Raw genomic sequence first — 56,811 nt, 5'->3', positions numbered from 1 at the left:
GACCTCGACGCCGGGGACCGCGGCCAGCGCGCGGTACAGCTTGGCGAGCGCCTGCGGCGGGATGGGCTGGGACGCGAACAGCACACTGAGCGCACCCATGTCCTGCTCCGCCTCGGATTCGTGGCTGTTCTTCCCGGGCGGGTAGTAGGCGCGGACCTTCCTCAGCACGGCGGCCGGGTCGTCCGGCAACTCGTCGAGGAAGCGGAGCCGTTCGCGCATGGAGCGGTCGTCGCCCTCCTTGCCGTTCTCGAAGCGCGGGTCCGCGTACCGCGCCCAGTGCTCATGAGGTTCCGGCTCCGGCTCGGGCTGGGGGGCGGCGCTCTCGGGCCAGATTCCGGGACTGGCCGAGAGCTTCTTCACGTAGATCCACTGGCCCGCGTGCGGTGTGGGCGACGGATCAGCCCGCTCCACCGTGGTCGCGGCCCGCTCCAGCACCTCCTTCACCGAACCCTGCACCGTCCGCGTCCCGGCCGGCACCGTGGGCTCCACGTCGCTGTGGCCGCCCCCTCCGAGGCCGGAGGCCAGCACGGCCACCGCGGTGAGCGCGGCGGCGGCCCCGACCGCTGCGAGCCGCCAGTCGGCCCGCAGCCTGCCTCCCCGGCCACGCCCCGCGGCGCTGCTCAGCCGGTCCCGCCCCTCGGCGAGCCGTGCCCGGTCGGGCTTCGGCGCCCCGGCCCGGAACTCGCGTACGTCCTTCATCTCGTCCACGTTCACGGCCGGACCACCTCCGCCACTTCGAGCAGAATCGCCGGGTCGGCACCCAGCGCGGCCCGTACCTTGCGGCGGGCCCGGTTGAGCCGGGACCGCACGGTCCCGACGGGTATGCCGAGCGCCTCGGCGACCTCCTGGTAGGTCAGGTCGGCCCAGGCCACGAGCAGCAGCACATGCCGGTCGGCGGCGGACAGCGCGGCGAGCGCGTCCGCGAGCGGGGCGCGGTCGGCGACCAGGTCCGCGGTGTCCTCGACCCAGCCGGCCGTGACGGGGTCCTGGCCGGTCCTGGCCAGCGCCCGCAGACCGCGTACTTCCTTCCGGCGCTGCTTGCCGATGAGGTGCGCGGCGATCCCGTACAGCCAGGGCCGGGCACTGGCCCGCGAGGCGTCGTAGCGGGCACGCACCCGGAACGCGGTCAGGAACGTGTCGGCCGTGACGTCGTCCGCCGCGTGGTCGCCGAGGCGCCGGGCCGCGTACCGGTGGATGTCGGGTGCGTACCGGTCGTAGAGCCGGGCGAACAGCTCCGGATGTTCCAGGGACTGCGCGATGACATGGCCGTCGCGCTCGTCGCCGGGGTCGAGCGCCGGTGGTCCGGTCACGGGTCCTCCGTCAGCGGGTGGGGTCGAGCGTGTCACCCGTTGTTCCCCGCTGCGCCGCGAAGAGTTCACGGGCGCACAGGATTTTCTCAGGGAGCGGGCGCGACCCTACGGGATCAGCCCCGCCGGCATCTCCCGGATGTGAACCCAGGGCCTCTTCGTCCCGAAGCAACTTGAGTGGGCGTGTGACCTTGGGGCGGTGCGCCCGCCGGCCGAGCTGATGGTCTGTGGTCGTCCGCGCTCGTCCGCCGTCGTTCATCGGCGCTGTCACGCAAGTAGACACTCACCTGGCGTTGCTCCTCAACTGGCGTGAAACGGAACGCAGTTGTCTGCGGCCCAGTCACCAGGCGGGCGCTGCTTCGTAGATTTCTGTCACATCAGGGGGCCGAAGTGGTTCGTGTTCTGGAGTGCTGCAACATCACGAGCGACCGATACTCTCTCGGCGTCCGGGCTCGCCGAGCCGGGCCCCGAGGAAGGAGCCTCCGCAGCCGTGGAGTTGACTGCCACGTTTCAGCTGACCGGCCGGGAGTACCGCGGCCTGATGCGCCACTCCCCGTTGAACCGCCTCTTCGCGACCGCCAGCCTGCTCTTGGCCCTGACCAGCGCCCTCACCCTCCTCTTCGACAACTCGGATGAATGGCTGGTCTACTTCGGGCTCATCACGTTGATCTGCCTCAAGACCATCATTCCGTACATTTCGGCACGTCAAGTCGCGGCCCGGCTGCCCGGACCGTGGACTCTGCATCTGACCGAGGAGACCTACGTACTGCGTACGTCTGATTCCCGGTTCGTGGTGCCCTGGAGCGCCTGCGACTCTGCCAGGGAACGCGGTGGCTTCTGGTTCCTGGGGACGAGCTTGATTACGGCAGAGACCATCCCGAAGCGGGCTTTCGACGAGCACCAGCAGGCCGTCCTCGCCGCGTTCTTGGCCCGGAGATTTCCTCGGGCGAGAGGGCCCTGGTACCGGCTGTTCGCCTGACGTCGTAGCCATATGCGGCACAGTCGGCGGGGGCTCTGCAGCACCCGTCCTACTCCTCCGGGTCCCACGCCCGGAGCAGGTCGAACAAGCCTGCGTCTCCCTCGATCTGCAGGGAGTCCGCGGGGATACGGTCGTACACGAAGAGAACCAGCTCACTGGCCGTGCCGCGAACGGAGACGCCAGCCGCGTCCGGGCCCTCGTCCGCAGCGGCGACAGGCGTCGTGCCGGGCGCGGAGATACGGGTGGAGCGGGCGCCGTCGCCGTCGAGCGTGAGGCGCCAGGAGTGGCCCTCGGTGGCGTGGAAGTCGAAGGCAGTGGGCTTGTGCGGCCAGGCACTCGTCGTTGCGACGCAGGTGGACAGGAACTCCTCGACACCGTCGAGTGCCACCTCGTCCGGCAGCGGCTCCGGGGCACCCACAGCGACCTGGGCGTCGTAGGTGTGCACCGCGATCTGCTGGAGCTGGTGCCGGGCGACGGCGCCACAGGTCTGCGGCGACTGGGACGCACCCCACCACGTCCAGCAGCCGCGATCCGGGCCGGCCTCCCGCAGTGCGTCCAGCAACTCCTGCGTCGACGCGGCCAACCACGCCGGCACGGCCTCGCGCTCCCGAGGCGCAGCCGGGGCGCCCTCTGGTACGGACTTGGCCGGAGCGGGCCCTGCGGCGACGGTGGCGGCCCAGGCGCGGCGCCCCTCGCCGATGTGCTCCGCCAGATCGAACAGCGTCCACTCGGGGCAGGTCGGCACCTGTACGTCGAGGCTGGGCGCGGAGGCGACCGCGGCGCGGAAGGCGCTCGACCGTTCGTCGATCAGTCGCAACAGAACGGGGAACGCAAGTGTCGTCGTCACGTGGACTCCCTATCACCGTGTTCCGACAATCGGACAGTGATTTTCACAGCCGAGGCGGCGAGCGCGCGGCACGGGCCGGGCGCCCTCGGACGACGCCGTGTCGACGCGACCGACGTGCGGCGGGCCTTTCGGCAGGCGGTGGTCACGCAGATGGACACACACGCAAAGCAGCTTCGGCTGTCGGGGTGGCGGGATTTGAACCCACGACCTCTTCGTCCCGAATAAGGTCCGGGCAAGATCCGCACCTGGGCTCGCTGACGTTTACACAGGTCAGGCCTTTGGTGTGCCTTGGTCTCCCTGGGCGCTTGGGAGGCGCTGGGAGAGGATCTTCTCCCAGATTTCTCCCAGTGCGGGACTCATCCGAGGTCGGTCACATCGCGGCTTCGTCAAGAGTGCTCAATGCCGCTGCGGCGTCTGTGTCTCCGTTGTCGGCGGCTCGTTGCCACCAGGTGCGGGCGCCCTCGGTGTCGCCCTGGCCGTGTAGGAGGTTGCCCAGGTTGTACATGGCGTTGGTCTCTCCGGCGTCGGCTGCGCGTTGCCACCAGGTGCGGGCGCCTTCGGTGTCACCTTGGCCGTGCAGGAGGTTGCCCAGGTTGAGCATGGCGTTGGTGTCTTGGGCGTCGGCTGCTCGGGTGAACCAGGTGCGGGCCCCTTCGGTGTCGCCCTGGCCGTGTAGGAGGTTGCCCAGGTTGTGCATCGCGTCGGTGTCTCCGGCGTCGGCGGCTCGTTGCCACCAGGTGCAGGCGCCTTCGGTGTCGCCCTGGCCGTGTAGGAGGTTGCCCAGGTTGTACATGGCGTTGGTCTCTCCGGCGTCGATTGCGCGTTGCCACCAGGTGCGGGCGCCCTCGGTGTCACCCTGTTCGCGCAGGAGGTTGCCCAGGTTGACCATGGCGTCGGAGCTTCCGTTGTCGGCTGCTCGGGTGAACCATGTGCGGGCACCCTCGGTGTCGCCCTGCTCGCTCAGGAGCCTGCCCAGGTTGAACATCGCGTCGGTGTCTCCGGCGTCGGCGGCTCGTTGCCACCAGGTGCGGGCACCTTCGGTGTCGCCCTGCTCGTTCCGGAGGACACCAAGGTTGTGCATCGCGTCGGTGTCTCCGGCGTCGATTGCTCGTTGCCACCAGGTGCAGGCGCCCTCGGCGTCGCCCTGGCCGTGCAGGAGGTTGCCCAGGTCGACCATGGCGCCGGAGCTTCCATTGTCGGCTGCGCGTTGCCACCAGGAGTGGGCCCCTTCAGTGTCGCCCTGGCCGTGCAGGAGGTTGCCCAGGTTGTGCATCGCGTCGGTGTCTCCGGCGTCGGCTGCTCGGGTGAACCATGTGCGGGCGCCCTCGGTGTCGCCCTGCTCGCTCAGGAGGTTGCCCAGGTTGTACATGGCGTTGGTCTCTCCGGCGTCGATTGCGCGTTGCCACCAGGTGCGGGCGCCCTCGGTGTCACCCTGTTCGCGCAGGAGGTTGCCCAGGTTGACCATGGCGTCGGAGCTTCCGTTGTCGATTGCGCGTTGCCACCAGGTGCGGGCGCCCTCGGTGTCACCTTGGCCGTGCAGGAGGTTGCCCAGGTCGACCATGCCGCCGGTGTCTCCGGCGTCGGCTGCTCGGGTGAACCATGTGCGGGCGCCCTCGGTGTCGCCCTGGCCGTGCAGGAGGTTGCCCAGGTTGTGCATCGCGTCGGTGTCTCCGGCGTCGGCTGCTCGGGTGAACCATGTGCGGGCGCCCTCGGTGTCGCCCTGCTCGCTCAGGAGGTTGCCCAGGTTGTACATGGCGTTGGTCTCTCCGGCGTCGATTGCGCGTTGCCACCAGGTGCGGGCGCCCTCGGTGTCGCCCTGCTCGCGCAGGAGGTTGCCCAGGTCGACCATGGCGCTGGTGTCTCCGGCGTCGGCTGCTCGAGTGGACCAGGTGCGGGCGCCTTCGGTGTCGCCCCGCTCGCGCAGGAGGAAACCGAGGCCGGCCATGGCGTCTGTGTCTCCGTTGTCGGCGGCGCGTTGCCACCAGGTGCGGGCGCCTTCGGTGTCGCCCTGCTCGTTCCGGAGGACACCAAGGTTGTACATGGCTTCATCGCTCCCAGAGCCTGCCGCGCGCTCCCAGGCAGAGGTGGCGGTGGCTAGCATGCCGGCGAAGTAGGCAGCCGTACCGATTGCGGCGCAGGCTTCAGGGGCGGCCAATTCCGCCAACCGCTCCCAGATTCTGGGCGTGATCTGCTTATGAGAGACCGGGGCGGATTGGGACTCGTGGTCAACGAGGATGTCGGAGACCTGATAGCCATCGACCTCACCCATGGCCTCTCCGAACGTTTGAAGCGGAGCGATGTCACCGCTGTGGTGAACGGTCTGGCAGGCCCACGTCAGCGCCTCAGCTAGCCAATTTTCCCCAGCGGCTGCACGCTGTGCCCCCGTGAGGAATTCCTTGGCCAGGGCTCCGATGACGGAGACAGGTATGACCGCAGGATGACCGCAGCGTCGAGCGATGACAGCGGCGGTGATTACCGCTTGACCGAAAGGGTTGTCGGCCTGTTCCCAGCGGTGGATGAGTTCCGGGGCAGCCGACAACATTTGGGCCAACCCCGTCCGCCCGCGGGAGGGCAAAACCTGCCGAATTCGGGGATCGACTGAGGTCAGTTCCTCGGCGCGATCCCACTCCGAGTCACTCCACTTGCCAAGGGGGAAGCGCCGTGCCAGTTCCAGGACCTCGCGAGCGTCTTTGTTCAGGTCCTGCCCCTCGTCATTCTCGGCCGGTGTGCTGGTGCCAGGGGTACGGAGCCGATCGTAGATTGTGGGCCAGATGGTGCCGACCAGAATCACGGGGCGGGCGGTGTCGGTCAGTACCCGCCGCACAATCGAGGCTGTGAGACGGTCCGGTCCGGTAAGGAAGTTCTGTGTCTCGTTGAGCCACATGACGCTGCGCTTGAGGTCTGCACCGCTGGTTACGAGTTTGGTCAGAGTGGCGGCGTCGGGGGGCATGAAGAGCCGCCAGTTCGGGAGCACAGCTCGGATGGCTTCATAGGCGCAACGCGTCTTGCCTGCGGCGGCCGGCCCGACCAACAGCAGGAACCCGCCGGTCTTGCTTCTGGCTTCGAGCGCAGTGCGCAAGTCCGCATCGATGTCGCGGGGCACGTAGGTGGGGAGTTCCGCGGAGAGCTCGTGCTCGATGGTGCTGTCCGCAGGCAGGCGGATAGCCTCGTGGATGCCGAGGAGTGCACGATCGGTGACATCCCTGACGAGCAGTACCTTTCCCCTGAGGGTCGGCAGGTCGCTTAGAGCTTCTTCGGCCCGGGCATCCCGCTCCGCAGCACGGGTCGTTCGTGCAGCTAAGGCGTCGGACCGTGCCTTGATCAGCGGCGTCCACACAGAAACAAGTACGCCACCGGCCGCAACTAGGCCCGCCACTAGCCACTTGGGCCAGGGCAGCTCCCCGGCCTTCACACCTGCTGGCGCCGCGGTGAGCACCACCACCGCCACTAGCGGTCCAACCAGCGCCAACCACAGACGATGCTTCCCCCACCTCATGCCGCCATCATCGACGGGAGCATGGGCCCCGTCATCACTTCGGGCAAGGCGTAGTTGTCGAGAGGATTGCTACGACCTCTTCGTCCCGAACGCGATTTCGGGGGTTGTTGACCTGGTGAGGGCGGCGAATGACTTGGTCCGACGCCCCTGGTTCCGTACGTGGCTGTCCACGGTCATCCGGGGCGCGCTGCGACGTTTGGCCCCCCGTTTGGCCCCCTGCACTGTCAGAGGTGACAGCTCATCTGACCCACGACAGGGCTACCACCACAAGGCCGTTGAGCAGCACAGTCAGCGACGTGCTGAGCGTAGTGAATGCCGATGGAACGACCGAGACCGGCTCCGTGGTCGATGACATCGGCCACGAGGGTGCGAGGCGGATGCCGGCCGCCGCCCTGGAAGCTGAAGTCAACGCCTACATAGCCGAGTTGACTGATGAGCGCGACGAGCACGGGCGCCGCCTGGTGGTCCGCAACGGCTATCACCAGCCGAGGGATGTCACGACCGCGGCGGGGGTGGTCGAGGTGGAGGCCCCGCGGGTGAACGACAAGCGCATCGACGAGGCGACCGGCGAGCCCAAGCGGTTCTCCCCGGCGATCCTGCCGCCGTACAGACGCGGCAGCGCGTAGGGAGGGCGGCGGCCGGGGCACCTGGCTTTCGGGGCCACCCAGGGCTGCCCCGACGGCCTGGCGTCAACCGTTCGGTGGAGCCCGAGCGCAGCTTGAACGCCAGACCCCGATGACACGTCACCGGGCCCGAACTCCTCCTGCATCACTTTTCGCGCATAGGTAATCACAATAAGTGATTTATGGTGAGGTGACCTGACCTGCCCCACTGGCGAAGGGCGCCTCACCCCAAGCCAGCACGTCGGGAGACATCAGTGACCAGTCATCACGCTCCACAACACCCCCTCACCGGAGTGGAGGCAGAGCGAAGCCGAGCCCGCGCCGGCATCGGTACTCGTGAGCAGTGGCGGCGGGCAGGAGCCGTGGCGGGACTGTGCGCGGCACTGGCCGGCACCGCACTGACGCCCGCGACCGCCGCACCGGCCGTCGCCGGGCCGGCCACCACCCCAGCGACGGTACGAGGAACCGACCCATCGTCCACCTTCAGCTTCACCGGGTCCCCGCAGACCTTCGCCGTCCCCGCGAACGCGGTCGTCACCATCACTGCGGACGGCGCCGGCGGCGCCGACAACACCGGCACCGTCTGCGGGTTCACCGGGTCCGGGGGGACGGGGGCGCGCGTCGTCACCACGCTGCCGGTGACCACCGCCCCGACGACCTACACCGTCAACGTCGGCGGCACCGGCAGCGCCGGCTGCAACGGGGCCGGGGTCGGCGGCTACAACGGCGGCGCCCCGGGCGGCACCTCGAGCCAACCCACCGGCCAATTCCGGAGAGGTTCCGGAGGAGGCGGGGCGTCCAGCGTCAGCACCGGCAGCAGCCTCCTAGTCGTCGCCGGCGGCGGCGGTGCCGACGGCGGCGCTCCGTTCGCCGGCACGATCGCGGGGGGCAACGGGGGCAACGGCGGCACACCGGATGGCACCGCTGGCACCGCCGGAGCGTTCGACAGCGGTGGTTCGCCGGGATCCGGCGGGCAAGGCGGCAACACCACCACCATGGCCGTCGGCACCGGCGGTACGCCGGCCACCCCCACCGGAGGCTGCACACCCACCGCAGGTAACCCGGGGAGCAGCTTCACCGGCACCGCGGTCGGCACCGGCGGAACCGGCGGCAACAACACCGGCGGCAACTGCGTGGCCGCCGGGGCCGGCGGAGGCGGAGGCGGCGGGTACTACGCCGGCGGCGGGGGCGGCGCCGCCGCCCCCGGCCTCAGCGGCCTCGGCCGTGCGGGTGGCGGCGGTGGCGGCGGAGGAAGCAGCTTCGCCACTCCGACGGGCACCGGGACGGGCTATACGGCCTCGGCGATCGGGACGGCGAACAGCAACGGTCAGGTGATCATCTCCTACACGGTGGCCACCCCCTCCTGGACCATCACCAAGACCCACACCGGGAAGTTCGTCCAGGGCGAGCAGGGGACCTACACCATCACGGTCGGCAACAGCGGGCCGGGCGTCACCGACGGCAGCACGGTCACCGTGCACGACACTCTTCCGCGAGGACTCACCGCCCGCAGCATCACCGGCACCGGATGGAACTGCCACCGGACCACCCTCACCTGCACCCGCAGCGACGTCCTGACACCAGGCAGCAGCTACCCGCCCATCACCCTCAAGGTCAACGTCTCCTGCGGCTGCGACACACACCACGAGATCAAGAACACCTCGACCGTCACGGGAGGCGGCGACACCACCACCCACACCGCCACCGACCCCACCACGATCAAAGGCAACAAACACTGTCACCGCGCCGGGCACGACCCCAGGTGAGCGATCGGTCGCGGCTGGTACAACAGCGACGAAAGAAGCAGAACCCGACGGGGCGGCGCTCCGGCCGTTGACGCAGTTCAGCGCCCGAGCGCGCCATAAGGCCTTGGCACGGGCCATCTCGCATCGTCCGAGCTGCTTACTCGGGGAGTGGATTTCCTTGATCCACTCCCCGTTCACTCCCCAGAGGCCCCAAGGAACGAATCAGGGCCGGCCTCCCGTGAAAGGAAGACCGGCCCTGACCTGGTGTTTCAGCTGTCGGGGTGGCGGGATTTGAACCCACGACCTCTTCGTCCCGAAGCAATTTGGGTGAGCGCCTGGCCTTGGGCTGGTGTGCCGCTCACCTGCTGCGATGGTCCGCACGCGTGCGTGGCCGTCCGCCGTTGTGCGTCGGCGTTGTCACGCAGTTAGACACTCATGTGGGGTCCGGCGTAGTTCCTGGCGGGCTTTGCATCTGCGGGGCGGCCGCCGCCGGGTGTGGTGCCACCACACGCCGGACTGGGCACCCAGATCTACTGGTCGGACACCTTCGTGAGCACCAGGGACCACGACCCATCCGGCTCGCTGAACTCCACCTTCCCTCCGCCGCGCGCGTAGAGCTGGACACCGGAGACCTCACCGATGCCACGCTCCTCGATGTCCAGGTAGACGAAGTCGCTGCCGCTGCTGTCGACGAACTCCCAGTGGCCGTGCAAATCTTCGGGGTCGGCGTGCGGGGCTGTCGACAGATCAGTGGCGGTGAATGTGCCGTCGGAATCGAGCGTGATCTCGCCGCCGGTCTTGCCGTTGCGGTACATGCCGGGAAGCTCGTCGGGGTCGACCGAGTACGCACACCCTGAGATGAGTACCGAAGCAGCGCCCAGTACAGCGACGAACCACCGTCCGACTATCCCCTTGCTCATTCTGTCCCCCTGATCATCACGGCGCCACGGCTCAAGACGCGCTGTACTTGCCGAGCCAGATCTTGAACGCGTTCAAAACGTATGTCAAGCGTGAGTGGGTGTGACTTCCTTGGTCGCTTCGTGGGGCTGATCATTTTGTCGCTGCGGTCGGCTCTCGGCGCTCCCGTGGCCCCTGTCCAATCCGGCACGGGGGTGGCACGACTGCCTTCTGATCCGTAGCTCTGTGCGGTTCGGTCGGTGGTGGTCATACCGGTCGTGGCACGGCTCTTTGGGGGCTCCACCGGGCAGGCTGGGTTGCTGTGGTTGCTGTACTTACCTGCTGTACAGCGCTCACTCGATCGCCGGGTCCGGTTCGTTGTCCGCGGCCCGTGTTTCATTGTCCGGCCATGGACATACGAGAACTGCTCGCGGCCGTTGACTCCTTGGTCCGGCCGGACGGGCAGGAGCTGGTGTGCGACCAGGCCAGGCACCCGGCGGGGCATATGTGCCTGACCGCTTCCGAAGAGATCAGCCTGCCCGTGCTTATCAAGGAGCTCAGTGACCGGTACGGGCAGCTACGCAACCTTGCCGCGGGCGGATGTGGAGAGCGGCTGCTGAGCCCGAGGCGCCAAAATGTTGCCGAGTTTTGAGAGCGCCCGTGCGTCGTGTCGCCCTGAACACCTGCTCGCGGCGACGGGGGAAGCCTGAAATGGGGGATCGCGGGGCCGGGCGGGTTGGCTGTCAGTCCCCGGCCCTAGAGTCCGATGCATGATCCGTCGCACCCCTGCCCGCCCCGTGGACGTGGAAAAGCTCTTCCCTGAGCTGGTCCCCTTCCGCCGTGAGTCCCTCCGCCTTCACCCGCGCGCCGGCTCTCCTTCCTGCTACGACAGTTCCGTTGGAGGGCCACTGCTGTGGCCTGTGGCAGAGCCATGGCCAGTCTGTATGGAGGAGCACTTCGACCCCGACACCGTGAGCGAGCTCCAGGCTGCCGTGCCCATGGTTCCCATCGTCCAGGTCCGCCAGGCCGACGCACCCGGAGTCCCCTTCCCAGAGGGAACCGACCTGCTGCAGGTGCTGTGGTGCCCTTATGCGCACGGCGAGTACTGCTACCCCCTGCCGCAGGTGCACTGGAGGGACTCTGGTGCCATCAAAGACATACTGCCGACGCCGGAGCCGGTGGAAGCCCTCCCGAAGGACTGGTATCCGGACCCGTGTGTGGTCCACCCGGAGCAGGTGACCGAGTACCCCAGCTGGGACCTTTCCCGGGACACGCATGACGCGTTGCAGGCCCGTTTCGAGGAGCTGAAGGCAACGACCGGCCTGTACTACTCGTATCACTTGGCTGAGGCGCCCGGGATCAAGCTGGGCGGCTACCCCGGCTGGACACAGGAACCCTGCTGGCCCGACTGCGAAGCCTGCGGTGGCCGCATGGAGCACTTGCTGACCGTCGCGAGCGAGGAATTCGACGGAGAGTCCTGGCGTACGTGGCTGCCGGTGGAGGACAGAACCGACGGCGGTTGGACAGAAGCCGCGGACAATCCCGCAGGCCTGTGCCTCGGCGACGTCGGAGGCGTGTACATCTTCGAGTGCCGAGCCTGCCCGGACCGCCCCATCGGGCACTGGTTCGACTGCTCGTGACTGGCAGAGGACCGCAACCAGGCGCCCGCCCCACAGCGGTCTCTGTACCGACGGACGGTATAACAACTCGACAAAGTCAAGCATCAGGACGCTCTCAAAAGCCATCGACATCGAAATCCAGCGGGACATGAGGCTCTCGTCACTCACCGACATATGAGCGGTCCGGCCCGGGTTGCTGTCCGTGATCGCCCGTCATGACTGCACCATCACCGATTCCGCATGACCACCCTGCTGTCGACCAGCCGGTCGTGCAGGCCCTGCTTCTTCGGGCTGAGGTTAGTCACCGTCACGTGGGCGATCATGAATACCGGGACCGCGTGCACCGCGAGGTTGCTCAGGTGGCGTACCAGTGCGGCGCCGTAGGAGAGCCGTCCGCCGTCGACGTCCCGCACGACCTCCATGCCGAGGAGCCGTTTGCCCGCCGTGCCGCCCCACCGCGACACGCTAAGCGGCGAGTACAGCAGCAGGAAGGCGAGCGACCACGCCGCGGCTGAGGGCAACCAGACGTCATCCACCGAGGCCGCCACGAGGATCCGATCGAGGGCGATCAGCGGGCCGAGAATGACGGCGACGGCGATTACCAGATCGATGAACACGGCCACGCCACGCCGCATGACGTCCCCCGGGGAGCCGGGCAGCGATTGGGATGAGGCAACCATCCAGGGCAGCGAAGAGGATCCGAGCTCGGAACCGAGGTCGTCGCCCAATGACATCCGTCCGAGCATTCCTCAGCCACACTTTCGATCTTGTAGCCGTCTTTCGGCCACGTACAGGGCGAACAGGCGCGGAGTGTATATCAGCCCCATCACCACTGCTCTCCCTGGCTGATCGGGCACGGAGGGGGCACGCATGGAGGCGGGGCCTTTGACGGTCGATCGCAGCGTGGGCGGCTGGCTGGCGCGGCCGGAGCCACGTTTGCCGTGACAGCGGTATTCGTCGCTTACGCCTTGTCCTGCGGCTGCGCCTGAGCGGTCAGGCTGGCCACGAGCTTGAAAACGGTCGTGGCGCGAGCCACCGTTGGTTCAAATCCCACACCCACCGCGCAGGTGAGCGGCCCCTGATCGGGCGATACGGTCAGGAGCCGTCGCGTTGTGCGGTGCCCGCTCGGCACCGCCATGGCCCAGCACTACCTAGCTCCCATCCCGTCCGCCGTCGACCCACACGCCTGTGGAGCGGGCGTGGTTCATGGCGTCCAGGTGGAGCGCCCAACTGGACGAACGACCTGGACGCGCCGGCGCGGGGGAGAGGTGCACAAGCGCGGGCGGATGCCTGCTGGGCTCCGATCGCGAAGGGGTTGACTCCTCACGGACTCCGCCACACGGCCAAGACCCGCATGGAGGGATTCCGTACTCCGCCGAAGCTGATGGATGAGCGCATGGGCCACATCGACGGATCGGTGCAGGCCCGCTACTCGCACATCACCCAGCAGATGCGCAACGACCTGATGGCGAACCTCACCGCGGAGTGGGAAGCGGCGCTCGACGCGCGGCTCGCGACGTGTGCCACGTCTCCTGTAGCCGCGCTCAACGACCTTTTGCAGGAGCGGCTGAGAGCGCGTCGGTAGGTTCGGGAGCGAGGTACCAAGATCTTCCCCAGAGGATCTTCCGTACAGGAGAGCCTCCGGCAACGCAGAAGTGGGCAGCCACTCAGGTGAGTAGCTGCCCACTTCCTGGTGCTACAGCCTTCGGCCCGCCGGTGTGCATGTCCACGTAGTTAGAGGCTTGCGCGACGTCGCCTTAGGAGACGCAGTCGACGCATTCAAGGAGGCGTCACCCTTGTTGGGGGAAGGGCGAAAGTCCATGCGCGTTGCAGTAGCTCTGCAGAGGCGTATGAGCCGCTGCTGCGTCCGTCGGGTTGGTTGCAGCGATGAACTGGCTCGTGGTCTGGCCTAGGTCGGAGTGGTCCGCTTCGTTGCTCGAGATGCGATCGGCTGCCGCTTGCATCTTCTGGTCTTCTTCGGCAAGACGGGCGGGATCCGGCGTGTGGTCTGCCGTGGTGGTGACCATGGTCATCATGCGGGCACCCAAGAGTGCGCAGAATGTCATTGTGTCGCTGGGCTGTGCGGTGTCGTCGGTGTCGACCACTGAGCATGAACTCAGTGCGACGGCGCACACCGCTGCTCCTACTGCGACCAGGTGCCTACGCTTGATCTTCAACGGTGGTCCCCCCACCTTCTGTGCGTGACGAATGGTGCGCCCCCGCTATGCATGCGGGACCTTATCCCGCTGGGGAGGAGCGCCGCCCCCATATCGCGGGCAGACCGATTCAGTGACGTTGGGCGGGAGTCTCAACGGGTGAGTCAAGGCGAGGCCTGGCGGCTTGGCCTGGGATCTGGCCGCTCAGCGAGGCCGTGCAGGAGCATCTGAAACGAGGGCTCTGCCAGGGCGCCAGGGAGAGAAGAGCCAAGATCTTCTCCCAGATTTCTCCCAGAGCGACCCTGCAGAACGAATCAGGGCCAGGTACTCGCGCGAGTACCTGGCCCTGACCTGGTGTTTCAGCTGTCGGGGTGGCGGGATTTGAACCCACGACCTCTTCGTCCCGAACGAAGCGCGCTGCCAAGCTGCGCTACACCCCGATGTCACTGCTTGTCGCGGCGACGACGCTTACTTTAGCCCACCGGTGGCCTGAGACGAAATCCGGTTTTACGGGCGTCGCGCGCGGGGGCGGACCGGGTCGGGGCGCAGGTGGTCCACGGCGATGGTGGCGAGGGCCAGGGCGTAGAAGCCGAGGCCGAGGATGGCCGTGTTGCCGAGGATGCCGACGTAGCCGTGCCGGTCCACGTCGACGAAGGGGTAGAGGTAGCGGTCGGGCGTCCCGGGGGCGAGCATCGCGCCGCGGATCAGAGAAAAGACCAGGTAGAAGAGGGGGTAGAGCACCCAGGTCGCCGCGTGTCGCAGGGCCATCCGGCCGGGGTGGGTCAGCAGCAGCCAGTCGGCGATCACGATGATCGGCGTCACCGTGTGCAGGAGCTGGTCGGCCACCCAGGGCCATCCGGTCGGGGCGCCGGCCTCCCCGGTCATGGAGAAGCCGCCGGGCCGGTCCGTGAGGATCAGGTGGTACACCAGGCCCGTGATCACGATGTAGAGGAGTGTGGCGCCCGTCACCGCACCCGACAGGGGGCGGCGGGCCGCCCAGGCCCGCCGGGCCGAGACCGCGAAGGTCACGGCCACCAGGATGTTGGCCTGGATCGCGAAGTACGCCAGGACGTGGAGTGCGCTGCCGGCGAGGAGGTCGATCGCCACGCCCGCCGCCGCGACAAGGGCCACGAAGATACGGAAGGCGGTCGCCCGTGGGCGGCGGGTGGGTGCCACCACCGCCGTCGCGGGGACGAAGGACGAGGTGATCTGCGGAGCGATACCCGGTATCGCGGGGAGATCGGGTATGTCCCTGGGTATGGGGGCGGTCATGGCCCCACGCTAAGGAGCTCGGACGAATCGGGCGATACGGGTCGTCCGGGTGGGTTACATGGGGCGAGGAGGGGGACCGGTCCCGGCCCGCACCTCTTCGCCCGTGTCCGGCTCGTCGAGTGGGAGTCACCCCGGGCCGCGAGGCACCCCGGTCCCCGGCCCGCGAGGCACCCCGGTCCCCGGCCCGCGAGGCACCCCAATCCCCGAGATGCCCAGCGACGACCGCTACCTGCGCTCGACCAGCGTCAGCAGCGACGCCTCCGGGGGGCACGCGAAACGTACCGGTGTGTAGCGGCTCGTGCCGCAGCCCGCCGAGACGTGCATGTACGACGTACGGCCGTCCGCGGTGTGCGTGGACAGGCCCTTCACGCGGTCCGTGTCCAGGTCGCAGTTGGTGACGAAGGCGCCGTAGAAGGGGAGGCAGATCTGGCCACCGTGGGTGTGGCCGGCCAGTATCAGCGGGTAGCCGTCGGCGGTGAAGGCGTCGAGGGCGCGCAGGTACGGGGCGTGGACCACGCCCATCGAGAAGTCGGCCGACTCCGACGGTCCACCGGCCACGCGCGCGTAGCGGTCCCGCTTGATGTGCGGGTCGTCCAGGCCGGTCAGTTCGATCTCGGCGCCCTCGACCTTCAGTGACCCGCGGGTGTTCGTCAGGTTCAGCCAGCCCGCCGTGTCGAAGCCGTCGCGCAGGTCCTCCCACGGGTTGTGGACGGCGCCCACGACGGGCTTGTTGCCGTTCAGGCCGTGGCGGCCCTGGGTCTTCTCGATCAGGTAGCGGGCGGGGTTGCGGAGTGTGGGGCCGTAGTAGTCGTTCGAGCCGAAGACGTACGCCCCTGGGAACTCCATCAGGGGGCCGAGGGCGTCCAGGACCTCGGGAACGCCCTCGGGGTCGGACAGGTTGTCCCCGGTGTTGATGACGAAGTCGGGGCGCAGCCCGGCCAGGGACCGCAGCCAGCGCTGCTTCTTGCGCTGGCCGCTCACCATGTGGATGTCGGAGACCTGGAGGATGCGCAAGGGCCGCATCCCCGCCGGCAGGACCGGCACCGTCACCCGCCGAAGGCGGAAGGACCGGGCCTCGAAACCGGCCGAGTACAACAGACCGGCGGCGCCCACCGCCGTGATTGCCAGGGGTACTCCGTATCGCGCGCGCATACGTCCATCGTGTCAGACCCCTGCGGGCCTTCGTGCCCGCAGGGCTCGGGGCGCGTCCCCGCGGGCACGGGGCGCGCCGGGCGAGTCCCCGTCAGGACGCGAACTCCTCGCGAGGGCCGGGGGACGCGTCCGCGCGAGGGCACGGGACGCGTCCGCGTGAAGGGGCGCGGGATGCGCTGCCGTGAGGACACAGAGCCCGTCCTCCTCAAGGAACAGGACGCGCACCTTGAAGGCGCGGGACGTCCGCTCCGAAATCAGCAGGCGACCCGCACACCGCACCTGCGACAATCGACGGCATGACCACGCTCAAGTCGAAGCTGCAGGAAGACCTCAACGCCGCGATCAAGGAGCGCGACGAGCTCCGCTCCTCGACGCTCCGGCTGACCCTCGCCGCGATCACCAAGGAGGAGGTCGCGGGCAAGACCAAGCGCGAACTCTCCGACGACGAGGTGCAGAAGGTGATCACCCGCGAGGCGAAGAAGCGTCGTGAGGCCGCCGACGCCTTCGCTCAGGGCGGGCGTGCCGAGTCGGCCGAGCGGGAGAAGGCGGAGGGCGAGGTTCTCGCCGCGTACCTGCCCAAGCAGCTGTCCGACGACGAGCTTCAGCAGATCGTCGCCCAGGCGGTCGAGGAGGCCAGGGCGGCCGGTGCCGAGGGGCCGCGTGCCATGGGTCAGGTCATGAAGATCGTGAACCCGAAGGTGGCCGGTCAGGCGGAGGGCGGCCGTGTCGCCGCCGTCGTGAAGAAGCTGCTCGCGGGCTGAGGGCCCGCCAGGACGGGCGTGCTGGTGGCGAGTTCACCCGCTGCCCGCACTCCGGCAGAAGGCTGGAACGCTGTCGTGGGGCGACAGCGGAACGGGGGTGGTGGCCTCCGCGGTGCGGCGGTCACCACCCCTTCGGCACGGTGATGTCCCACGGGGCGAAGCGTCTTCCCTGCGGGGCGTACGTGGACCGACGTTCCGGTGTGGTGTCCCGTCCGGGGTCGGCATGTGGCTCGGGCGTCATTGCCCCTGCTGGACGTCGTCGGTCCGGCCGGACGTCGTTGTCCTGACCGGACGTCGTCACGTCGTTGTCCCGATCCGGCGTCGGTGGCGGCTCGTGACGGTCCGGCATCGATGGGCGGCTCGTGACGCCCGTGTCCTGTTCCGGCGTCGGCATGCGGCTCGGACGTCGTTGTCCCGGCCGGACGCCTTGTCTCGCTCGGCGTTCTCTCCAGCGCACGCTCCCGTCGTGCGCGTCCGTGAATGAGCCGGCGGCACTGCCCGTCGCGGGGTCAGCCGACCCCCGCCCGCAGGGCGCCGTCCGTCACCCGGGCGGTCAGTCCCCTCGGCCGTGGCGGCTGGCGGGACGCGCCCACCAGCAGGCCGAGTTCCTGCGCCCGAGCGCCCAGGGCCACGCGGCCATTGGCTTCGAGAAGTTCCATGAGTCGGTGCACTTTGCGCTGTATCGTGCGGTGACCTACTCCTAAATGCCGGGCGATCGATGCGTCGTTCAGCCCCGCATACAGCAGGTTCAGAATCTTCTGGTCGTTGGCTTCTATTCTCGGTTTATTGACGTCAAGTTCTGGCGTAACGGTCAATTCGCCTTCCCCCCAAGTAGCAGCAGTGGATCACTGCATCTGGTAGGGCAAGTCTAGGAACCGCTTGTGAGCGCGAACAGCTGAATAAATCTCACCAAAGACTGTTAACGGGGCGAGCGGGATGACGTATTTGCGCCATCCCCGCTCGCTTTGGCTTCATCCGTACGTCGGGCGGCCGGGCCGGCTCAGTACCACGGCGTGCACGACTCGTCGCCCGACGGGTCCTCCACGCAGGCCCGCATTTCGTAACCCGACGGGTTGTAGTACATCGGCGTGCGTGTGTAGTAGTAGTTCGTGCCCTCGGGGACCTTCGCGGTCCAGCCCGAAGCGCCGCCCTTCTTCTCGCCCAGCCGCCAGTAACAGGTGGAGTGGCTCTTCGTGCAGCGCTGCACGTACACGGTGTACTTCTGCTCGTCCGAGCCGCTGATGTACCACAGGCGGCCCCAGCTGTACTGGTCGCCGTCCGTCTTCCCCCAGCGCAGCTCGTACATGAACGACCCGCCGAGGTCGTACGGGCCGTAGGGGCTGACCGGACCGGTCTGCCAGGTCTGGACGTTCGGGTCGTGACCGTCGCAGCCGAAGTTGTCGCAGGTGGCGGCCGCCGCCGAATTCGGTACGGCGAGAGCGAGGGTCAGGGCGCCGAGCAACGCGCTGAACGTGACACTGAGCCGCGATCTGAGTTTCATGTCCCCTCCGGACGGGCTGGAAAAACAGCAAAGGCACCCTCAAGGCGGGGCCGGAGGTGAATATTTCACGGCCTCCGCCGAGAGAGTGCCCTTACCGGGAAGCTGACGTAATTACGCCGGACGCTTCAGCCGCAGGTCAGCCGGGGGGTGGGGGGTGGAACGACGGATATGAGTCATCAGCGCTGGCCGCCGTTTCCGTTACCCCTGCCGGTGGTGCCCTGAATCCATCCCTCGGGAATGGAGAAGGAAGGCGTGGGGAGCGTTCCGCCGTTGGTCAGGCCGCCGAGGGGGTCTCCATTCGCGCCGTTCCCGTTTCCGTGGTCGTCTCCGCGACCGTGGTCGTCGTCGTTCCCGTCGTGGTCCCGCTCCTTGTCCTCGTCGGGAATGTCGACCAGGTTGAAGGACGGCGAGTCCTTGCCGACCAGGGCGCCGGTCATCAGGTCCCGCCAGATCGGGCCGGGGACCTGTCCGCCGTAGACCTTGTCGCGGTAGACGCCGCCGATGCGGATGCCCCGCATCTGGACCTTCTGGGTGGCGCTGCCGACCCAGACCGCGCCGGACAGGTTCGGCGTGTAGCCGACGAACCAGGCGTTCTTGCGCTGGTCCGTCGTACCGGTCTTACCGGCGTTGGCGCGGTCGGTCAGACCCGCCTGCTGGCCCGTACCGGAGTCGACCACGCCGCTCAGCAGGGTGTTGATGGTGTCCGCGGTCTTCTCCGACATGGCGCGCGAGCACGTCGACTTCGGCACCTCCAGGGACTTCTGCGTGCCGCCGATCTTCTGCGTGATCGACTCGACGGCGATCGGCGTGCAGTACATGCCGCGGGAGGCGAAGGCCGCGTACGCCGTGGCCATCGTCAGCGGGGAGATGCCCTTGGCGCCGAGGGCGATGGAGGGGACCTCGGGGAGCTTGTCGCCGTTGCCCTGGACGACGCCGAGCTTGTCGATCTGCTTCATCACCGGGCACAGGCCGATGTCGGAGATCATCTGCACGAAGTAGGTGTTGACCGACTTGGCCATCGCCTCCTTCAGCCGGTACGGACCGACCTCCGAGGCGTCCTCGTTCGGCACCTGCTCGTTCGCCTGGTTGGTCCACGGCCTGCTGCTGCACGTCTGCACGGGGCTGGGGTACGGCATCTTGTTCGGCGACGAGTACTCCTGCGTCGGCGGCCGGCCCTGCTCGATCGCGGCCGCGGCCACGAACGGCTTGAACGTCGAACCGGTCGGGAAGCCGTAGTTGGAGCCGCCCATGCTGTAGTCGACCGAGTAGTTGTACTCGGTCTCGTTCTTCCCGTAGCCGTACGGCTTCGACTGGCCCATGCCGACGATCTTCCCGGTGCCCGGCTCGACCAGGGTGGCCGCCGCGGCGACCTTGTCCGACTTGTAGACGTGGTCCTTCAGCGACGTCTGGACGGACTCCTGCGACTGCGGGTCGAGGGTCGTGCGGATCGTCAGACCGCCCTGGTTCCAGATCTTCGCCCGCTCCTCCTTCGTCTTGCCGAAGACCGGGTCGGTCAGGAAGACGTGCTCCACGTACTTGCAGAAGAAGCTGGCGCCCTTCGCCGCCGTGATGCAGCCGTTCTTCGGCTTGCTCACGTGCAGCTCGATCTTCTTCGCCTTGGCCGCGTCGGCCTCCTGCTGCGAGATGTCGTGCACCTCGGCCATGCGCTGGAGCACGGTGTTGCGGCGCTTGATGGCCTCCGCCTCGTCGTTGACCGGGTCGTACCGGCTGGGCGACTGGACGATGCCCGCGAGCAGCGCCGACTCCTGGAGGTTCAGCTCCTTGGCGGGCTTGGAGAAGTAGCGCTGGGCGGCGGCCTCGATGCCGTAGGCCTGCTCGCCGAAGAACGTGATGTTCAGGTAGTTCTCGAGGATCTTCTTCTTGCCGAGCTTCTCCTCCAGCTGGATCGCGTACTTGAGCTCGCGGATCTTGCGGCCGAGGGTCTGCTGGGTGGCCTGGGCGACCTTCGTCGGGTCGTCGCCGGCCTCCTCCACGAAGTAGTTCTTCACCAACTGCTGCGTGAGGGTGGAGGCGCCCTGGGCGACCCCGCCGTTCTGCGCGTTCTGGTTCACGGCGCGCAGGATGCCCTTCAGGTCCACCGCGCCGTGCTGGTAGAAGCGGGAGTCCTCGATCGCGACGATCGCCTTCTGCATGTACGGCGAGATGTCCTTGAGGTCGACCACCGTGCGGTCGCGCGAGTAGACCGTCGCGATCTGGCCGCCCTGATTGTCCAGAATCGTGGTCCGCTGACTCAGCGCGGGACTCTTCAGGTTGTCGGGGATCTCGTCGAACCCTTTGACGGAGCCCTTGGCCGCGAGACCGAGTGCGCCCGCGGCGGGCAGTGCGATTCCGGCCATGACGGCGCCCGCGAGCACGCTGACACCGAGGAACTTGGCGGCCTGCTGCGTAGGGGACAGACCACCGCCCGAGCGCTTCTTTGGCATGAGGGCAGCCTACGTTCTCATTCGCCGGACACGCGTATATGCCTTGGCCTAAGCTGCTCTCAACTGTCACAGCAGTGCGGCCACGTATCAATACGTCCGGCGACCCCGAATCGTTCCGGAGGTTCCCCGATTTCTGTGGGGCGCGTGTCCGACTCCGCCTTGTGTGTCACCTGGCGTCCGTTGTGACTCAACTGAAGTGTCCCGGTTTGCTGGGATTGTCGCGCATGTCCCCAGCTCACTCCCCCGGGTGATCTGCCGCTTACGCATAGTCCGTTCGGGCCATTCAAGATTGGGCCCGAAGGGGGTGTTGCGCTGTGCCCACCTTCCGTAACGTCCTCAACTGGCGGCGGTGAATATGCCGCTGCCGCCGTGGGGGAGCCTCGATTCGGGAGAGGACGGCGCCGGTATGGGCTGGGTAACCGACTGGAGTGCGCAGGCGGCCTGCCGCACTACCGATCCGGATGAACTGTTCGTTCAAGGAGCAGCGCAGAACAGGGCCAAGGCAGTGTGCACCGGGTGCCCGGTACGCACGGAGTGCCTCGCCGATGCGCTCGACAACCGCGTCGAATTCGGCGTGTGGGGTGGCATGACGGAGCGGGAGCGCCGCGCGCTGCTGCGCCGCCGGCCGACCGTCACCTCGTGGCGTCGCCTGCTGGAGACCGCGCGTACGGAGTACGAGCGCGGCGCGGGCCTGCTGCCCCTCGACGAGGAAGAGGTGTACGAGCGCTACGCCGCGGTGGGCTGAGGGGCCTTCCCCTCGGGTCGCCCCGGATATTCAGCTTTCGGGCAGCTCCGGCCGATTGGCCGCGAGTCGGTCCCCGATGTTCCGCAGCCCGGCGAGGTCGTGCACGTCGCCCGGAAGCGCCGCGACTTCGGCCACCGCCACCTCGGGGTGGAGCGCGGTGAACCGGTCACGTGTGCGCTGCTCGCGGGAGAGTAGCTGCATGCGTTCGGCATGCAGCCTCAGCAGGCCTGCGGTGAGCTGGTCGACGCTTCGGGAGGCGCCCTCCGCGTCGGAGCGGGTCTCGCCCGCCGTCGTGGTCGGATCCTGCGCTTTGGCCGTGTCGGTCTCGTCCTGCGCGTCGGTCGTGCCGTGTGCGCCGGCCGTCTCGGGCGTGTCCGGTGTGTCCTGGGCGTCCGTCCGGTCCCGGGAGGTGCTGTCCGTGGCGGCGGTGTGGTCCGTGGTGGTCCCGTCCGTGGCGGCGGTCCGGCGCGGGGCGGGTTTGTCCGTGGCGGCGGGGGAGCCTTCCTCGGAAGCCGGTGCTGCGGAAGCGGGGGGTTCTGAACTGTCGTACGTGTCGGGAGAGTTACGAAGTCCAGCTTTCCCGTCCCCCTGATCGACAATGCGGGCGTCGTCAAGATTTTCTGCAGCCTCGGAATCAAGATCTTCCGCGGCGGCGAGCGCCCGCTCCGCGGACAGCCGGGTGGCGCCGCTGCCGTGCACCCGGTTGAGCACCAGACCCGCGAACGGCATGTCCTCCGCGGCCAGCCGCTCCACGAAGTACGCGGCCTCGCGCAGCGCGTCCCGCTCCGGGGCGGCCACCACCAGGAACGCCGTGCCGGGCGCCTGGAGCAGCTTGTACGTGGCGTCCGCCCGCGTACGGAACCCGCCGAACGTGGTGTCCATCGCGGCCACGAACGTCTGCACGTCCTTGAGGAGCTGCCCGCCGAGCAGCTTCCCCAGGGTGCCCGTCATCATCGACATCCCGACGTTCAGGAACTTCATGCCCGCCCGGCCGCCCAGCTTCGCCGGCGCCGTCAGCAGCCGGATCAGCCGCCCGTCGAGGAACGAACCCAACCGCTTCGGGGCGTCCAGGAAGTCCAGCGCCGAACGCGACGGCGGTGTGTCGACGACGATGAGGTCCCACTCGTCCCGCGCCCGCAGCTGACCCAGCTTCTCCATCGCCATGTACTCCTGCGTGCCCGCAAAGCCCGCGGAGAGCGACTGGTAGAAGGGGTTGTTCAGGATGACCGCGGCCCGCTCCGGGTCCGCGTGCGCCTCGACGATCTCGTCGAACGTGCGCTTCATGTCGAGCATCATGGCGTGCAGCTCGCCGTCGCCCTCGATGCCCTTCACCCGGCGTGGAGTGTTGTCCAGCGAGTCGATGCCCATCGACTGGGCGAGCCGGCGCGCCGGGTCGATGGTGAGCACGACGACCTTGCGGCCGCGCTCCGCGGCGCGCAGCCCCAGGGCCGCCGCCGTGGTCGTCTTGCCGACGCCGCCCGAGCCGCAGCACACCACGATGCGGGTCTGCGGGTCGTCGAGCAGCGGATCGACGTCGAGGACGCGGGCGGGGTCCAGACTCATGACATCCCTTGCTTCCGCAGCTGTGCGGCCAACTCGTACAGGCCCGCCAGATCCATTCCCTCGGCGAGCAGAGGCAGTTCGTGCAGGGGCAGGCCCAGCTCGGCCAGGACGCCGCGCTGCTCGTGCTCCAGTGCGTACCGCTCGGCGTACTCCTCGGCCTGCTCCAGCAGCGGGTCGACGAGCCGCTCGGCGTTCCCGCCGCGGCGTGCTCCGCCCAGACCGGCCGCGGACAGGGACCGGGCGATCGCCGTGTGCGAGGCCGCGCGGGTGAGCTCCAGATCGGCCGCGTCGAGGACCTGGGGCCGCACCATGTTCACGATGATCCTGCCCACCGGCAGGTTCGCGGCGTGCAGCTCCGCGATGCCGTCCGCGGTCTCCTGGACGGGCATCTCCTCCAGGAGCGTCACCAAGTGGACGGCCGTCTCCGGGGACTTGAGGACGCGCATCACGGCCTGTGCCTGATTGTGTATCGGGCCGATCTTGGCGAGGCCCGCGACCTCGTCGTTCACGTTCAGGAAGCGGGTGATGCGGCCCGTGGGCGGGGCGTCCATCACCACGTAGTCGTACGTGAACCGTCCGCTCTTGTCCTTGCGCCGTACGGCCTCGCACGCCTTGCCGGTCAGGAGCACGTCGCGCAGACCCGGCGCGATGGTGGTCGCGAAGTCGATGGCGCCGAGCTTCTTCAGGGCGCGGCCCGCACCGCCCAGCTTGTAGAACATCTGGAGGTAGTCCAGGAGCGCCAGTTCCGGGTCTATGGCGAGGGCGAACACCTCCCCACCGCCGGGAGCGACGGCGATCTTCCGCTCCTCGTAGGGCAGCGCTTCTGTCTCGAAGAGCTGCGCGATGCCCTGTCTGCCCTCGACCTCGACGAGGAGGGTGCGCTTGCCCTCGGTCGCGAGGGCGAGCGCGAGGGCCGCGGCCACCGTGGTCTTGCCGGTACCGCCCTTGCCGCTGACGACCTGGAGCCTGCTCACGTATTCGAGCCTAACCAGTCCGCCGCCGGACTACGCAGGAGGCTGTGGACAACGTGTGCGCGAGGGGTGGGGCGGCAGGGGCTACAGTCGGCCACATGACCAAGTGGGAATACGCAACCGTGCCGCTGCTCGTCCATGCCACGAAGCAGATTCTGGACACCTGGGGCGAGGACGGCTGGGAGCTCGTCCAGGTCGTGCCCGGGCCGAACAACCCCGAGCAGCTGGTGGCCTACCTGAAGCGGGAGAAGTCGGCATGAGCGGGGCCGTCGAGTCGAAGCTCGCGGAGCTCGGGCTGAGCCTGCCGGACGTCGTCCCGCCGCTGGCCGCGTATCAGCCGGCCGTGCAGTCCGGGGTGTACGTGTACACCGCGGGGCAGCTGCCGATGGTGGACGGCAAGCTTCCCGTGACCGGGAAGGTGGGGGCCGAGGTCACGGCCGAGGAGGCCAAGGAACTGGCCCGTACGTGCGCGCTGAACGCGCTGGCGGCGGTCAAGTCGGTCGCCGGCGACCTGGACCGCATCGCGCGGGTCGTGAAGGTCGTGGGCTTCGTGGCGTCCGCTGCGGACTTCACCGGGCAGCCGGGCGTCCTGAACGGCGCGAGCGAGCTGCTGGGCGCCGTGCTGGGCGACAAGGGAGTGCACGCGCGCAGCGCGGTCGGTGTGGCGGTTCTGCCGCTGGACGCTCCTGTGGAGGTCGAGATCCAGGTGGAGCTGACCGCGCCGTAGCCGGGTGCCGTCGGGTCGGTGGGCCGCCGTCGGTGCGGTGGCCGTTTCGCCGTCTGTGCGGTGGGTGGGTCGGGGCCGTGCCGGTGATCCGCCCGTTGCAGCCCTCGTGTGGTCCGGTGTGTCGGTGCGGTCAGTTGGTGGCGTCGTCCGCAACGGGCATGTGATGCACCGGCACGGCCCCTTCCGTGAGTGGGCGACTGCGGGTGTGAGTGGGGCTGGGGCCCGGGCGTTGGCCCCTCCGGCGGTGGCTCCCGTTCAGTCCAGCAGCGGCCCCCGTCCCGGCTTGGGGCAGAGAGCGACCTTTCAGCCCGTCCGGCGATTGAGGACGAGGCCGTTCAGGCCGATCGGGGGTCCGAGGGGCGGAGCCCCCAGGGGTTCGGGTCGGGTAGGGGCGGAGGGGGCGAAAGACCTGGTGGGCGCCCACTGGGGCGAGAGGCACTCGAACATCCGCCCGGCTCGGGATAGCCTCCGGCCATGGCGAATGGGCAGTGGTATCCACCGGAGTGGCCAGAGCGGATCCGCGCGCTCGCGGAGGGCACCCTCACACCGGTGCCCCCCAAGCGCGCGGCCACGGTCATGCTGCTCAAGGACACCGACACCACCCCCGTCGTGCACATGCTCCGCAGACGCGCCTCGATGGCCTTCGCCGCCGGCGCGTACGCCTACCCGGGCGGCGGCGTGGACCCCCGGGACGACGAACACCAGATCCGTTGGGCGGGCCCCACGCGCGCGTGGTGGGCGAACAGGCTGGGCGTGGACGAGACCTCCGCCCAGGCGGTCGTCTGCGCGGCCGTGCGTGAGACGTACGAGGAGGCGGGCGTCCTGCTCGCCGGCCCCACCCCGGACACCGTGGTCGGCGACACGACGGGCGACGAGTGGGAGGCGGACCGCGCCGCCCTGGTCGCCCGCGACCTGTCCTTCGCCGAGTTCCTCGACCGCCGCGGTCTCGTGCTCCGCTCCGACCTGCTGGGCGCCTGGACCCGCTGGATCACCCCGGAGTTCGAGTCCCGCCGCTACGACACCTGGTTCTTCGTGGCCGCCCTCCCGGAGGGCCAGCGCACCCGGAACGCCTCCACGGAGGCCGACCGCACCGTGTGGATCCACCCGGCGGACGCGGCAGCCTCGTACGACAAGGGCGAGCTGACCATGATGCCGCCGACCATCGCGACCCTGCGCCAGCTCGTCCCGTACGGCACCGCCGCCGACGCCCTCGCCGCCGCACCCGCACGCGATCTGACGCCCGTCCTGGCCAAGGCCCGCCTGGAGAACGGCGAACTGATCCTCGCCTGGCCCGGCCACGACGAGTTCACCAAGCACATCCCGACCGGTGGAGCCTCCGCATGACCGACGCAACCGCCCTCCCCGGCCAGCCCCGCGGCGGGGTCGAGTCCGGTCCCGCCACCGCGCGCGCCGTCAACGTCCTGGCCCCGAACGCGTCCGCCATGACCCTGGACGGCACCAACACCTGGATCCTCTCCGAGCCCGGCTCCACGTCGGCGGTCGTGGTCGACCCCGGCCCGCTGGACGACGCACACCTGCGGAACGTCGTGGACACGGCGGAGAAGGCCGGCAAGCGGATCGCGCTGACCCTGCTCACCCACGGGCACCCGGACCACGCCGAGGGCGCATCGCGGTTCGCCGAGCTGACGGGCACTGAGGTGCGGGCGCTCGACCCCGCGCTGCGGCTCGGCGACGAAGGGCTCGGACAGGGCGACGTCATCAGCGTCGGCGGCCTCGAACTGCGGGTCGTGTCGACGCCCGGCCACACCGCCGACTCGCTGTGCTTCCACATCCCCGCCGATCGGGCGGTGCTCACCGGCGACACCATCCTCGGGCGCGGCACGACCGTCGTGGCCCACCCCGACGGCCGTCTGGGTGACTATCTCGACTCCCTGCGCCGGCTGCGCTCCCTGACGGTCGACGACGGCGTCCACACCGTCCTGCCGGGCCACGGGCCCGTCCTCGAAGACGCCCAGGGCGCCGTCGAGTTCTACCTCGCGCACCGCGCCCACCGGCTGGCCCAGGTGGAGACGGCCGTGGAGAACGGCTACCGGTCACCTGCCGAGGTCGTCGCCCACGTGTACGCGGAGGTCGACCGTTCCCTGTGGCCCGCGGCGGAGCTGTCGGTGCGCGCCCAGATGGACTATCTGCGCGAGCACGGCCTGATCTGAGAGCCCCGGGTCCCGCTCCTCGGTCGGTCGCGGGCGAGCAGGGCGCGGTGGTGAACGGAGCGTGCGGCCGCCTCGGGTGGCCGAAACGAGGAGGGGCCCCGCCGCACGGCGGGGCCCCTCCTCGTACGAAGTACGCGTCAGCGCGAGCGCTTCGCGAGGCGCTCCACGTCCAGCAGGATCACCGCGCGCGCCTCCAGGCGCAGCCAGCCGCGGCCGGCGAAGTCGGCGAGTGCCTTGTTGACGGTCTCACGCGACGCGCCCACCAGCTGGGCGAGTTCCTCCTGCGTGAGGTCGTGCACGACGTGGATGCCCTCCTCGGACTGCACGCCGAAGCGGCGCGACAGGTCCAGGAGCGCACGGGCGACACGGCCCGGGACGTCGGAGAAGACCAGGTCGGACATCTGGTCGTTGGTCTTGCGCAGGCGGCGGGCGACGGCGCGCAGCAGCGCGGCGGCCACCTCGGGCCGTGCGTTCAGCCAGGGCTGGAGGTCGCCGTGGCCGAGGCCGAGCAGCTTGACCTCGGTGAGCGCGGTGGCGGTCGCCGTGCGCGGGCCCGGGTCGAACAGCGACAGTTCGCCGATCAGCTCGCCGGGGCCGAGGACCGCGAGCATGTTCTCGCGGCCGTCCGGGGAGGTGCGGTGGAGCTTCACCTTGCCCTCGGTCACCACATAGAGGCGGTCTCCGGGATCGCCCTCGTGGAAGAGAGCGTCACCTCGCGCGAGGGTCACCTCACTCATGGAGGCGCGGAGCTCCGCGGCCTGCTCGTCATCGAGCGCCGCGAAGAGCGGGGCGCGCCGCAGAACGTCGTCCACGAGTTCTCTCCTTGTCGACCTGCTCAGGGGATCTTGCTCCCCCTTGGTACCAGGGGACCGTGTTCCCCATCTTGCCGGACCGTCCAAACAGTGTGATCAGTCACAAGTCTGCCGCACTGGCGTCCCAAGGAGTGCGGCAGGGGGCCAATTGGGCGCCGATCTTCCGGGTCCAGGGCGGATGTCGGTGCCGGGCTTTAGGCTGGCCGGGTGTCCAAATCGCCGGTGAGAGCACAGGCCAAGGGGGCTTGACGGGTGGTTGTACGTCGCGATTCCGCTGTGGGCGAACAAGCTCTCGACGGATTCAAGAAACCGACAAAAGGGGCAAAGCTCCTGCCGGTGGCGGGGGCGACTCTGCCGCCGAAAGGCGGGGAAGGGACGACGGCGTGACGCCGGCAGCGAAGAAGGCCGCCAGTACGGCAGCCGAGAAGACGGCAGCCGACACGGCAGCAGCCGATACGACGGCAGCGAAGAAGACCGCCAAGAAGACCGCCGGGACGGCAGTTGAGAAGTCCGCCGGGCGGGTGACCGCGGGGGCCGGGAAGAAGGCCGCCGCGATGCCCGCGAAGAAAGCCGGTGGTGCAGCCGAGAAGGTGACGCCGGCGGCGAAGGCTCCGGCGACGAAGGCTCCGGCCAAGAAGACCGCCACGGCAGCGAAGAAGACCGCCGCCGCGTCCGCGAAGAAGACCGCCGCCGCGAAGACCGCCGCCGCGTCCGCGAAGAAGGCCGCTCCCGCGAAGAAGACCGTCGCGGCCGCGGCGAAGCCCCCGAGGAACGAGTCGCGCACCGCCCTCGTGCGCCGCGCCCGCCGTATCGACCGCGAGCTCGCCGAGGTCTACCCGTACGCCCACCCGGAGCTGGACTTCGAGAACCCCTTCCAGCTCATCGTCGCCACGGTGCTGTCCGCGCAGACCACCGACCTTCGGGTGAACCAGACGACCCCGGCGCTCTTCGACAAGTACCCGACCCCGGAGGACCTGGCCGCGGCCGATCCGGAGGAGGTCGAGGAGATCCTGCGCCCGACCGGGTTCTTCCGGGCCAAGACCAAGTCGGTGATAGGGCTGTCCAAGGCCCTGCGGGACGAGTTCGGCGGCGAGGTGCCCGGTCGGCTCGAGGACCTCGTCAAGCTGCCGGGTGTGGGACGCAAGACCGCCTTCGTCGTCCTCGGCAATGCCTTCGGGCGGCCCGGGATCACCGTGGACACCCACTTCCAGCGGCTCGTGCGCCGTTGGCGGTGGACCGACGAGACCGACCCGGACAAGATCGAGGCGGCCGTCGGCTCGCTCTTCCCGAAGAGCGAGTGGACGATGCTGTCCCACCACGTGATCTTCCACGGCCGTCGTATCTGCCACGCCAGGAAGCCCGCGTGCGGCGCCTGCCCCATCGCGCCGCTCTGTCCGGCGTACGGCGAGGGCGAGACCGATCCGGAGAAGGCGAAGAAGCTCCTGAAGTACGAGAAGGGCGGCTTCCCCGGCCAGCGGCTCAAGCCGCCGCAGTCGTATCTGGACGCCGGCGGCATCCCCGCACCCCCGCTGGGTGCCGGATGACGGAACGAACACGGCACCGACAGGCGTTGGGAACAGCAGAACGGGGGTGCCGATGACGCACGCGAGTGACACGCAGGGCGGGCCGGTGACGCTCAGCAAGGACGGTCTGCCCGACTGGCTGGCCCCGGTCGTGCACGCCGCCGAGACGGTGGAGCCGCTCCAGCTGAGCCGCTTCCTGCCGCCGGCGGACGGGGCGGGGCGCCAGTCGGCCGTCCTCATTCTCTTCGGCGACGGGGAGCGAGGTCCCGAGCTGCTGCTGATGGAGCGCGCCAGCTCCCTCAGATCGCATGCCGGGCAGCCCTCCTTCCCCGGTGGTGCCCTCGACCCCGAGGACGGCGATCCGAAGGGGGACGGGCCGCTGCGGGCCGCCCTGCGCGAGGCCGAGGAGGAGACCGGGCTCGACCCGAGCGGCGTCCAGCTCTTCGGCGTGCTGCCCAAGCTGTACATCCCGGTGAGCAGCTTCGTGGTGACCCCGGTCCTGGGCTGGTGGCGCCGTCCGACACCGGTCGGCGTCGTCGACCCCGCCGAGACGGCCAGAGTCTTCACGGTCCCCGTGGCGGATCTCACGGACCCCGCCAACCGCGCCACCACCGTGCACCCCAGCGGCCACAGAGGTCCGGCATTTCTGGTCGAATCAGCCCTTGTCTGGGGTTTCACGGCCGGTGTGATCGACAAGATCCTGCATTACTCCGGCTGGGAGCGTCCCTGGGACCGCGCGAAGCAGGTCCCGCTCGACTGGCGCGCATGACAGGGTGGCCCCCGTGCTGTGTTTTTCCGGGGGGCGACCCCTGGACCCCCGGCCGGACGATCGCGACCGGAAAGTGATGAGGCGAGGCTCGAAGCAGTGAACGTGCTGGACATCCTGTTGCTGGTCGCCGCCGTGTGGTTCGCGATCGTCGGCTATCGCCAGGGCTTCGTCGTAGGCATCCTGTCGGTGATCGGCTTCCTGGGCGGCGGCCTGGTCGCCGTCTACCTGCTCCCGCTGATCTGGGGCTGGGCGACCGACGACACCGAGGTGAGTACGACCGCCGCCGTGGTCGCCGTGATCGTCGTGATCGTCTGTGCCTCGGTGGGACAGGCCCTGACCACCCATCTGGGCAACAAACTGCGCCGGTACATCACCTGGTCCCCGGCCCGCGCCCTGGATGCGACGGGCGGCGCCCTGGTGAACGTGGTGGCGATGCTCCTCGTGGCCTGGCTGATCGGCTCCGCCCTCGCCGGTACGACGCTGCCGACGCTCGGCAAGGAGGTCCGCAACTCCAAGGTGCTGCTCGGGGTGTCCCGCGCGCTGCCCACCCAGGCGAACACCTGGTTCGCCGACTTCTCCTCGGTGCTCGCGCAGAACGGCTTCCCGCAGGTCTTCAGCCCCTTCGCCAACGAGCCCATCACCGAGGTGCAGCCGCCCGACCCGGCGCTCGCCCGCAGCCCCGTCGCCACCCGCGCCCAGAGGTCCATCGTCAAGGTGATGGGTACCGCGCAGAGCTGCGGCAAGGTGCTCGAAGGCACCGGCTTCGTCTTCAGCGACCGCCGTGTGATGACCAACGCGCACGTCGTCGGCGGGGTCGACGAGCCCACCGTGCAGATCGGCGGCGAGGGCAAGAAGTACGACGCCACGGTCGTCCTGTACGACTGGGAGCGCGACATCGCCGTACTCGACGTGCCCAACCTCCACGCGCCCGCGCTGCAGTTCAGCCGGCAGGACGCGACGAGCGGCAGCAACGCCATCGTCGCCGGCTTCCCGCAGAACGGCGCGTACAACGTCCAGCCCGCGCGCGTACGCGGCCGCATCACGGCCAACGGCCCGGACATCTACCACCGCAAGACGGTACGCAGAGACGTCTACTCGCTCTACGCGACCGTCCGCCAGGGCAATTCCGGCGGCCCGCTGCTGACACCCGAAGGCAAGGTGTACGGCGTGGTCTTCGCGAAGTCGCTCGACGACGCCAACACCGGATACGCGCTCACCGCGGACGAGGTCGCGGAGGACGTCGCCAAGGGGCGTACCGCCGACCAGCAGGTGGACAGCGACAGCTGCGCGCTCTGAGCCCGCCCCGCGGGGGCGGGCCGTCGCTCAGCCGCGCGGGTGGCGCAGTCGTACCGAGACCCAGCGGGCCCGGCGGCGCAGGATGTGCGGAATCCCCACGCGAGGGTCCGCGCCCGGCATCTGCGGGGTACCCCTCCGATGGGAGCTCAGGCCCGTGGCCGAGCGGCGATTGCGTGCTGCGTCACTGTAGTCGTGCGTCCAGCCCATACCCCGACGTCTGCCCCCGCCCCAAGGTCCATAACCTCGCCCGGGGCCCTCAATTGGCCTATGCGCCAGGCAATTGGCCGTTCGAAGCACAGATGTTCCCGCTCGCATACCGGGCGCGTCCGCGCGGTCACTCCCGGCTGTCCGCGCGGGCGTGAGGGCTGTCGGCGCGGGCGCGTCACACCCTCCGCGCGCGGGGCCCGGGCGGCTCCTGACGAAGCGCCGGACATCTGCTGACGGGTCGTCGGCCTGTCCGGGTCGTCCGCCCCGGCCCGGTCACCTGTCCGGTTCGGGGTCCTTGAGCCAGTTGACCAGTTCGGTGGAGAACGCCACCGGGTCCTCCTCGTGCGGGAAATGTCCGAGCCCGTCGAACAGCCGCCAGCGGTAGGGCGCTTCGACGTACTCCCCGGATCCCGCCGCGCTCCGCGTCCGCATCACCGGGTCGAGCGAGCCGTGCAGATGCAGCGTCGGCACCCGCACGGGCCGCTTCATGCGCCGGTTGAACTGGATGCCGTCCGGGCGTGCCATGGACCGCACCATCCACCGGTACGGCTCGATCGAGCAGTGCGCCGTGGACGGGATGCACATGGCGCGGCGGTACGTCTCCACGGCCTCGTCGTCCGGCTGTCGCGGCCCGGACCAGTCCCGTACCAGACGGCCCACCAGGGCGCCGTCGTCCGCGACGAGTTGACGTTCCGGGATCCAGGGGCGCTGGAATCCCCAGATGTAGGAGCCGGCCGCCGTCTGCTTGACGTCGGACAGCATCGCGGAACGCCAGCGCCGCGGGTGGGGCATGGACGACACGGCGAGCCGGCGGACCAGCTTGGGCCGCATGACGGCCGCCGTCCACGCCAGGTACCCGCCCAGGTCGTGCCCGACGAGTGCGGCGTCGGGCTCGCCGAGGGACCGTACGACGCCGGTGATGTCGAGCGCGAGGTTCGCGGGGTCGTAGCCGCGGGGCGTACGGTCGCTGCCCCCGACACCCCGCAGGTCCATGGCCACGGCCCGGAACCCGGCGTCGGCGAGCGCGGTCATCTGGTGCCGCCACGTCCACCAGAACTGGGGGAAGCCGTGCAGCAGCAGGACGAGCGGGCCGTCCCCCAGTTCGGCGATGTGGAAACGGGCGCCGTTCGCCGCGACGTCACGGTGGGTCACCTCGCGTCCGCCGGGCAGGTCGATGCGTACGGCGGAGGCGGGTTGCGCCGAAGGTGTGGCGGGGTCGGTCATGAGGACGAGCGTGCCACAGCCTCGACCGCGTCATCGACCCGCTCCGCGCGGGGGTGCGGCTTGGCGTTCTGCAGGACGCTCGCCGATTCCTTCATCGAGGCGGCGACCTTCTGCGGGCCCTGGCTCTTCTTGGCCTTCTTGGCGAAGACGACACCGATCAGCGCCAGTACGGCGGCGACCAGCACGTTCGCGGCGAACGACAGCAGGAAGCAGATCGCCAGGTTCCAGTTGCTCCAGGTCCGGATGCCGTAGGCGAGAGCGAAGTTCAGCATCGGCAGGGAGAAGATCAGCACCGCCGCGGCCACCGAGAACGCGCCGCCGCTGGCCGCGCCGCGCTTGACGTCCCGCTTGAGCTGCGCCTTCGCGAGCGCGATCTCGTCGTGCACCAGGGCGGACATCTCGGTCGTCGCCGAGGCGAACAGCTGGCCGATGCTGCGTTCGCCGCCGACCGGGCTGCCGTCGGGTGCGCTCATCGCGTTCTCCCTTTTCTGCTGAGTCTGTGCGGTCCGGCTTCTGCTTCTGTTTGTACCGTCTGGTCAGATCATGCCGGACCGTCGTCTCCCGCGCCTGCCCCGCCCTTCACTTCGGCAAGCCTGCGGTGCTCGGCGGCCTTCCGCTCGTAGATCTCGGCCATCCGCAGGTGGTACGCCGGGTCGTCCTCCTCGTAGATGTCGGGGATGCCGTCGCGGTCGTCGTCGCGCTCCTCGACCTCGCACAGCGCGCGGTACTTGGCGTTGCGGATCTTCAGCAGTGCGGTGGCGAGGGCGGCGGCGATGACCGAGCCGACCAGTACGGCGGCCTTGATCTCGTCGGTGAGCGCCTCGTCGCCCTGGAAGGCGAGTTCGCCGATCAGGAGCGAGACGGTGAAGCCGATGCCGGCCAGGGTGGCGACGGCGGCGACGTCGGCCCAGGCCAGGTCCTCGTTGAGGGTCGCCCGGGTGAATCGCGCCGTCAGCCAGGTGCCGCCGAAGACCCCGACCGCCTTGCCGACGACGAGTCCGAGGAAGACACCCAGCGTCTCGGGGCGGGTGAAGACGTCGCCCAGCGCGCTGCCGGACACCGCCACGCCCGCGCTGAACAGGGCGAACAGCGGCACCGCGAGCCCGGCGGACAGGGGCCGTACGAGGTGTTCGATGTGCTCGCCGGGGGAGTGCTCCTCGCCCTCGCGCCGGTGGCAGCGCAGCATCAGGCCCATCGCGACGCCGGCGATCGTGGCATGGACGCCGCTGTTGTACATCAGCCCCCAGATGACGAGGGCGAGCGGCACGTACACGTACCAGCCGCGTATGCCCTTGCGCAGCAGCAGCCAGAACACGGCGAGACCGATGACCGCGCCGCCGAGCGCGGCGAGGTCGATGTCCTCGGTGAAGAAGACCGCGATGATCAGGATGGCGAACAGGTCGTCGACGACGGCGAGGGTCAGCAGGAAGGCCCGCAGGGCGGACGGCAGCGATGTCCCGATGACGGCGAGGACGGCGAGCGCGAAGGCGATGTCGGTGGCGGTCGGGACGGCCCATCCGTCGAGCGAGCCGCCGCCGAGCGCGTTGGTGAGGGCGTAGACGAGCGCGGGCACGGCCATGCCGCAGATCGCGGCGACGACGGGCAGCAGCGCGGCCTTCGGGTCGCGCAGGTCGCCGGCCACCAGCTCGCGTTTCAGCTCGATGCCGGCGACGAAGAAGAACACGGCGAGCAGGCCGTCGGCCGCCCAGTGCTCGACGGACAGGTCGAGCCCGAGCGCGGCGGGGCCGAGGTGGAAATGGGCGACGCTCGCGTAGCTGTCCTGCAGTGGCGTGTTCGCCCAGATCAGCGCGGCGATCGTGGCGAGGAGCAGCAGGACGCCGCCGACGGTCTCGGCGCGCAGCGCGTCCGCGACGAAGGTCCGCTCGGGCAGGGACAGCCGGCCGAGGAACTTGCGGGCGGGGGTGCGGAGCGCGGTCACGGTGAGACCTCCGGTCGGTGGGCAGGGCTGAGTACCTGCCGACCAGACTTCCCGGCACACCATGAGCATCTTGTCGCGTCGCTGACGCTTTCCTTAGGTTACCTAACAGGTGGCCGTTGCTGTACGACGATCCTCACATGAACCGCGAAAGGGGGCACTCGGCGCGGCTGGGGGAGAGCCGCGCCGGTGCCCCCGAACGGACGGTGCCGGGTCGTCAGGGCTCGTCGTGAGTCCTTGTCGTCCGACCGCTTCGCGAGTCCTCGCCGTCAGTCCTCGCTCGGCGCCGCCGGGAGCTTGGCCTGGATGAGGTCCATCACCGTGGAGTCCGTGAGGGTGGTGACGTCACCGAGCTCGCGGTTCTCGGCCACGTCGCGCAACAGCCGGCGCATGATCTTGCCGGACCGCGTCTTCGGCAGCTCCGCCACCGGGAGGATCCGCTTGGGCTTGGCGATCGGCCCGAGCGTGGTGCCCACGTGGTTGCGCAGGTCGGCGACGAGGCCCTCGTCGTCCGCGGAGGCCGAGCCCCGCAGGATCACGAAGGCCACGATCGCCTGCCCGGTCGTCTCGTCCGCGGCGCCGACGACCGCCGCCTCGGCGACCGACGGGTGCGAGACGAGAGCCGATTCGACCTCGGTCGTCGAGATGTTGTGCCCGGACACGAGCATGACGTCGTCGACCCGGCCGAGCAGCCAGATGTCCCCGTCCTCGTCCTTCTTGGCGCCGTCCCCGGCGAAGTACTTGCCCTCGAAGCGGGACCAGTACGTGTCGATGAACCGCTGGTCGTCGCCCCAGATGGTGCGCAGCATCGACGGCCACGGCTCGGTCAGGACGAGGTAACCGCCGCCGCCGTTCGGTACGTCGGTGGCCTCGTCGTCGACGACCGTCGCCGCGATGCCCGGCAGCGGGCGCTGCGCGGAGCCCGGCTTGGTCTCGGTGACCCCGGGCAGCGGCGAGATCATCATGGCGCCGGTCTCCGTCTGCCACCAGGTGTCCACGATCGGGGTGCGGTCGCCGCCGATGTGCTTGCGGTACCAGATCCAGGCCTCGGGGTTGATCGGCTCGCCGACCGACCCCAGCACCCGCAGCGACGACAGGTCGAACTTCGCGGGGATGTCGTCGCCCCACTTCATGAACGTGCGGATGGCGGTGGGCGCCGTGTACAGGATCGTCACGCCGTACTTCTGGATGATCTCCCAGAAGCGCCCCTGGTGCGGGGTGTCGGGCGTGCCTTCGTACATGATCTGCGTCGCGCCGTTCGAGAGCGGGCCGTACGTGATGTACGAGTGTCCGGTGACCCAGCCGATGTCGGCCGTGCACCAGTACACGTCGGTCTCGGGCTTGAGGTCGAAGACGGCGTGGTGGGTGTACGACGCCTGGGTGAGGTAGCCGCCGGAGGTGTGCAGGATGCCCTTCGGCTTCCCCGTCGTCCCGGACGTGTAGAGGATGAACAGCGGGTGCTCGGCGTCGAACGCCTCCGGGGTGTGCTCGGCCGACTGCCGCTCGACGATCTCGTGCCACCACACGTCGCGGCCCTCGGTCCAGGCGACCTCCTGGCCCGTACGCCGGACGACCAGGACCTTGTCGACCCCGTCGACACGGTCCACGGCCTCGTCGACGGCGGGCTTGAGCGCGGACGGCTTGCCGCGCCGGTAGCCGCCGTCGGAGGTGATGACCAGCTTGGCGTCGGCGTCCTTGATGCGCGTGGCGATGGCGTCCGCGGAGAATCCGCCGAAGACGACGGAGTGCGCGGCACCGATGCGGGCGCAGGCCAGCATCGCAACGACGGCCTCGGGGATCATCGGCAGGTAGACGGCGACCCGGTCGCCCTTGCCGACTCCCAGCTCGGTCAGGGCGTTCGCGGCCTTGGAGACCTCGTCCTTGAGCTCGGCGTAGGTGATGGCGCGGCCGTCGCCCGGCTCGCCCTCGAAGTGGATGGCCACGCGGTCGCCGTGCCCGGCCTCGACGTGCCGGTCCACGCAGTTGTACGCGACGTTGAGCTTGCCGTCCTTGAACCACTTGGCGAACGGCGGGTTCGACCAGTCCAGCGTCTCGGTCGGCTCGGTGGCCCAGGTCAGCCGGCGGGCCTGCTCGGCCCAGAAGCCGAGCCTGTCAGCCTTGGCCTGCTCATACGCCTCCGCGGTGACGTTGGCGTTCGCGGCCAGGTCGGCGGGCGGCGCGAACCTGCGCTCTTCCTTCAGCAGGTTGGCCAGGCTTTCGTTGCTCACGACATCTCCCTTTCCCAGGGTGTCCGTTGTGTCCCAGGCCACAGCTCATCAGACCGGGGGCCTCGATGACAAGGGCCGATCCCAAATTGGTTTAGACCTGTTCATTGGTGCTGGTCCAGGCAGCGGGCTCACGCTGTGCGTCCTGGCCCTCGGGCACGTCCCGCACATCCCTCGTGCGGGCCGAGGAGGGCCGCACTCTGGGGCACGTACGGTCCGGCCGTCGGGTTCACCGGCTCAGCTTCCCCGCTTCGGCCCCCGGAACGCACGAAGTGCCTCCCGACGCGCGGGAGGCACCCCTGTGGTGCGCGGCCCCTTCGGACGGGGTCGCGCACCATCAGCCGGTCACGCCGGGTGGCGTGGTGCGGTCATGCCGGGTGGCGCAGATCCGCCGTCGCCCGGACGTGTTCGAACAGCTCGGTCCCGTCGCGATCGTCCAGCAGGTACGCCTGCGCCTCCCCGACGTGGAAGTACATCCCGTGCAGTTCGAGCGCCCCCTCTCGCAGTGCTCGTGCCACGGATTCGTGGGTCCGCAGGTGCTCCAGCTGCTGCACCACGTTGGTCAGGCAGAGCTGTTCCACCGCGTCGGCGGGCTCGCGTCCGACGAACCGTGCTCCCGGGCGGTCCTCGGAGGCCACCCGCTCCAGACTCGGGCGCCCGTGCCGCAACCAGCGCCTGAGCGGGGTCAGCGTCCCGCTGGGCTCCGAAGCCAGCAGGGCCTGCATCGCCCCGCACCCGGAGTGCCCGCACACCGTGATGGACCGCACCTTCAGCACGTCCACCGCGTACTCGATCGCGGCGGCGACCGAGTCGTCGCCGCTCTCGTCCCCGGGCAGCGGCACGAGATTGCCCACGTTCCGTACGACGAAGAGGTCGCCCGGGCCGCTGGAGGTGATCATCGACGTGACGAGCCGGGAGTCGGCGCAGGTGAGGAACAGCTGGGACGGCCGTTGTCCCTCCCGGGCCAGCCGGGCCAGCTCGTCCCGCACCAGGGGCGCGGTGTTCCGTTGGAACGCGCTGATGCCGCGCGCCAGTTGATGACCGCTCGGTCCGGGGGCGCAGCCCTCCTCGTCCGGGGCGGCGGACGGTTCGCAGGGGGGCGTGGCCTGCAGGGCGGCGGACGTCTCGCAGTGGTGGTTGCGCCAGGGGGTCCAGGGCCGGCAGCGGCAGTGCGCGGAGCCCGCGGGCTCGGCGATCCGAGTCCCCGCCCGGCCCGTGAATTCGACCGTGCCGCCCCGCGCGACGTGCGAGTTCTGCCAGTCCTGCAGTGACTCGTATGCCGCGTGGTCCATGAAGGAACCGTCCAACTCGACCACGGTGCACGCTCCTTGGGGGATGAGGTGGAGGGCCCGGCTGAGCCGCGGCACCGCGAGGAACGTCAGCTGCCCTCGGACGCGTACGTGATGGACATCTCCCCTCTCCTCGTGCGTGATGCGGGTGCGGGCAAGGCGGTGCAGGGCGACGCCGACGGCCACGGAGACCCCCAGCGCCACGCCTTCGAGGACTCCCAGGAGGACGACGCCGAGGGTGGTGACGGCGTAGACCAGGACCTCGCGGTGGCGGGTCACCGTGCGAATGTGGTTCAGGGACACCATCTGGATGCCGACGGCCATCACCAGGGCGGCGAGCGACGCGAGGGGGATCAGCTCGAGGACCGGGACCATCAGCAGCGCGGCGATCACTACGAAAACGCCGTGCAGCATCGTGGAGTTCCGGCTCACGGCGCCGGCGTTCACGTTCGCGGAACTTCGTACGGCCACGCCGGCGACCGGCAGTCCGCCGAGCGCGCCGGAGGCGATGTTGGCGGCGCCCTGACCGAGCAGTTCGCGGTTCAGGTCGGAGCGGCCTACCCGGGTCTGCTGTGCGGGCCGGCCGGCGATGAGCTTGTCCACGGCGACGGCGCCGAGCAGCGACTGCACGCTGCACACCAGCGTGGTGGTGAGCACGGCGGCGGCGACCCCGAGCACCGGCCCTTCGGGCAGACCGGCCAGTGCGTGGCTGCTCCATGACGGCAGGTCGACCTTGGGCAGGATGAGTCCCGCGAGCGTGGCCGCGGCGGTGGCTCCGGCGACGGCGACGAGTGCCGCGGGGACGGCGCGCAGGAGCTTTCCGGCCGGGCCGGGAATGCGCGGCCAGGCGAAGAGGAGTGCGAGGGTCAGCGCGCTCATCGTCACCGCGGCGGGGTGTACGTGCGCCAGCTGGTCGGGCAGCGCGCGGATGTTGTCGAGGACGGAGCTCTGCGGGGTGCCGCCCAGCACGATGTGCAGCTGGGCGACGGCGATGGTCACGCCGATGCCGGCGAGCATGCCGTGCACGATCGCCGGGCTGACGGCGAGCGCCGTGCGGGCTACGCGCAGGCAGCCCAGGCCCAGTTGGGCGACTCCGGCGAGGACGGTGATGGCGCAGGTCGTCCGCCATCCGTAGCGGTGGATGAGCTCGGCGGTGACGACGGTGAGTCCGGCGGCGGGCCCGCTCACCTGGAGCGGTGAGCCGCCGAGCCGTCCGGCGACGATTCCTCCCACGGCCGCGGCGACGAGGCCGGCCTGGAGCGGGGCGCCGGTGGCGAGGGCGATGCCGAGGGACAGGGGCAGGGCGATCAGGAAGACGGCGATCGAGGCCGACAGGTCGGGTCCGGCGACATGGAATCGGCGGGGCGGGGTCGGTGGGGGGCTGTGGGGCGGGTGGGTGTGGGCGGGCCGAGTCGAGTCGGCGGCGCGGGTGGGGACGCAGGCGGACATGGTTCCCGTCTCCTCCGGGGCAGCGCGGTCGCGGAACGAGTGGTCCCCCGCCCGAGGTGGCGGGGTGGATCGCGGCCGTGGGTCACGGCGTGCAGCGGCGGGATTTTCAACGCTCGGTAAATGGATCGTAATGCAGAGTAAAGGATTCTTGCCAGGAATCGGATCAAATGGGGCATTAATTCACTCACGCGAGTGAACCGGGCATTTCATCGGCTTGTCATATTTATTCCCTTCTTGGTCCCGTGCGACCTTGGCGGCGCTGTCGGCAGATCACTGCACATCACCACAGAACGCCCTGATCGGCGTTGCCCCGACCGAAGGAAGAAGGAGGGCGGAAGATGGCCGCCACTCAGAGGATCGCCGCGGGCGTGGCAGTCGCCGCGGCCTGCGCATCGGCGCTCGCAGGTTGCGGGACGGGCGCCACCGGTTCGAAGGAAGGCGCGCACGGCACCAAGGAGGGCGCGGGAGCCCCGGCGCCCAAGAGCGCGATCCGTCTGATCGGCGACGGGTCCACCGCGTTCACCGGTGCGCAGCCGCATCTGCCGACGCCGAAGAAGCTGAAGCCGGGTGAGAAGCCTCCGCAGTTCGTGGTGTTCTCGTGGGACGGCGCCGGCGAGGACAGCCAGAAGCTCTTCTCGCACTTCCGCAAGATCTCCAAGGCCAACAACGCGACGATGACGTACTTCCTGAGCGGCCTGTACCTGCTGCCGGAGGACAAGCGCGATCTGTACCGGCCGCCGCAGCACTCGCCCGGCAGCTCGGAGATCGGCTTCAACGACGAGCAGGGCATCAAGGACACCGTGACGCAGCTGCGCGGGGCGTGGCTGGAGGGCAACGAGATCGGCACGCACTTCAACGGCCACTTCTGCGGGACCGACGGCGGGGTCGGCGAGTGGTCGGTTGCGGACTGGAAGAGCGAGATCTCCCAGGCGAAGTCGTTCGTGAAGTCCTGGAAGACCAACACCGGCATGACGAAGGCGTCACCGCTGCCGTTCGACTACGACAAGGAGCTCATCGGCGCCCGGACGCCGTGCCTGGAAGGCAAGGAGAACTTCCGCAAGGCGGCCGGCCGGCTGGGCTTCCGCTACGACACCAGTGGCATCAACAACCAGGTCTGGCCCAAGAAGAAGGACGGCCTGTGGGACCTGTCGATGCAGCTGGTGCCCTTCCCCGGCCACAACTACGAGCAGCTGACCATGGACTACAACTTCATGGTCAGCCAGTCGGGAACCGAGACCCAGGGCGACCCCGACAAGCAGGAGTACTGGGGTGACCAGATGCGCGACGGGCTGCTCAAGGGCTTCCAGCGCGCCTATGACGGCAACCGTGCGCCGCTGGTCATCGGCAACCACTTCGAGTCCTGGAACGGCGGCACCTACATGCGGGCCATCGACCAGGTCGTCGAGAGCGTCTGCACCAAGTCCGAGGTGCGCTGCGTCTCCTTCCGGCAGCTCGCCGACTGGCTCGACGCCCAGGACCCCGCCACGCTCGACAAGCTCCGCGGACTCAAGGTCGGTGAGGCTCCGAAGCAGGGCTGGGCGTCCTTCCTCTCGGGCCGCCCCGCCCCGGCCCCGAAGGGAGTCCCGGGGGCGCCGGCCGTCAAGCCGTGACGGCGGCCCGGTGGCCGCGGCTCACGCGGTGGCCACCAGGCCCTCGCCCAGCACGAACCCGGGGTCGACCTGCGCCGCCAGGTCGGCCCCGGTCTTCGCGTTGCCCCAACTCCCGGCGTTCTTCAGGTGGAAGTGCACCATCTGGTGCGTGTAGCGCTCCCAGTCGCGCAGCTCGTACGTGGCGTCCGCGGCGGTCTGCAACGTGCGCAGCGCACGGCGGTTGGGCTCCTCCAGGAGCTCGAACCGGGGCGGGCGGCCCTTCTCCATGGCACGCACCCAGTCCGAGTGCCCGACCGTGACCAGGAGGTCGTCGCCGACCTCGGCGCGCAGGAAGTCGATGTCGTCCTGGCCCTGCACCTTGTTGCCCACGACCTTCAGGACCACGCCGAAGTCGCGTGCGTATTCCTTGTACTGGCGGTAGACGGAGACTCCCTTCCTGGTCGGCTCGGCGACCAGGAAGGTGATGTCGAAGCGGGTGAACAAGCCGGACGCGAAGGAGTCCGAGCCCGCTGTCATGTCGACGACGGCGTACTCGCTGCGGCCGTCGACGAGATGATTCAGGCAGAGCTCCACTGCACCGGTCTTGGAGTGATAGCAGGCCACTCCCAGGTCGGCCTCGGTGAACGGGCCGGTGACCATCAAACGGACGGTGCCGCCGTCCAGTTCCACCGGACGCGCGCAGGCGTCGTAGACCGGATTGTTCTCGTTCAGCCGCAGCAGGCGCGAACCCTCGCCGGGCGGAGTCGTCTTGATCATCGTCTCCACGGACGCGATGCGCTGGTTGGAGCCGCGGAGATAGTCCTTGATCATCGGCAGTCGCTCGCCCATGGCGGGCAGCGCCGCGGCTGTCGCCTCTTCGAGGCCCAGCGCGGCCCCCAGGTGCTGGTTGATGTCGGCGTCGACGGCGACGACCGGCGCCCCGGTGGCCGCGAGGTATCGGATGAACAAGGAGGACAGGGTCGTCTTGCCGCTGCCGCCCTTCCCGACGAAAGCAATTTTCATGTTCACCAAGCGTAGTCGTTCGATCGCCCTGAGTGTCAGGGGCACGTGAAGAAGACCACTCCTTCGTGGGGCGGGGGTCCGGGGTGCGTAGTGTCGTACTCATGAGTACGACAGGTGCGCACGCCGATCCGCTCGCGGCCCTGGGGTCCCTTCCCGGAGTGGCCGAATCCGTGGAGTCCGTCCGCAAGGCGGTGGACCGGGTCTACGGGCACCGGATCATGCGGCGCCGCAGCAACGAGATCACGTCCGAGGCGGCGCTGCGCGGCGCGCGCGGCTCCGCGGCGCTGTCGGGCGCGGACTGGGCTCTCGAAGAGGTGCGCCGCCGCACCGACTTCAGCGCGGGCGACGAGGACCGTACGGTCGGTGCGGCCCTGCGCCTGACCGCGGAGGCGGGCCAACTCCTTTCCATCTGGCGGCAGTCGCCGCTGCGGGTGCTGGCCCGGCTGCACCTGGTGGCGGCTGCGGGCAAGGACGACGAGATCGGCCGCCCGCGGCAGGACGGTGAGCCGGTCGACGAGCCGCTGATCGGGCTGCCGCTGCCGGACGCGGACGAGGTGGCCGGCCGGCTCGAAGGGCTGTCCGGACTGATCGTCGCGGGCGGTTCGGCCCCCGCGCTGGTGACCGCGGCGGTCGTCCACGGTGAACTGCTCGCGCTGCGCCCCTTCACCTCCCACAACGGCCTGGTGGCACGCACGGCCGAGCGGATCGTCCTGGTGGGCAGCGGCCTCGACCCGAAGTCGATCTGCCCGGCGGAGGTGGGCCACGCCGAACTCGGCCGCGCGGCCTATCTGGCGGCCCTGGACGGATACGTCTCCGGAACCCCTGACGGCATGGCGGCCTGGATCGCGCACTGCGGCAAGGCCGTCGTACTGGGGGCCAGGGAGTCGACGGCGGTCTGCGAGGCGCTCCAGCGCGGGGCGGCGTGAGGCGGAAGACTGTCTGAACAGGGTTGCGGCGGTACGAGATCTCGTACCGCCGCTGGCATGCTCACCGGGTTACCAAGCGTCCTCGATATGTTGCCCATCAGGCCGGGAACTGTTGCCCGTCACCTGGTGCGGCTGGCCCGTAATCGACGGGTCGACGTCGCGTGGGTGCCTGGTGTTCATGCTCGGTCCGTGGGGCCTTGATTGCGTTTAAAGGTGATCCTCTCGGATGTCCTTGGTCTCGCGGGCCGTTAACCCCTTTGTACTCCAGGTCCCGAGGAAGTGAAACCCCTGGCTCTACTTCTTTACTTTTAGGTTCAAACGGGTGTGAAACGGTCGTCAATGTGCCGTGCGCGCACCTGTTTGACGGGACTACAGGGTCGTCGCGCGCCGTCGGCTCGCGTACCAGACGAGCCCCGCGGTGGCGGCCGCCGCGCCTATGGCGGCGGCCGCGACGAGTGCGGGCCGTGGCGGTACGGACAACGAGGGCAGCCGCTGCTTGAGCAGGACGGGGCGGTGGAAGTCGAGGATCGGCCACGAGCGGGCGATCGCCTCGCGGCGCAGTGCGCGGTCCGGGTTCACCGCGTGCGGGTGGCCGACGGACTCCAGCATCGGCAGGTCGGTCGCCGAGTCGCTGTACGCGTAGCAGCGGTCCAGGTCGTATCCCTCGGAGGCGGCCAGCTCCTTTATCGCCTCCGCCTTCGTCGGTCCGTACGCGTAGTACTCCACCTCGCCGGTGAAGCAGCCGTCGTCCCCGACGACCATGCGGGTGGCCACGACCCGGTCCGCGCCGAGCAGCTCGCCGATCGGCTCGACGACCTCGGCTCCGGACGTGGACACGATCACCACGTCGCGTCCGGCGGTGTGGTGCTCCTCGATGAGGGACGCGGCCTCGTCGTAGATGATCGGGTCGATCAGGTCGTGCAGCGTCTCGGCGACGATCTCCTTGACCTGCTGGACGTTCCAGCCGCGGCACATCGCGGACAGGTACTTGCGCATCCGCTCCATCTGGTCGTGGTCGGCGCCGCCGGCGAGGAACACGAACTGGGCATATGCGGTACGCAACGCGGCCCTGCGGTTGATCAGCCCGCCTTGGTAGAAGGACTTGCTGAACGTGAGCGTGCTCGACTTCGCAATGACCGTCTTGTCCAGGTCAAAGAAGGCTGCTGTGCGAGGCAAGGAGTGGTTTTCCACGAGCCTGAGCATATGCGCCCACCATTCGGCGTAAGGTGAGGCGCGTGGGTTTGCCTGAGAGGGCTCTCGGGTACACCATGGAAGTCACGGATCGTTCGCGACCGTGCTAACCCGGTCCGACTCCTCCCCCCCCGAGTCGGCCGTGGGGACGACCCCCGCTCTCCCCCCCGGCGGGGGTCGTCGCATGTCCGGACGCATTTTCCCCCTCATTCGCACCGCCTCCCAGCCTCCTCGGTGCCGCTGTGGCCGGGTTCTTCTCATGCGCATGATTCGTCACTGTGCGTAGCTGTGGGGCTGCTCTGTGGAAGTCGTACAGGGGTCACCGGTATGGGTGAACGCGATATTCACAACCGCTGAGTTGTCCACAGTTTTCGACCAAGATCCACATGATTTCCGGGCTCGCCCCACTGTGATTCCAACGCGCTCCGCTCGCGGCGAGTTCATGGCCGGTTCCGATTGTGGTGCGCGTATGGCCGGTTCGTATCGGCGGTTCATATGGAGGCCGGTTGCCGGTTCTTCACACGAGCGGGATTCGCGGGGTCGTAGCGGACCCCGCGGCGCAAGCAGCGAAGGGGGCTGGAGATCGTGGTGGGAGCCATCACACATGACCGGCCGCCCGCCGCCGAGGGGCGGCAGGGCGGACCGTTGATCGTCACGGAGGACGCCGAACTGCTGGACGACCTGCTGCGGCTGTGCGCGGCGGCAGGCGCCAGACCGGAGGTCCATCACGGAGTTCCGGAGCGACGGGGCACCTGGGAGGCGGCGCCTCTCGTGCTCGTCGGCGACGACGCCGCGCGGCGTGTGCGCGGGGCCGCGCGGCGGCGGGGAGTGGTGCTGGTCGGTCGGGATCAGGACGACTCCGGGGTCTGGCGGCGGGCCGTGGAGATCGGTGCCGACCACGTCCTGATGCTGCCGGATGGCGAACAATGGCTGATCGATCGCATCGCCGACGTGGCCGAAGGGGTGGGCCCGCCGGCCCTCACCGTCGGCGTGCTCGGTGGCCGCGGCGGCGCCGGTGCGTCCACGCTGGCGTGCGCGCTCGCCGTCACCTCGGCGCGGGAGGGCAGGCGCACTCTGCTCGTCGACGCGGATCCGCTGGGCGGCGGACTCGACGTACTCCTCGGCGGAGAGGCGGCCGAAGGCCTGCGCTGGCCGGCGTTCGCCGCGTCCCACGGCCGGGTCGGCGGCGGCGCGCTGGAGGAGTCCCTGCCCGAAGTGCACGCGCTGCGCGTCCTGAGCTGGGACCGCGGTGACTCCGTCGCCATTCCGCCTCAAGCCGTCCGAGCGGTCCTGGCCGCCGCCCGACGGCGCGGCGGCACCGTCGTCGTCGACCTGCCGCGACGTGTCGACGAGGGCGTCGCCGAGGCCCTCGCCCAGATCGATCTGGGACTCATGGTGGTCCCCGCCGACCTGCGCGGGATCGCGGCGGCCGCGCGGGTGGCGGCGGCGGTCGGCATGATCCTGCGCGATCTGCGGGTCGCGGTGCGCGGGCCCTACGCGCCGGGCCTCGACGACCGGGAGGTCGCGCGGTTGCTCGGCCTGCCCCTGGTGGGAGAAGTGCCCGTCGAATCCCTGGCGTTGGACGGCGGAGCGCCGCCCGGTGGAGCGGCGCGGGGGCCGCTCGCCCGGTTCTGCACCGCCCTGTGGCAGCGGCTTCCGGCAGAGGGAGGGGGCGTATGAGCTGGGACCCCACGGCGGGCACCGACTGCGGCGCCGGACTGCTGGACGGCGTTCGCCGATGGCTCGCCGAGAGCGGCTCCGAGCCCACACCTGCGCGCGTGGCCCAGGCGCTGCGGGAACAGGGCCGCGTGCTCGGGGACGCCGAAGTCCTCGGCGCGGCGGAGCGACTGCGATCCGAACTGGTCGGCAGCGGCCCGCTGGAACCGCTGCTCGCCGACCCCTCGGTGACCGACGTACTGGTGTCGGCGCCGGACCGGGTGTGGGTGGATCGAGGCGGTGGCCTGGAACTGACCGGCGTCTCCTTCACGGACGCGGCGGCCGTCCGGCGCCTCGCGCAGCGCCTCGCGGCCGTCGCCGGACGCCGGCTCGACGACGCACGCCCCTGGGTGGACGCGCGACTGCCGGACGGGACCCGCCTGCACGCGGTGCTGCCGCCCGTCGCCGTGGGATCCACCTGTCTGTCCCTGCGGGTCGTCCGGCCGCGCGCGTTCACACTCGACGAGCTGGTCGCCGCGGGCACCGTGCCGCCCGGCGGGGACCGGGTGCTGAGCGCGCTGCTCGACGCCCGCCTGTCCTTCCTCGTCAGCGGGGGCACGGGCTCGGGAAAGACGACCTTGTTGAGCGCGCTGCTGGGTCTGGTCGGTGCCGGTGAACGGATCGTGCTCGCCGAGGACTCGGCGGAACTGCGCCCCGATCACCCTCATGTGGTGCGCCTGGAGGGGCGCCCCGCCAACCAGGAGGGCGCCGGCCTCGTCGAGCTCCAGGACCTCGTCCGTCAGGCACTGCGGATGAGACCGGACCGGCTGGTCGTGGGTGAGGTCCGCGGGCCCGAGGTCGTCTCCCTGCTGGCCGCGCTCAACACCGGTCACGAAGGCGGCTGCGGCACCGTGCACGCGAACGCGGCGGCGCAGGTCCCGGCCCGGCTGGAGGCGCTGGGCACGGCCGCCGGACTCGACCGGGCCGCCCTGCACAGCCAGTTGGCGGCGGCGCTGTCCGTGGTCGTGCACCTGGTACGGGACCGTGCCGGGCGACGGCGCATCGCCGAGGTGCATGTGCTGGAGCGCGACGTGTCCGGGCTGGTGGTGACGGTGCCGGCGCTGAGGTGGGGCGAGGACGCCTTCGCGTACGAGCGGGGATGGGAGCGGCTGAAGGGGCTGCTCCGCGACGGGACGCAGGGGAGCGGGTCGTGGTGACGGGGATCGGTGCGACGACGGTGATGGTGGCCATGGCGTGTGCCGGGGCGGCGGTCTGGCTGACGGGCGTCGGGGATGCGGTGGCGCGCAGGGCGTCGCTGCTGTGCCCGGGCGGGGGAGTGGTGGCACACAGCCCACCGCCCTGGGCGAAGGCGGTCACCGGATGGCGTCGGCTTCGACCGCGACTGCGGGCCGAAGTGTGGGCGCCGGTCGCCGGATCGGTGATCGCTCTGCTGGGCGCGTCCGTCGTGCCGCTGCTCCTCGGAGCGGTCGCCGTCCCCCTGCTTCGACGGGTGCGCCGGTCCGCCGAGGCGCTGCACGAGCGGGACCGGCGCGTCGATGCGGTCATCGCGCTGTGCGGTGCTCTCGCCGGTGAGGTGCGGGCGGGATGCCAGCCGGGGGAGGCGCTGCTGCGGGCCGCACGCGACTCGGGCGGGCTCGGCGAGGCACAGCCGGCCGTGCTGGCCGCCGCGCGGTTCGGCGGCGACGTCCCCGCCGCGCTCACCGAGGCGGCGCGGCAGCCCGGTGCGGAGGGCCTGATGGGGCTGGCCGCGTGCTGGCGGGTGGCCGTGGACCGGGGTGCGGGGCTCGCGGCGGGGCTCGACCGGCTGGAGGGAGCGCTGCGTGCGGAACGCGATGAAAGAGCCGATCTCCGTGCCCAGTTGGCCGGACCGCGTTCCACGGCCGCGATGCTCGCCGCCCTGCCCGTCCTGGGCCTGCTGCTCGGCACCGCGCTGGGCGCCGACCCGCTGCACGTGCTGCTGCACACGGGCCCTGGACTCGGCTGTCTGCTCGTCGGCGGGGCGTTGGAGGGGGTCGGACTGTGGTGGGCACTGGGGATCGTGCGAGGGGCGGAGAACGCATGATCGCGGATGTTGTCCACAGGCTGGGGGCAATGGTGTGCGGGGCGTTGGCGCTCGGTTGGTCGGCCCATGCGCTCCACGCGGCACGCCACGAGAGGAGGGTGCGCCGGAGGCTCACCGCGCTGGCGAACTCGCGGGCGGTGCACGTCCGACGGCGCTTCGCGATGCCGCGTGGCGGACGGCGATGGCTGCCCGTGGTGGGCGCCGGGTGCGCCGGCTGGGTGCTGATCGGAGGACTCGCCGGGGCGGTGATCGGGCTGGCCGCCGGATGCGCGGCCCGGCAGTGGCTGCGACGCCGCCGGGCCGAGCCCGTGGAGGAGTACGACAGGGCGCACGCCGCCCGGCAACTGCCCTTGGCGGCAGACCTGGTGGCGGCATGTATCGCGGCCGGCGCCGGCCCCGTGGTGGCGGCTCGCGCCGTGGGCGAGGCCCTGGGCGGGCCGGTCGGGGAGCGTCTCGAACGGGGCGCGGCAGAAGTGCGGCTCGGGGGCGAACCGGCCCAGGCATGGGCCAAGTTGGCGTCCATGCCGGGTGCTCCGGGCTTGGCGCGACTGCTGGAGCGGGCGGGCGACTCGGGTGTCCCGGCGGCGGCGCCGGTGGGCCGGCTGGCCGCGGACGCCCGCGCCGAGCGGGGACGTGCGGCGACGGCCCGTGCACGAAGGGCGGCCGTCATGGTCACCGCGCCCGTCGGGCTGTGCTTTCTGCCCGCGTTCCTCGCCATCGGTGTGTTGCCCGTGGTGATCGGGCTGGCCGGAGGGCTGCTGCACGGAGGAGGCGGGTGAGGGGCGACGCGGTCGCCCGGCGGTTTCGGTGGAAGGCGTGCGCGGCGGACGCGGCGCACGGAAGGCGAACAACGAGACGGGACGACACGGGGGTTGTGATGCGCAGGACAGGACGAGGTCTCGTACGAGGACCGGCACGGATGCGGGTGTGGATGCTCCGGCTGGTGCGCCGGGACACGGGAATGGTCACTTCCGAGTACGCGGTGGGGATCATCGCCGCCGTGGCCTTCGCGGCCGTGCTCTACAAGGTGGTGACCAGCGGGCAGGTCAGTGAGGAGCTGCAGGGCATCGTGGGGCGGGCGCTCGATGTCCGGATGTGAGGTGGCCGCACGTGGAGTTGCGGGGGACGACGGTTCGGCTCCGCGCCGGGTGGGTGCCGAGGACGGAGATCCGGGCCCGCCCCACGCGGGCGCCGAGCGGCTGGACCTGGTCGCGGCACGAGTGGGCGCCGGGCGTCGAGGTCCGGCTCCGCCCCGGGCGGGCGTCAAGTGCGGAGCCCCTGGACAGAGGAGGGACCGGGGTTTTGTGACCGCCGAGGCCGCGGTGGTGCTGCCCTCACTGGTGCTCGTCGGGATGGCGCTGGTCTGGGCCCTGTTGGCAGCGTCCGCGCAGATCCAGTGCGTGGACGCGGCGAGGGCGGGCGCCCGCGCCGCGGCCCGCCAGGACCCTTCGGACGCGGTCCTGGCGACGGCCCGACAAGCGGCGCCACGCGGCGCGGAAGTCGTGGTGCACCGCGAGGACGACATGGTCCGGGTGACGGTGACCGCGCGCACGCCGGGCCCGGGCGCGCTCTCCGTGGACCTGAGCGACGAAGCCGTGGCACTGGCCGAGGAGACGGTGACGACGCCGGGGGTGACGGACGGATGAAGAGACGAGGTCGCGGCCTCGCCGCGAGGGCGCCGCGGCTGCACCGGGATCTGCACCTTCGGAGTCCGTCGGGCTTCTCGGGCCGGCCGGCGTGGGACGCCTCGGGCCGGCCGGAGCGGGGTGCCTCCGACGCCGGGTCGGCGACGGTCTGGACGGTCGGGGCGATCACCGCGCTGTGCGTCGTCTTCGGAGCGGTCCTGGCCATGGGGCAGGCCGTCGTGGTCCGCCACCGTGCGGCCGGGGCCGCCGACCTGGCGGCGCTCGCCGCGGCGGACCACTGGACGGACGGCGGTTCGGGGGCCTGCGCGCTGGCGGAGCGGGTGGCGAGGGCGCAGGGTGCCCGGCTCGTCCGTTGCGGGGTCGAGGGTGAGGTCTCGGACGTGACGGCGGCGTCGGGCCGGGGACCGTTCGCCGCGGAGGTCAGAGCCAGGGCGGGCCCGGCCGCCTCGCCCGACCTCGGGCAGCCGCCCGGGCCGTCCGCCGGTCCGCCATCCGGACCGGCCCCGGCGGCCACCGCTCAGCCGTAGGTGGCCCCAGCGGCTTGCGGTGCCCGAGCGGCTTGCAGTGCCCGAGCGGCTTGCGGTGCCCGAGCGGCTTGCGGTGCCCGAGCGGCTTGCGGTGCCCGTCGTCCGAGCGCCGGTTCAGCTCTCCGGTGCCGCCCGCAGCAGCTCCGTGAGGAGGCGTACGGCACCTCTCTTGTGCAAGGGGTCGTTCCCGTTGCCGCACTTGGGGGACTGGATGCAGGAGGGGCAGCCGGCATCGCACTCGCAGGAAGCGATGGCCTGCCGGGTGGCGTCGAGCCAGGCGCGGGCCGTGTGGAAGGCGCGCTCCGCGAATCCGGCGCCGCCGGGGTGGCCGTCGTACACGAAGACCGTGGGCAGGAGCGTGTCCGGGTGGAGGGGGACGGAGACGCCGCCGATGTCCCAGCGGTCGCAGGTCGCGAAGAGCGGCAGCATGCCGATCGACGCGTGCTCGGCGGCGTGCAGGGCGCCGCCGAGGATCTCCGGGTTGATGCGGGCCGCGTCCAGCTGGTCCTCGGTGACCGTCCACCAGACCGCACGCGTGCGGAGCGTGCGGGGAGGGAGGTCGAGTTTCGACTCGCCCAGCACTTCACCGGTGATGACTCGCCGTCTGAGGAAGGAGACGACCTGGTTGGTCACTTCGACGGAGCCGTAGCACAACCGGCCCTCGCCCCAGGGGATTTCGACGTCGGTCTCCAGGACGGAGATGGAGGTGGTGTCGCGGGCGACCGTCGAGTACGGCGGGTTGGCCTCCTCGACCAGGGCCACGGAGTCGTCCAGGTCCAGGGTGCGCACCAGGTACGTACGGCCCTGGTGCAGGTGGACCGCGCCCTCGTGGACCGTCGTGTGCGCGGCGCCGGCGTCGACCGTGCCCAGCAGCCGTCCGGTGCCGGCCTCGACGATCTGGACCGGGCTGCCGCCCTCGCCGCGGATGTCGGTCAGGTCCGCGGCCCGCTCCCGGCGGGTCCAGTGCCAGGCCTTCGTGCGCCGGCGGAGCAGTTTCGCGGCCTCCAGCTGCGGCAGCAGGTCCGCCGCGGCGGGCCCGAACAGTTCGAGGTCGTCCTCCGTGAGGGGGATCTCTGCGGCGGCGGCGCACAGGTGCGGGGCGAGGACGTACGGGTTGTCCGGGTCGAGGACGGTGGATTCCACCGGCTGGTCGAACAGGGCCTCGGGATGGTGGACGAGGAACGTGTCCAGCGGGTCGTCGCGGGCCACCAGCACGGCCAGCGCGCCCTGGCCGGAGCGTCCCGCCCGGCCCGCCTGCTGCCACAGCGACGCGCGGGTGCCGGGGTAGCCGGCGATGACGACGGCGTCGAGACCGGAGACGTCGACGCCGAGTTCCAGGGCGGTGGTGGCGGCGAGCCCGAGGAGCTCGCCGGAGTGCAGGGCGCGTTCGAGGGCGCGGCGTTCCTCGGGGAGGTAGCCGCCGCGGTAGGCCGCGACACGCCGGGCGAGGGAGCGGTCGACCTCGGCGAGGCGCTCCTGGGCGATCACCGAGATCAGCTCGGCGCCGCGCCGGGACCGTACGAAGGCGACCGAGCGCACGCCCTGCACGGTCAGGTCCGTCAGCAGGTCGGCGGTCTCGGCCGTGGCCGTCCGGCGGACCGGTGCGCCCTTCTCGCCGTGCAGCTCGGTGAGCGGGGGCTCCCACAGGGCGAAGACCAGTTCACCGCGGGGGGAGGCGTCGTCCGCGACCTCGACGACGGGCAGGCCCGTCAGCCGGCCCGCGGCGACCGACGGCTCGGCGGCGGTGGCGGAGGCCAGCAGGAAGACGGGAGAGGCGCCGTAGCGGGCACACAGGCGGCGCAGACGGCGCAGCACCTGGGCGACGTGGGAGCCGAAGACTCCGCGGTAGGTGTGGCACTCGTCGATGACGACGTAGCGCAGGGCGCGCAGGAAGGAGGACCAGCGGGGATGGGAGGGCAATATCCCGCGGTGGAGCATGTCGGGGTTGGTCAGGACGTAGTTCGCGTACTGGCGCACCCACTCGCGTTCCTCGACGGGAGTGTCCCCGTCGTACACGGCTGGGCGTACGGCAGTGCCCAAACTTTGTGAAAGTTCCTTCACGGATCGGCACTGGTCGGCGGCGAGGGCTTTCGTCGGCGCCAGGTACAGCGCGGTGGCGCCACGGCCGTTCGGGGCCTCGGAGCCGTCCAGCAGGGCCGTCAGGACGGGCGCGAGGTAGGCCAGGGACTTGCCCGAGGCCGTGCCGGTGGCGACGATCACCGACTCGCCGTCCAGGGCGTGCTCGGCGGCCTGTGCCTGATGGGCCCAGGGGTGTTCGATCCCCGCGGCCTGCACCGCGGCGATGACCTCCGAACGGATCCGGTCGGGCCAGACGGCATGGCGACCCTCGCGCGGGGGCAAGTGCTCCGTATGAGTGATGCGCGAAGCCCGGCTCGGCCCCGAGGCGAGCCGGTCCAGGACCGTGCCTGGCGAGGGGCGGGAAGCGGTGTCCGTCGAGGGTCGATCGGATCGGTGATTCTTGGCCATCGGCACCGAGTGTGTCACTGGCGTGACGGACAATGGGCCTAAGGCGTCGTGCACGCCTGCCGGTAAGTGATTGAATGCCATCGCGGCTGGCGAACCGTCCCGGGGGCTCTGCCGAGGTGTCCCATGGGGCGACCGCTCGATAGCAAGGTGCTGGAGGATCCGTGGACCTGTCCCTGTCGACTCGCAATGTGTCCGGCCCTAACGGCGACCGCACGGTCGTCGAGGTCGGCGGCGAAATCGATGTATATACCGCGCCCAAGCTGCGCGAGCAGCTGGTCGAGCTGGTGAACGACGGCAGTTTCCACCTCGTCGTCGACATGGAGGGCGTGGACTTCCTCGACTCCACCGGCCTCGGCGTCCTGGTGGGCGGCCTGAAGCGTGTCCGGGCCCACGAGGGCTCGCTGCGCCTGGTCTGCAACCAGGAGCGCATTCTGAAGATCTTCCGTATTACCGGTCTCACCAAGGTGTTCCCCATTCACACCTCGGTGGAGGAGGCGGTCAACGCCACCGACTGACCACCGGTCTCCCCGGGTCGCGCGCCCGGGTTCGCAGAAGCGGGGGTCCGGGCCCGCGGCCCGGCCCCCTGATGGCACGCCCGTAGTTCCGAGGGGGATGCATGGCCACCGTTGAACTCCGCTTCAGCGCGCTGCCCGAGCACGTCAGGACCGCCCGACTGGTGGCGGCAGCGGTGGCGCGCAGGGCCGGGGTGGACGAGGCCGTACTCGACGAGGTCAGGCTCGCCGTCGGCGAGGCCTGTTCCCGTGCCGTCGGACTGCACCAGAGCAACGGTGTCTCGGCGCCGGTGCGGGTGATGCTGATCGAGGAGGAGAAGCAGTTCTCCATCGAGGTCGGTGACGAGGCTCCGCGGGCGCTGCCGGGCGGCGCGACGTCCGGCGCCGCCCCCGGCGACGCCGACGCGGAGGCCGAGGAGGACGAAATGGGCCTCGCGGTCATCAGTGGCCTCGTCGACGATCTGGAGGTTTCCGCCGGGGAGAACGGCGGACTGATCAGGATGAGCTGGCCGACCACGCCGCCCGCCGCGCTCGCCTCCTGACCGCGCGCAGACCTCCTCGACCGCACGCGCAACACCCTGAAGGGCCCTGCTGAGCAGGGCCCTTTTGCATGCGCCGTCCCGCGCCCGCCTTTTCGTGAATGGATTCACGATCCCGTGCGCGATTATTTGATCAAGAGTCAACGCCTTTAGGGCATTACCTCTTTCGGGTTCCATGGATGCCCGTCGATCATTTGCTGAAGAGCATGTGAAGGCCAATTCCGTTTACCGCGCACTGTTTTGATCAGGTTCCGGTACCTACAATCCGTCCACATCTTGAGCTCAGCCCAAGCGTCAAGGAGGACGAATGGCGGGGCTTTCTACCCCTCATCAGTTTGACCACCCCACAACCTTCGCAGCCGCAGTACTGACAGACGACAACCGGCTCATCGTCATGGTGATCGGCGCCGTCGCACTGGCAGCGCTCGTGGTCGCCGGAGTCCTGGTGCGCCAGGTGCTCGCGGCGGGCGAGGGCACCGACAGCATGAAGGAGATCGCGGCGGCGGTGCAGGAAGGCGCGAATGCCTACCTGGGCCGGCAGATGCGCACGCTCGGCGCATTCGCCGTCGTGGTGTTCTTCCTGCTCATGCTGCTACCCGCGGACGACTGGAATCAGCGCGCCGGCCGATCGATCTTCTTCTTGATCGGCGCGGCGTTCTCGGCGACCACCGGCTATATCGGTATGTGGCTCGCCGTACGGAGCAATGTCCGCGTGGCCGCCGCGGCAAGGGAAGCGACCCCGGCGGAGGGTGAGCCCGAAAAGGATCTCACCGCCGTCTCGCACAAAGCCATGAAGATCGCTTTCCGCACGGGCGGCGTCGTCGGCATGTTCACGGTGGGGCTCGGTCTGCTGGGCGCCTCCTGCGTGGTGCTGGTGTACGCGGCCGACGCGCCGAAGGTCCTGGAGGGCTTCGGTCTCGGCGCCGCGCTGATCGCCATGTTCATGCGTGTCGGCGGCGGCATCTTCACCAAGGCCGCCGACGTCGGCGCCGACCTGGTCGGCAAGGTCGAGCAGGGCATTCCGGAGGACGACCCGCGCAATGCCGCGACCATCGCCGACAACGTGGGCGACAACGTCGGAGACTGTGCGGGCATGGCGGCGGACCTCTTCGAGTCGTACGCCGTCACGCTCGTCGCCGCGCTGATCCTCGGCAAGGTGGCGTTCGGCGACTCCGGGCTCGCGTTCCCGCTGATCGTGCCCGCCATCGGTGTGATCACGGCGATGATCGGCATCTTCGCGGTCGCGCCCCGGCGGTCCGACCGCAGCGGCATGTCCGCGATCAACCGCGGCTTCTTCATCTCCGCGGTGATCTCGCTGGCGCTGGTGGCCGTGGCCGTCTACGCCTACCTTCCGGCGAAGTACGCCGACCTGGACGGCGTCACCGACGCGGCGATCAAGGCCAAGGACGGAGACCCGCGGATCCTCGCGGTCGTCGCCGTGGCGATCGGCATCGTGCTGGCCGCGCTGATCCAGCAGCTGACCGGCTACTTCACGGAGACCAATCGCCGCCCGGTCCGGGACATCGGCAAGACGTCGCTGACCGGCCCGGCCACCGTCGTCCTCGCCGGTATCTCGGTGGGCCTCGAATCGGCCGTCTACACCGCCCTGCTGATCGGCCTCGGCGTCTACGGGGCCTTCCTGCTCGGCGGTACGTCGATCATGCTGGCCCTCTTCGCGGTGGCCCTGGCGGGTACCGGCCTGCTCACCACGGTCGGTGTCATCGTCGCGATGGACACCTTCGGTCCCGTGTCCGACAACGCGCAGGGCATCGCCGAGATGTCCGGCGACGTCGAGGGCGCGGGCGCACAGGTCCTCACCGACCTGGACGCCGTCGGCAACACCACCAAGGCCATCACCAAGGGCATCGCCATCGCCACCGCCGTCCTGGCCGCCTCGGCCCTCTTCGGCTCGTACCGGGACGCGATCGTCTCGGCCGCGAACGACGTGGGTGAGAAGGTCTCCGGCGCGGGCGCTCCGATGAACCTGATGATGGACATCTCACAGCCCAACAACCTGGTGGGCCTGATCGCGGGTGCCGCGGTCGTCTTCCTCTTCTCCGGACTGGCGATCAACGCGGTCTCGCGGTCGGCGGGATCCGTGGTGTACGAGGTGCGGCGGCAGTTCCGCGAGCACCCCGGGATCATGGACTACACCGAGAAGCCCGAGTACGGGCGCGTCGTCGACATCTGCACCAAGGACGCGCTGCGCGAACTGGCCACGCCCGGCCTGCTCGCCGTGCTCACCCCGATCGCGATCGGGTTCACGCTCGGGGTCGGCGCGCTCGGCTCGTTCCTCGCGGGCGCCATCGGCACCGGCACGCTGATGGCGGTCTTCCTCGCCAACTCCGGCGGAGCGTGGGACAACGCGAAGAAGCTCGTCGAGGACGGTCACCACGGCGGCAAGGGCAGCGAGGCCCACGCCGCGACAGTGATCGGCGACACGGTCGGCGACCCCTTCAAGGACACCGCCGGCCCCGCGATCAACCCGCTGCTGAAGGTGATGAACCTGGTGTCGCTGCTGATCGCGCCGGCGGTCATCAAGTTCTCGTACGGCGACGACAAGAACGTCGGGGTACGGGTGCTCATCGCCGTCCTCGCCCTCCTCGTGATCGTGGGCGCGGTGTACATCTCCAAGCGGCGCGGAATCGCCGTGGGTGACGAAGACAACGCGGAACGGTCGAGCAAGTCGCCCGATCCCGCGGTGGTTTCGTAGCTCCTCGCGTCCCACCCGCACAGGCATGAGCTCTCGTGCCTGGTCAGGTGCGGGCCACAGGGCGGGGGGGGGGGGGGGGGGGGGGGGGCCCCCCCCCCCCCCCCCGGGGGGGGGGGCGCGGGGGGGGGGGCCCGCCCCCCCCCCCCCCCCCCCCCCCCGCGGCCGGTGGTCACACCGCCAGTGGTTCCAGGTCCCGGTAGATGCGGCGGCCCT

Annotated in this window: 48 protein-coding genes, 1 tRNA gene and 3 pseudogenes (1 of these 52 running past the window's edge); 27 read left to right on the top strand and 25 right to left on the bottom strand. The window is 70.0% G+C overall.

The annotated features are described in order from the left end of the window. Positions 1-714, bottom strand: partial view of a CU044_5270 family protein gene (locus ACZ4IF_RS31560; RefSeq protein WP_467568903.1) — the 5' portion only. Its footprint begins 267 nt before the window's first position; the window shows 714 of its 981 coding nt (coding positions 1-714); it begins with the start codon at positions 712-714; its stop codon lies off the left edge, out of view. Continuing rightward, a complete protein-coding gene (locus tag ACZ4IF_RS31555; protein ID WP_028799174.1) occupies positions 711-1,310 on the bottom strand; it encodes an RNA polymerase sigma factor in 600 nt (199 codons plus the stop codon). Before ACZ4IF_RS31555 ends, ACZ4IF_RS31560 begins: the two co-directional genes overlap by 4 nt. A 487-nt stretch (positions 1,311-1,797) precedes the next feature. On the opposite strand from ACZ4IF_RS31555, the gene ACZ4IF_RS31550 reads away from it, so the two are divergent. Then, the gene (locus ACZ4IF_RS31550; RefSeq protein WP_467568900.1) at positions 1,798-2,286 is read left to right on the top strand and encodes a YcxB family protein; all 489 of its coding nucleotides are present in this window, start codon (positions 1,798-1,800) and stop codon (positions 2,284-2,286) included. 49 nt (positions 2,287-2,335) lie between these two features. Here the strand turns inward: ACZ4IF_RS31550 and ACZ4IF_RS31545 are convergent, their stop codons facing one another. Together ACZ4IF_RS31545 and ACZ4IF_RS31540 are read right to left on the bottom strand one after the other, a co-directional pair. Further along, on the bottom strand, positions 2,336-3,133 hold the full coding sequence (locus tag ACZ4IF_RS31545) for a maleylpyruvate isomerase family mycothiol-dependent enzyme (protein ID WP_467568898.1): 798 nt from the start codon (positions 3,131-3,133) through the stop codon (positions 2,336-2,338). A 370-nt stretch (positions 3,134-3,503) separates the two neighbouring features. Beyond that, on the bottom strand, positions 3,504-6,602 hold the full coding sequence (locus ACZ4IF_RS31540) for a tetratricopeptide repeat protein (RefSeq protein WP_467568896.1): 3,099 nt from the start codon (positions 6,600-6,602) through the stop codon (positions 3,504-3,506). A gap of 323 nt (positions 6,603-6,925) precedes the next feature. On the opposite strand from ACZ4IF_RS31540, the pseudogene ACZ4IF_RS31535 reads away from it, so the two are divergent. Continuing rightward, positions 6,926-7,249 (top strand): annotated as a pseudogene (locus ACZ4IF_RS31535) (transposase); the annotation flags it as partial. Positions 7,250-7,614: 365 nt separating this feature from the next. Further along, positions 7,615-9,018, top strand: a complete 1,404-nt coding sequence (locus ACZ4IF_RS31530; protein ID WP_467568894.1) for a hypothetical protein — start codon at positions 7,615-7,617, stop codon at positions 9,016-9,018. Positions 9,019-9,527: 509 nt separating this feature from the next. Here the strand turns inward: ACZ4IF_RS31530 and ACZ4IF_RS31525 are convergent. Continuing rightward, on the bottom strand, positions 9,528-9,917 hold the full coding sequence (locus ACZ4IF_RS31525) for a hypothetical protein (protein WP_467568891.1): 390 nt from the start codon (positions 9,915-9,917) through the stop codon (positions 9,528-9,530). A 386-nt stretch (positions 9,918-10,303) separates the two neighbouring features. On the opposite strand from ACZ4IF_RS31525, the gene ACZ4IF_RS31520 reads away from it, so the two are divergent. Both ACZ4IF_RS31520 and ACZ4IF_RS31515 read left to right on the top strand, forming a co-directional pair. Then, positions 10,304-10,546 (top strand): hypothetical protein, encoded by a 243-nt coding sequence (locus ACZ4IF_RS31520; protein ID WP_467568888.1) that lies wholly within the window; start codon positions 10,304-10,306, stop codon positions 10,544-10,546. Between the two features lie 292 nt (positions 10,547-10,838). After that, positions 10,839-11,534 (top strand): DUF1963 domain-containing protein, encoded by a 696-nt coding sequence (locus tag ACZ4IF_RS31515; RefSeq protein ID WP_467568885.1) that lies wholly within the window; start codon positions 10,839-10,841, stop codon positions 11,532-11,534. 206 nt (positions 11,535-11,740) lie between these two features. On the opposite strand, the gene ACZ4IF_RS31510 is transcribed toward ACZ4IF_RS31515, so the two are convergent. Next, complete coding sequence (locus tag ACZ4IF_RS31510; RefSeq protein WP_467568882.1) at positions 11,741-12,247, bottom strand: RDD family protein; 507 nt, start codon at positions 12,245-12,247, stop codon at positions 11,741-11,743. 518 nt (positions 12,248-12,765) lie between these two features. Here ACZ4IF_RS31510 and ACZ4IF_RS31505 point away from each other — a divergent pair. Next, positions 12,766-13,098 (top strand): annotated as a pseudogene (locus ACZ4IF_RS31505) (LacI family transcriptional regulator); the annotation flags it as partial. Positions 13,099-13,303: 205 nt separating this feature from the next. On the opposite strand, the gene ACZ4IF_RS31500 reads toward ACZ4IF_RS31505, so the two are convergent. The 4 genes and pseudogenes from ACZ4IF_RS31500 to ACZ4IF_RS31485 all read right to left on the bottom strand — a co-directional run bounded on the left by ACZ4IF_RS31500 (position 13,304) and on the right by ACZ4IF_RS31485 (position 16,093). Next, positions 13,304-13,690: a hypothetical protein gene (locus tag ACZ4IF_RS31500; protein ID WP_467568880.1), complete on the bottom strand. Its 387-nt coding sequence runs from the start codon at positions 13,688-13,690 to the stop codon at positions 13,304-13,306. A 345-nt stretch (positions 13,691-14,035) separates the two neighbouring features. Next, positions 14,036-14,109, bottom strand: a tRNA-Pro gene (locus tag ACZ4IF_RS31495). 33 nt (positions 14,110-14,142) lie between these two features. After that, positions 14,143-14,941: pseudogene (locus tag ACZ4IF_RS31490) on the bottom strand (Pr6Pr family membrane protein). 225 nt (positions 14,942-15,166) lie between these two features. Then, entirely contained in the window at positions 15,167-16,093 is a 927-nt protein-coding gene (locus ACZ4IF_RS31485; protein WP_095935650.1) for a metallophosphoesterase, read from the bottom strand. Positions 16,094-16,389: 296 nt separating this feature from the next. On the opposite strand from ACZ4IF_RS31485, the gene ACZ4IF_RS31480 reads away from it, so the two are divergent. Continuing rightward, on the top strand, positions 16,390-16,854 hold the full coding sequence (locus tag ACZ4IF_RS31480; protein ID WP_028799163.1) for a GatB/YqeY domain-containing protein: 465 nt from the start codon (positions 16,390-16,392) through the stop codon (positions 16,852-16,854). A gap of 509 nt (positions 16,855-17,363) precedes the next feature. Here the strand turns inward: ACZ4IF_RS31480 and ACZ4IF_RS31475 are convergent. The 3 genes from ACZ4IF_RS31475 to ACZ4IF_RS31465 all read right to left on the bottom strand — a co-directional run bounded on the left by ACZ4IF_RS31475 (position 17,364) and on the right by ACZ4IF_RS31465 (position 20,799). Further along, the gene (locus ACZ4IF_RS31475) at positions 17,364-17,513 is read right to left on the bottom strand and encodes a hypothetical protein (protein WP_467568875.1); all 150 of its coding nucleotides are present in this window, start codon (positions 17,511-17,513) and stop codon (positions 17,364-17,366) included. Positions 17,514-17,854: 341 nt separating this feature from the next. Further along, a complete protein-coding gene (locus tag ACZ4IF_RS31470; RefSeq protein ID WP_028799161.1) occupies positions 17,855-18,355 on the bottom strand; it encodes a hypothetical protein in 501 nt (166 codons plus the stop codon). A gap of 176 nt (positions 18,356-18,531) precedes the next feature. Then, positions 18,532-20,799 carry a transglycosylase domain-containing protein gene (locus ACZ4IF_RS31465; RefSeq protein ID WP_467568872.1) on the bottom strand — a complete coding sequence of 756 codons (2,268 nt, stop codon included), beginning with the start codon at positions 20,797-20,799 and terminating at the stop codon, positions 18,532-18,534. Positions 20,800-21,205: 406 nt separating this feature from the next. On the opposite strand from ACZ4IF_RS31465, the gene wblA reads away from it, so the two are divergent. Further along, entirely contained in the window at positions 21,206-21,544 is a 339-nt protein-coding gene (gene wblA, locus ACZ4IF_RS31460) for a transcriptional regulator WblA (RefSeq protein WP_028799159.1), read from the top strand. 30 nt (positions 21,545-21,574) lie between these two features. Here wblA and bagB read toward each other — a convergent pair whose 3' ends face one another. Further along, positions 21,575-23,107: an ATPase BagB gene (gene bagB, locus ACZ4IF_RS31455; RefSeq protein ID WP_467568870.1), complete on the bottom strand. Its 1,533-nt coding sequence runs from the start codon at positions 23,105-23,107 to the stop codon at positions 21,575-21,577. Further along, entirely contained in the window at positions 23,104-24,081 is a 978-nt protein-coding gene (gene bagA / locus ACZ4IF_RS31450) for an ATPase BagA (protein WP_467568867.1), read from the bottom strand. The genes bagB and bagA overlap by 4 nt, the downstream gene beginning before the upstream one ends. 95 nt (positions 24,082-24,176) lie before the next feature. On the opposite strand from bagA, the gene ACZ4IF_RS31445 reads away from it, so the two are divergent. From ACZ4IF_RS31445 to ACZ4IF_RS31430, 4 genes are all read left to right on the top strand, one after another. Then, on the top strand, positions 24,177-24,338 hold the full coding sequence (locus ACZ4IF_RS31445) for a DUF4177 domain-containing protein (protein WP_075033571.1): 162 nt from the start codon (positions 24,177-24,179) through the stop codon (positions 24,336-24,338). Further along, entirely contained in the window at positions 24,335-24,805 is a 471-nt protein-coding gene (locus ACZ4IF_RS31440) for a RidA family protein (protein ID WP_467568863.1), read from the top strand. Before ACZ4IF_RS31445 ends, ACZ4IF_RS31440 begins: the two co-directional genes overlap by 4 nt. Before the next feature lie 474 nt (positions 24,806-25,279). Beyond that, positions 25,280-26,149 carry an NUDIX hydrolase gene (locus tag ACZ4IF_RS31435; protein ID WP_467568861.1) on the top strand — a complete coding sequence of 290 codons (870 nt, stop codon included), beginning with the start codon at positions 25,280-25,282 and terminating at the stop codon, positions 26,147-26,149. After that, the gene (locus ACZ4IF_RS31430) at positions 26,146-26,976 is read left to right on the top strand and encodes an MBL fold metallo-hydrolase (RefSeq protein ID WP_467568858.1); all 831 of its coding nucleotides are present in this window, start codon (positions 26,146-26,148) and stop codon (positions 26,974-26,976) included. The genes ACZ4IF_RS31435 and ACZ4IF_RS31430 overlap by 4 nt, the downstream gene beginning before the upstream one ends. A 137-nt stretch (positions 26,977-27,113) precedes the next feature. Here the strand turns inward: ACZ4IF_RS31430 and ACZ4IF_RS31425 are convergent, their stop codons facing one another. After that, positions 27,114-27,788, bottom strand: coding sequence for a Crp/Fnr family transcriptional regulator (locus ACZ4IF_RS31425; protein ID WP_006382668.1), 675 nt, complete (start codon positions 27,786-27,788; stop codon positions 27,114-27,116). Positions 27,789-28,342: 554 nt separating this feature from the next. Between ACZ4IF_RS31425 and nth the strand changes: the two genes are divergently transcribed. From nth to ACZ4IF_RS31410, 3 genes are all read left to right on the top strand, one after another. Continuing rightward, positions 28,343-29,332, top strand: a complete 990-nt coding sequence (gene nth, locus ACZ4IF_RS31420; RefSeq protein ID WP_467568984.1) for an endonuclease III — start codon at positions 28,343-28,345, stop codon at positions 29,330-29,332. 52 nt (positions 29,333-29,384) lie between these two features. Then, a complete protein-coding gene (locus tag ACZ4IF_RS31415) occupies positions 29,385-30,080 on the top strand; it encodes an NUDIX hydrolase (protein ID WP_467568855.1) in 696 nt (231 codons plus the stop codon). Positions 30,081-30,176: 96 nt separating this feature from the next. Continuing rightward, entirely contained in the window at positions 30,177-31,376 is a 1,200-nt protein-coding gene (locus tag ACZ4IF_RS31410; protein ID WP_467568852.1) for a MarP family serine protease, read from the top strand. A 27-nt stretch (positions 31,377-31,403) separates the two neighbouring features. Here ACZ4IF_RS31410 and ACZ4IF_RS31405 read toward each other — a convergent pair whose 3' ends face one another. The 6 genes from ACZ4IF_RS31405 to ACZ4IF_RS31380 all read right to left on the bottom strand — a co-directional run bounded on the left by ACZ4IF_RS31405 (position 31,404) and on the right by ACZ4IF_RS31380 (position 39,706). Then, positions 31,404-31,583 (bottom strand): hypothetical protein, encoded by a 180-nt coding sequence (locus ACZ4IF_RS31405; RefSeq protein WP_095935660.1) that lies wholly within the window; start codon positions 31,581-31,583, stop codon positions 31,404-31,406. 273 nt (positions 31,584-31,856) lie between these two features. Continuing rightward, on the bottom strand, positions 31,857-32,807 hold the full coding sequence (locus tag ACZ4IF_RS31400) for an alpha/beta fold hydrolase (protein WP_467568849.1): 951 nt from the start codon (positions 32,805-32,807) through the stop codon (positions 31,857-31,859). After that, positions 32,804-33,280: a phage holin family protein gene (locus tag ACZ4IF_RS31395; protein WP_467568847.1), complete on the bottom strand. Its 477-nt coding sequence runs from the start codon at positions 33,278-33,280 to the stop codon at positions 32,804-32,806. The genes ACZ4IF_RS31400 and ACZ4IF_RS31395 overlap by 4 nt, the downstream gene beginning before the upstream one ends. A gap of 68 nt (positions 33,281-33,348) precedes the next feature. Continuing rightward, on the bottom strand, positions 33,349-34,746 hold the full coding sequence (nhaA, locus tag ACZ4IF_RS31390; RefSeq protein ID WP_467568844.1) for a Na+/H+ antiporter NhaA: 1,398 nt from the start codon (positions 34,744-34,746) through the stop codon (positions 33,349-33,351). Between the two features lie 266 nt (positions 34,747-35,012). After that, entirely contained in the window at positions 35,013-37,013 is a 2,001-nt protein-coding gene (acs, locus tag ACZ4IF_RS31385) for an acetate--CoA ligase (protein ID WP_467568841.1), read from the bottom strand. Positions 37,014-37,336: 323 nt separating this feature from the next. After that, positions 37,337-39,706: a SulP family inorganic anion transporter gene (locus ACZ4IF_RS31380; RefSeq protein WP_467568839.1), complete on the bottom strand. Its 2,370-nt coding sequence runs from the start codon at positions 39,704-39,706 to the stop codon at positions 37,337-37,339. A 338-nt stretch (positions 39,707-40,044) separates the two neighbouring features. On the opposite strand from ACZ4IF_RS31380, the gene ACZ4IF_RS31375 reads away from it, so the two are divergent. Then, positions 40,045-41,316 (top strand): polysaccharide deacetylase family protein, encoded by a 1,272-nt coding sequence (locus ACZ4IF_RS31375; protein ID WP_467568837.1) that lies wholly within the window; start codon positions 40,045-40,047, stop codon positions 41,314-41,316. 21 nt (positions 41,317-41,337) lie between these two features. Here the strand turns inward: ACZ4IF_RS31375 and ACZ4IF_RS31370 are convergent, their stop codons facing one another. Further along, the gene (locus ACZ4IF_RS31370) at positions 41,338-42,318 is read right to left on the bottom strand and encodes an ATP-binding protein (protein ID WP_467568834.1); all 981 of its coding nucleotides are present in this window, start codon (positions 42,316-42,318) and stop codon (positions 41,338-41,340) included. A gap of 101 nt (positions 42,319-42,419) precedes the next feature. Here ACZ4IF_RS31370 and ACZ4IF_RS31365 point away from each other — a divergent pair, with 101 nt between their 5' ends. Beyond that, positions 42,420-43,244, top strand: a complete 825-nt coding sequence (locus ACZ4IF_RS31365; protein WP_467568832.1) for a Fic family protein — start codon at positions 42,420-42,422, stop codon at positions 43,242-43,244. Between the two features lie 369 nt (positions 43,245-43,613). On the opposite strand, the gene ACZ4IF_RS31360 is transcribed toward ACZ4IF_RS31365, so the two are convergent. After that, positions 43,614-44,447 (bottom strand): HAD family hydrolase, encoded by an 834-nt coding sequence (locus ACZ4IF_RS31360; RefSeq protein ID WP_095935668.1) that lies wholly within the window; start codon positions 44,445-44,447, stop codon positions 43,614-43,616. Positions 44,448-45,020: 573 nt separating this feature from the next. Here ACZ4IF_RS31360 and ssd point away from each other — a divergent pair. From ssd to ACZ4IF_RS31325, 7 genes are all read left to right on the top strand, one after another. Beyond that, positions 45,021-46,115 carry a septum site-determining protein Ssd gene (gene ssd, locus ACZ4IF_RS31355; RefSeq protein ID WP_467568827.1) on the top strand — a complete coding sequence of 365 codons (1,095 nt, stop codon included), beginning with the start codon at positions 45,021-45,023 and terminating at the stop codon, positions 46,113-46,115. Continuing rightward, positions 46,112-47,308 (top strand): TadA family conjugal transfer-associated ATPase, encoded by a 1,197-nt coding sequence (locus ACZ4IF_RS31350; protein ID WP_467568825.1) that lies wholly within the window; start codon positions 46,112-46,114, stop codon positions 47,306-47,308. The genes ssd and ACZ4IF_RS31350 overlap by 4 nt, the downstream gene beginning before the upstream one ends. A 23-nt stretch (positions 47,309-47,331) precedes the next feature. Beyond that, a complete protein-coding gene (locus tag ACZ4IF_RS31345; RefSeq protein ID WP_467568981.1) occupies positions 47,332-48,174 on the top strand; it encodes a type II secretion system F family protein in 843 nt (280 codons plus the stop codon). Continuing rightward, positions 48,171-48,953 (top strand): type II secretion system F family protein, encoded by a 783-nt coding sequence (locus ACZ4IF_RS31340; RefSeq protein WP_467568822.1) that lies wholly within the window; start codon positions 48,171-48,173, stop codon positions 48,951-48,953. The genes ACZ4IF_RS31345 and ACZ4IF_RS31340 overlap by 4 nt, the downstream gene beginning before the upstream one ends. 98 nt (positions 48,954-49,051) lie before the next feature. Beyond that, positions 49,052-49,273: a DUF4244 domain-containing protein gene (locus tag ACZ4IF_RS31335; protein WP_467568819.1), complete on the top strand. Its 222-nt coding sequence runs from the start codon at positions 49,052-49,054 to the stop codon at positions 49,271-49,273. A gap of 205 nt (positions 49,274-49,478) precedes the next feature. After that, complete coding sequence (locus tag ACZ4IF_RS31330; protein ID WP_467568816.1) at positions 49,479-49,820, top strand: TadE family type IV pilus minor pilin; 342 nt, start codon at positions 49,479-49,481, stop codon at positions 49,818-49,820. Then, positions 49,817-50,347 (top strand): Rv3654c family TadE-like protein, encoded by a 531-nt coding sequence (locus tag ACZ4IF_RS31325; RefSeq protein WP_467568813.1) that lies wholly within the window; start codon positions 49,817-49,819, stop codon positions 50,345-50,347. The genes ACZ4IF_RS31330 and ACZ4IF_RS31325 overlap by 4 nt, the downstream gene beginning before the upstream one ends. A gap of 114 nt (positions 50,348-50,461) precedes the next feature. Here ACZ4IF_RS31325 and ACZ4IF_RS31320 read toward each other — a convergent pair whose 3' ends face one another. Continuing rightward, on the bottom strand, positions 50,462-52,915 hold the full coding sequence (locus ACZ4IF_RS31320) for a DEAD/DEAH box helicase (RefSeq protein WP_467568809.1): 2,454 nt from the start codon (positions 52,913-52,915) through the stop codon (positions 50,462-50,464). Positions 52,916-52,995: 80 nt separating this feature from the next. Between ACZ4IF_RS31320 and bldG the strand changes: the two genes are divergently transcribed. The 3 genes from bldG (at position 52,996) to ACZ4IF_RS31305 (ending at position 56,598) form a co-directional block, all read left to right on the top strand. Then, entirely contained in the window at positions 52,996-53,349 is a 354-nt protein-coding gene (gene bldG / locus ACZ4IF_RS31315; protein WP_028799135.1) for an anti-sigma factor antagonist BldG, read from the top strand. Positions 53,350-53,450: 101 nt separating this feature from the next. Further along, positions 53,451-53,888, top strand: coding sequence for an ATP-binding protein (locus ACZ4IF_RS31310; RefSeq protein WP_467568807.1), 438 nt, complete (start codon positions 53,451-53,453; stop codon positions 53,886-53,888). Positions 53,889-54,192: 304 nt separating this feature from the next. After that, positions 54,193-56,598, top strand: a complete 2,406-nt coding sequence (locus ACZ4IF_RS31305; RefSeq protein ID WP_467568804.1) for a sodium-translocating pyrophosphatase — start codon at positions 54,193-54,195, stop codon at positions 56,596-56,598. Positions 56,599-56,811 lie beyond the last annotated feature (213 nt).

The sequence above is a fragment of the Streptomyces sp. NPDC025784 genome (assembly GCF_055558435.1).
This window is presented reverse-complemented; position numbering and strand designations above follow the sequence as displayed.

Coding starts and splice junctions, on each gene's coding strand:
- ACZ4IF_RS31415 (WP_467568855.1), top strand. CDS start 29,385: ATGACGCACGCGAGTGACACGCAGGGCGGGCCGGTGACGCTCAGCAAG.
- ACZ4IF_RS31365 (WP_467568832.1), top strand. CDS start 42,420: ATGAGTACGACAGGTGCGCACGCCGATCCGCTCGCGGCCCTGGGGTCC.
- ACZ4IF_RS31515 (WP_467568885.1), top strand. CDS start 10,839: ATGGAGGAGCACTTCGACCCCGACACCGTGAGCGAGCTCCAGGCTGCC.
- ACZ4IF_RS31435 (WP_467568861.1), top strand. CDS start 25,280: ATGGCGAATGGGCAGTGGTATCCACCGGAGTGGCCAGAGCGGATCCGC.
- ACZ4IF_RS31350 (WP_467568825.1), top strand. CDS start 46,112: ATGAGCTGGGACCCCACGGCGGGCACCGACTGCGGCGCCGGACTGCTG.
- ACZ4IF_RS31520 (WP_467568888.1), top strand. CDS start 10,304: ATGGACATACGAGAACTGCTCGCGGCCGTTGACTCCTTGGTCCGGCCG.
- ACZ4IF_RS31445 (WP_075033571.1), top strand. CDS start 24,177: ATGACCAAGTGGGAATACGCAACCGTGCCGCTGCTCGTCCATGCCACG.
- ACZ4IF_RS31340 (WP_467568822.1), top strand. CDS start 48,171: ATGATCGCGGATGTTGTCCACAGGCTGGGGGCAATGGTGTGCGGGGCG.
- ACZ4IF_RS31405 (WP_095935660.1), bottom strand. CDS start 31,583: ATGGGCTGGACGCACGACTACAGTGACGCAGCACGCAATCGCCGCTCG.
- ACZ4IF_RS31320 (WP_467568809.1), bottom strand. CDS start 52,915: ATGGCATTCAATCACTTACCGGCAGGCGTGCACGACGCCTTAGGCCCA.
- nth (WP_467568984.1), top strand. CDS start 28,343: ATGCCCGCGAAGAAAGCCGGTGGTGCAGCCGAGAAGGTGACGCCGGCG.
- ACZ4IF_RS31310 (WP_467568807.1), top strand. CDS start 53,451: ATGGCCACCGTTGAACTCCGCTTCAGCGCGCTGCCCGAGCACGTCAGG.
- ACZ4IF_RS31480 (WP_028799163.1), top strand. CDS start 16,390: ATGACCACGCTCAAGTCGAAGCTGCAGGAAGACCTCAACGCCGCGATC.
- ACZ4IF_RS31360 (WP_095935668.1), bottom strand. CDS start 44,447: ATGCTCAGGCTCGTGGAAAACCACTCCTTGCCTCGCACAGCAGCCTTC.
- ACZ4IF_RS31440 (WP_467568863.1), top strand. CDS start 24,335: ATGAGCGGGGCCGTCGAGTCGAAGCTCGCGGAGCTCGGGCTGAGCCTG.
- ACZ4IF_RS31465 (WP_467568872.1), bottom strand. CDS start 20,799: ATGCCAAAGAAGCGCTCGGGCGGTGGTCTGTCCCCTACGCAGCAGGCC.
- ACZ4IF_RS31475 (WP_467568875.1), bottom strand. CDS start 17,513: ATGGAACTTCTCGAAGCCAATGGCCGCGTGGCCCTGGGCGCTCGGGCG.
- ACZ4IF_RS31345 (WP_467568981.1), top strand. CDS start 47,332: ATGGTGGCCATGGCGTGTGCCGGGGCGGCGGTCTGGCTGACGGGCGTC.
- ACZ4IF_RS31325 (WP_467568813.1), top strand. CDS start 49,817: ATGAAGAGACGAGGTCGCGGCCTCGCCGCGAGGGCGCCGCGGCTGCAC.
- ACZ4IF_RS31395 (WP_467568847.1), bottom strand. CDS start 33,280: ATGAGCGCACCCGACGGCAGCCCGGTCGGCGGCGAACGCAGCATCGGC.
- ACZ4IF_RS31380 (WP_467568839.1), bottom strand. CDS start 39,706: ATGTCCGCCTGCGTCCCCACCCGCGCCGCCGACTCGACTCGGCCCGCC.
- bagB (WP_467568870.1), bottom strand. CDS start 23,107: ATGAGTCTGGACCCCGCCCGCGTCCTCGACGTCGATCCGCTGCTCGAC.
- ACZ4IF_RS31525 (WP_467568891.1), bottom strand. CDS start 9,917: ATGAGCAAGGGGATAGTCGGACGGTGGTTCGTCGCTGTACTGGGCGCT.
- ACZ4IF_RS31375 (WP_467568837.1), top strand. CDS start 40,045: ATGGCCGCCACTCAGAGGATCGCCGCGGGCGTGGCAGTCGCCGCGGCC.
- ACZ4IF_RS31305 (WP_467568804.1), top strand. CDS start 54,193: ATGGCGGGGCTTTCTACCCCTCATCAGTTTGACCACCCCACAACCTTC.
- ACZ4IF_RS31485 (WP_095935650.1), bottom strand. CDS start 16,093: ATGCGCGCGCGATACGGAGTACCCCTGGCAATCACGGCGGTGGGCGCC.
- ACZ4IF_RS31335 (WP_467568819.1), top strand. CDS start 49,052: ATGCGCAGGACAGGACGAGGTCTCGTACGAGGACCGGCACGGATGCGG.
- ACZ4IF_RS31370 (WP_467568834.1), bottom strand. CDS start 42,318: ATGAAAATTGCTTTCGTCGGGAAGGGCGGCAGCGGCAAGACGACCCTG.
- wblA (WP_028799159.1), top strand. CDS start 21,206: ATGGGCTGGGTAACCGACTGGAGTGCGCAGGCGGCCTGCCGCACTACC.
- ACZ4IF_RS31400 (WP_467568849.1), bottom strand. CDS start 32,807: ATGACCGACCCCGCCACACCTTCGGCGCAACCCGCCTCCGCCGTACGC.
- ACZ4IF_RS31430 (WP_467568858.1), top strand. CDS start 26,146: ATGACCGACGCAACCGCCCTCCCCGGCCAGCCCCGCGGCGGGGTCGAG.
- ACZ4IF_RS31510 (WP_467568882.1), bottom strand. CDS start 12,247: ATGTCATTGGGCGACGACCTCGGTTCCGAGCTCGGATCCTCTTCGCTG.
- ACZ4IF_RS31470 (WP_028799161.1), bottom strand. CDS start 18,355: ATGAAACTCAGATCGCGGCTCAGTGTCACGTTCAGCGCGTTGCTCGGC.